The sequence below is a fragment of the Mycobacterium sp. NPDC051804 genome (genome assembly GCF_044452905.1).
Classification (GTDB): Bacteria; Actinomycetota; Actinomycetes; order Mycobacteriales; family Mycobacteriaceae; genus Mycobacterium.
Window position 1 is genome coordinate 1,022,454 of record NZ_JBITCD010000002.1, and the last position, 57,671, is coordinate 1,080,124.

At 64.3% G+C, this 57,671-nt stretch carries 47 protein-coding genes and 1 other RNA gene (2 of these 48 cut by a window edge); 11 read left to right on the plus strand and 37 right to left on the minus strand.

The genetic code is table 11. The features are described from left to right. The 5 genes from ACIA48_RS10665 to ACIA48_RS10685 form a co-directional block, all read right to left on the minus strand. Nucleotides 1-3, minus strand: partial view of an ABC transporter permease gene (locus ACIA48_RS10665; protein WP_396730479.1) — the start only. The gene continues 855 nt to the left of window position 1, outside the view; the window shows 3 of its 858 coding nt (coding positions 1-3); it begins with the start codon at nucleotides 1-3; its stop codon lies off the left edge, out of view. Beyond that, a complete protein-coding gene (locus tag ACIA48_RS10670) occupies nucleotides 3-791 on the minus strand; it encodes an ABC transporter ATP-binding protein (RefSeq protein WP_396730770.1) in 789 nt (262 codons plus the stop codon). Before ACIA48_RS10670 ends, ACIA48_RS10665 begins: the two co-directional genes overlap by 1 nt. Before the next feature lie 50 nt (nucleotides 792-841). After that, a complete protein-coding gene (locus ACIA48_RS10675; RefSeq protein WP_396730481.1) occupies nucleotides 842-6,385 on the minus strand; it encodes a type I polyketide synthase in 5,544 nt (1,847 codons plus the stop codon). Nucleotides 6,386-6,402: 17 nt separating this feature from the next. Then, the gene (locus ACIA48_RS10680; RefSeq protein WP_396730483.1) at nucleotides 6,403-8,172 is read right to left on the minus strand and encodes an NAD(P)/FAD-dependent oxidoreductase; all 1,770 of its coding nucleotides are present in this window, start codon (nucleotides 8,170-8,172) and stop codon (nucleotides 6,403-6,405) included. 231 nt (nucleotides 8,173-8,403) lie between these two features. Then, entirely contained in the window at nucleotides 8,404-9,447 is a 1,044-nt protein-coding gene (locus ACIA48_RS10685) for a methyltransferase (RefSeq protein WP_396730485.1), read from the minus strand. An 801-nt stretch (nucleotides 9,448-10,248) separates the two neighbouring features. Between ACIA48_RS10685 and ACIA48_RS10690 the strand changes: the two genes are divergently transcribed. Next, nucleotides 10,249-10,473 carry a hypothetical protein gene (locus ACIA48_RS10690; protein WP_396730487.1) on the plus strand — a complete coding sequence of 75 codons (225 nt, stop codon included), beginning with the start codon at nucleotides 10,249-10,251 and terminating at the stop codon, nucleotides 10,471-10,473. A 360-nt stretch (nucleotides 10,474-10,833) separates the two neighbouring features. Here ACIA48_RS10690 and ACIA48_RS10695 read toward each other — a convergent pair whose 3' ends face one another. From ACIA48_RS10695 to ACIA48_RS10705, 3 genes are all read right to left on the minus strand, one after another. After that, on the minus strand, nucleotides 10,834-11,610 hold the full coding sequence (locus ACIA48_RS10695; RefSeq protein WP_396730489.1) for an SDR family NAD(P)-dependent oxidoreductase: 777 nt from the start codon (nucleotides 11,608-11,610) through the stop codon (nucleotides 10,834-10,836). A gap of 900 nt (nucleotides 11,611-12,510) precedes the next feature. Beyond that, nucleotides 12,511-12,942 carry a hypothetical protein gene (locus ACIA48_RS10700; protein ID WP_396730491.1) on the minus strand — a complete coding sequence of 144 codons (432 nt, stop codon included), beginning with the start codon at nucleotides 12,940-12,942 and terminating at the stop codon, nucleotides 12,511-12,513. Between the two features lie 211 nt (nucleotides 12,943-13,153). After that, complete coding sequence (locus tag ACIA48_RS10705) at nucleotides 13,154-15,106, minus strand: serine/threonine-protein kinase (protein ID WP_396730493.1); 1,953 nt, start codon at nucleotides 15,104-15,106, stop codon at nucleotides 13,154-13,156. Between the two features lie 292 nt (nucleotides 15,107-15,398). Between ACIA48_RS10705 and ACIA48_RS10710 the strand changes: the two genes are divergently transcribed. Beyond that, nucleotides 15,399-15,551, plus strand: coding sequence for a hypothetical protein (locus tag ACIA48_RS10710; protein ID WP_396730494.1), 153 nt, complete (start codon nucleotides 15,399-15,401; stop codon nucleotides 15,549-15,551). 149 nt (nucleotides 15,552-15,700) lie between these two features. Here the strand turns inward: ACIA48_RS10710 and ACIA48_RS10715 are convergent, their stop codons facing one another. The 3 genes from ACIA48_RS10715 to ssrA all read right to left on the minus strand — a co-directional run bounded on the left by ACIA48_RS10715 (nucleotide 15,701) and on the right by ssrA (nucleotide 21,414). Continuing rightward, the gene (locus ACIA48_RS10715; RefSeq protein WP_396730496.1) at nucleotides 15,701-18,871 is read right to left on the minus strand and encodes an ATP-binding protein; all 3,171 of its coding nucleotides are present in this window, start codon (nucleotides 18,869-18,871) and stop codon (nucleotides 15,701-15,703) included. 48 nt (nucleotides 18,872-18,919) lie between these two features. After that, nucleotides 18,920-20,512: an adenylate/guanylate cyclase domain-containing protein gene (locus ACIA48_RS10720; RefSeq protein ID WP_396730498.1), complete on the minus strand. Its 1,593-nt coding sequence runs from the start codon at nucleotides 20,510-20,512 to the stop codon at nucleotides 18,920-18,922. 533 nt (nucleotides 20,513-21,045) lie between these two features. Next, nucleotides 21,046-21,414: a transfer-messenger RNA gene (ssrA, locus tag ACIA48_RS10725) on the minus strand. Between the two features lie 174 nt (nucleotides 21,415-21,588). Between ssrA and ACIA48_RS10730 the strand changes: the two genes are divergently transcribed. Beyond that, entirely contained in the window at nucleotides 21,589-22,080 is a 492-nt protein-coding gene (locus tag ACIA48_RS10730) for a universal stress protein (RefSeq protein WP_396730500.1), read from the plus strand. A gap of 11 nt (nucleotides 22,081-22,091) precedes the next feature. Here the strand turns inward: ACIA48_RS10730 and ACIA48_RS10735 are convergent, their stop codons facing one another. The 3 genes from ACIA48_RS10735 to ACIA48_RS10745 form a co-directional block, all read right to left on the minus strand. Next, nucleotides 22,092-22,943 (minus strand): maleylpyruvate isomerase family mycothiol-dependent enzyme, encoded by an 852-nt coding sequence (locus ACIA48_RS10735; RefSeq protein ID WP_396730502.1) that lies wholly within the window; start codon nucleotides 22,941-22,943, stop codon nucleotides 22,092-22,094. Between the two features lie 107 nt (nucleotides 22,944-23,050). After that, nucleotides 23,051-24,217 carry an acyl-CoA dehydrogenase family protein gene (locus ACIA48_RS10740; protein WP_396730504.1) on the minus strand — a complete coding sequence of 389 codons (1,167 nt, stop codon included), beginning with the start codon at nucleotides 24,215-24,217 and terminating at the stop codon, nucleotides 23,051-23,053. After that, a complete protein-coding gene (locus ACIA48_RS10745) occupies nucleotides 24,210-25,403 on the minus strand; it encodes an acyl-CoA dehydrogenase family protein (protein WP_396730506.1) in 1,194 nt (397 codons plus the stop codon). Before ACIA48_RS10745 ends, ACIA48_RS10740 begins: the two co-directional genes overlap by 8 nt. Nucleotides 25,404-25,614: 211 nt before the next feature. On the opposite strand from ACIA48_RS10745, the gene ACIA48_RS10750 reads away from it, so the two are divergent. From ACIA48_RS10750 to ACIA48_RS10760, 3 genes are read left to right on the plus strand one after another with little or no spacing between them, the layout of a single operon-like run. After that, nucleotides 25,615-26,079 carry a hypothetical protein gene (locus ACIA48_RS10750; protein WP_396730508.1) on the plus strand — a complete coding sequence of 155 codons (465 nt, stop codon included), beginning with the start codon at nucleotides 25,615-25,617 and terminating at the stop codon, nucleotides 26,077-26,079. A gap of 56 nt (nucleotides 26,080-26,135) precedes the next feature. Next, nucleotides 26,136-27,191 (plus strand): hypothetical protein, encoded by a 1,056-nt coding sequence (locus ACIA48_RS10755; RefSeq protein ID WP_396730510.1) that lies wholly within the window; start codon nucleotides 26,136-26,138, stop codon nucleotides 27,189-27,191. Then, nucleotides 27,188-28,399 (plus strand): sulfotransferase family protein, encoded by a 1,212-nt coding sequence (locus ACIA48_RS10760; protein WP_396730512.1) that lies wholly within the window; start codon nucleotides 27,188-27,190, stop codon nucleotides 28,397-28,399. The genes ACIA48_RS10755 and ACIA48_RS10760 overlap by 4 nt, the downstream gene beginning before the upstream one ends. Here ACIA48_RS10760 and ACIA48_RS10765 read toward each other — a convergent pair. The 6 genes from ACIA48_RS10765 to ACIA48_RS10790 are packed head-to-tail and all read right to left on the minus strand — an operon-like array spanning nucleotide 28,388 to nucleotide 33,893. Further along, nucleotides 28,388-29,224, minus strand: a complete 837-nt coding sequence (locus ACIA48_RS10765; RefSeq protein WP_396730514.1) for an SDR family NAD(P)-dependent oxidoreductase — start codon at nucleotides 29,222-29,224, stop codon at nucleotides 28,388-28,390. The two genes, ACIA48_RS10760 and ACIA48_RS10765, sit on opposite strands and share 12 nt — an antisense overlap. Nucleotides 29,225-29,240: 16 nt before the next feature. Next, on the minus strand, nucleotides 29,241-29,879 hold the full coding sequence (locus ACIA48_RS10770; RefSeq protein ID WP_396730516.1) for a TetR/AcrR family transcriptional regulator: 639 nt from the start codon (nucleotides 29,877-29,879) through the stop codon (nucleotides 29,241-29,243). Nucleotides 29,880-29,886: 7 nt separating this feature from the next. Continuing rightward, the gene (locus ACIA48_RS10775) at nucleotides 29,887-30,501 is read right to left on the minus strand and encodes a nuclear transport factor 2 family protein (protein ID WP_396730518.1); all 615 of its coding nucleotides are present in this window, start codon (nucleotides 30,499-30,501) and stop codon (nucleotides 29,887-29,889) included. A 17-nt stretch (nucleotides 30,502-30,518) separates the two neighbouring features. Then, nucleotides 30,519-31,877, minus strand: a complete 1,359-nt coding sequence (locus tag ACIA48_RS10780; RefSeq protein ID WP_396730520.1) for a hypothetical protein — start codon at nucleotides 31,875-31,877, stop codon at nucleotides 30,519-30,521. Next, nucleotides 31,867-33,009, minus strand: coding sequence for a sulfotransferase family protein (locus ACIA48_RS10785; protein ID WP_396730772.1), 1,143 nt, complete (start codon nucleotides 33,007-33,009; stop codon nucleotides 31,867-31,869). Before ACIA48_RS10785 ends, ACIA48_RS10780 begins: the two co-directional genes overlap by 11 nt. Further along, nucleotides 33,009-33,893 carry a TIGR03619 family F420-dependent LLM class oxidoreductase gene (locus ACIA48_RS10790; RefSeq protein ID WP_396730522.1) on the minus strand — a complete coding sequence of 295 codons (885 nt, stop codon included), beginning with the start codon at nucleotides 33,891-33,893 and terminating at the stop codon, nucleotides 33,009-33,011. The genes ACIA48_RS10785 and ACIA48_RS10790 overlap by 1 nt, the downstream gene beginning before the upstream one ends. 79 nt (nucleotides 33,894-33,972) lie before the next feature. On the opposite strand from ACIA48_RS10790, the gene ACIA48_RS10795 reads away from it, so the two are divergent. After that, nucleotides 33,973-34,722, plus strand: a complete 750-nt coding sequence (locus ACIA48_RS10795; protein WP_396730524.1) for an SDR family NAD(P)-dependent oxidoreductase — start codon at nucleotides 33,973-33,975, stop codon at nucleotides 34,720-34,722. A gap of 4 nt (nucleotides 34,723-34,726) precedes the next feature. Here the strand turns inward: ACIA48_RS10795 and ACIA48_RS10800 are convergent, their stop codons facing one another. The 4 genes from ACIA48_RS10800 to ACIA48_RS10815 all read right to left on the minus strand — a co-directional run bounded on the left by ACIA48_RS10800 (nucleotide 34,727) and on the right by ACIA48_RS10815 (nucleotide 39,344). Beyond that, the gene (locus tag ACIA48_RS10800) at nucleotides 34,727-35,536 is read right to left on the minus strand and encodes a thioesterase family protein (protein ID WP_396730526.1); all 810 of its coding nucleotides are present in this window, start codon (nucleotides 35,534-35,536) and stop codon (nucleotides 34,727-34,729) included. Between the two features lie 123 nt (nucleotides 35,537-35,659). Beyond that, nucleotides 35,660-36,811, minus strand: a complete 1,152-nt coding sequence (locus tag ACIA48_RS10805) for an SGNH/GDSL hydrolase family protein (RefSeq protein WP_396730774.1) — start codon at nucleotides 36,809-36,811, stop codon at nucleotides 35,660-35,662. Then, nucleotides 36,808-37,464: a DUF3159 domain-containing protein gene (locus ACIA48_RS10810; protein WP_396730528.1), complete on the minus strand. Its 657-nt coding sequence runs from the start codon at nucleotides 37,462-37,464 to the stop codon at nucleotides 36,808-36,810. Before ACIA48_RS10810 ends, ACIA48_RS10805 begins: the two co-directional genes overlap by 4 nt. Beyond that, entirely contained in the window at nucleotides 37,461-39,344 is a 1,884-nt protein-coding gene (locus ACIA48_RS10815) for a S9 family peptidase (protein WP_396730530.1), read from the minus strand. Before ACIA48_RS10815 ends, ACIA48_RS10810 begins: the two co-directional genes overlap by 4 nt. Nucleotides 39,345-39,391: 47 nt before the next feature. Between ACIA48_RS10815 and ACIA48_RS10820 the strand changes: the two genes are divergently transcribed. Continuing rightward, nucleotides 39,392-40,150 (plus strand): MerR family transcriptional regulator, encoded by a 759-nt coding sequence (locus tag ACIA48_RS10820; RefSeq protein ID WP_396730532.1) that lies wholly within the window; start codon nucleotides 39,392-39,394, stop codon nucleotides 40,148-40,150. Here the strand turns inward: ACIA48_RS10820 and ACIA48_RS10825 are convergent. Next, nucleotides 40,130-42,397 carry a DPP IV N-terminal domain-containing protein gene (locus ACIA48_RS10825; RefSeq protein WP_396730534.1) on the minus strand — a complete coding sequence of 756 codons (2,268 nt, stop codon included), beginning with the start codon at nucleotides 42,395-42,397 and terminating at the stop codon, nucleotides 40,130-40,132. The two genes, ACIA48_RS10820 and ACIA48_RS10825, sit on opposite strands and share 21 nt — an antisense overlap. A 71-nt stretch (nucleotides 42,398-42,468) precedes the next feature. Between ACIA48_RS10825 and ACIA48_RS10830 the strand changes: the two genes are divergently transcribed. After that, entirely contained in the window at nucleotides 42,469-43,731 is a 1,263-nt protein-coding gene (locus tag ACIA48_RS10830) for an MFS transporter (protein ID WP_396730536.1), read from the plus strand. Here ACIA48_RS10830 and ACIA48_RS10835 read toward each other — a convergent pair. The 4 genes from ACIA48_RS10835 to ACIA48_RS10850 are packed head-to-tail and all read right to left on the minus strand — an operon-like array spanning nucleotide 43,687 to nucleotide 48,484. Continuing rightward, the gene (locus ACIA48_RS10835) at nucleotides 43,687-44,703 is read right to left on the minus strand and encodes an NAD(P)/FAD-dependent oxidoreductase (RefSeq protein WP_396730538.1); all 1,017 of its coding nucleotides are present in this window, start codon (nucleotides 44,701-44,703) and stop codon (nucleotides 43,687-43,689) included. The two genes, ACIA48_RS10830 and ACIA48_RS10835, sit on opposite strands and share 45 nt — an antisense overlap. Next, nucleotides 44,700-45,209, minus strand: a complete 510-nt coding sequence (locus tag ACIA48_RS10840; RefSeq protein ID WP_396730776.1) for an isoprenylcysteine carboxyl methyltransferase family protein — start codon at nucleotides 45,207-45,209, stop codon at nucleotides 44,700-44,702. Before ACIA48_RS10840 ends, ACIA48_RS10835 begins: the two co-directional genes overlap by 4 nt. A 2-nt stretch (nucleotides 45,210-45,211) precedes the next feature. Further along, nucleotides 45,212-46,270: a type III polyketide synthase gene (locus ACIA48_RS10845; RefSeq protein ID WP_396730540.1), complete on the minus strand. Its 1,059-nt coding sequence runs from the start codon at nucleotides 46,268-46,270 to the stop codon at nucleotides 45,212-45,214. 3 nt (nucleotides 46,271-46,273) lie between these two features. Continuing rightward, nucleotides 46,274-48,484, minus strand: coding sequence for an MMPL family transporter (locus tag ACIA48_RS10850; RefSeq protein ID WP_396730778.1), 2,211 nt, complete (start codon nucleotides 48,482-48,484; stop codon nucleotides 46,274-46,276). A gap of 190 nt (nucleotides 48,485-48,674) precedes the next feature. Between ACIA48_RS10850 and ACIA48_RS10855 the strand changes: the two genes are divergently transcribed. After that, nucleotides 48,675-49,238, plus strand: a complete 564-nt coding sequence (locus ACIA48_RS10855) for a TetR family transcriptional regulator (protein WP_396730542.1) — start codon at nucleotides 48,675-48,677, stop codon at nucleotides 49,236-49,238. Nucleotides 49,239-49,250: 12 nt separating this feature from the next. Here ACIA48_RS10855 and ACIA48_RS10860 read toward each other — a convergent pair whose 3' ends face one another. Genes ACIA48_RS10860 through prfB form a run of 8 tightly spaced genes read right to left on the minus strand, consistent with a single transcriptional unit; the run spans nucleotide 49,251 to nucleotide 57,084 of the window. Continuing rightward, nucleotides 49,251-51,521, minus strand: coding sequence for a putative bifunctional diguanylate cyclase/phosphodiesterase (locus ACIA48_RS10860; protein ID WP_396730543.1), 2,271 nt, complete (start codon nucleotides 51,519-51,521; stop codon nucleotides 49,251-49,253). Nucleotides 51,522-51,579: 58 nt separating this feature from the next. Further along, a complete protein-coding gene (locus tag ACIA48_RS10865) occupies nucleotides 51,580-52,401 on the minus strand; it encodes an EamA family transporter (RefSeq protein ID WP_396730780.1) in 822 nt (273 codons plus the stop codon). 20 nt (nucleotides 52,402-52,421) lie between these two features. After that, entirely contained in the window at nucleotides 52,422-52,925 is a 504-nt protein-coding gene (gene smpB, locus ACIA48_RS10870; RefSeq protein WP_099039023.1) for an SsrA-binding protein SmpB, read from the minus strand. Between the two features lie 2 nt (nucleotides 52,926-52,927). Next, nucleotides 52,928-53,824 (minus strand): permease-like cell division protein FtsX, encoded by an 897-nt coding sequence (ftsX, locus tag ACIA48_RS10875; RefSeq protein WP_396730545.1) that lies wholly within the window; start codon nucleotides 53,822-53,824, stop codon nucleotides 52,928-52,930. Continuing rightward, entirely contained in the window at nucleotides 53,824-54,513 is a 690-nt protein-coding gene (ftsE, locus tag ACIA48_RS10880; RefSeq protein ID WP_396730782.1) for a cell division ATP-binding protein FtsE, read from the minus strand. The genes ftsX and ftsE overlap by 1 nt, the downstream gene beginning before the upstream one ends. Before the next feature lie 36 nt (nucleotides 54,514-54,549). Beyond that, complete coding sequence (locus ACIA48_RS10885; RefSeq protein ID WP_396730547.1) at nucleotides 54,550-55,011, minus strand: hypothetical protein; 462 nt, start codon at nucleotides 55,009-55,011, stop codon at nucleotides 54,550-54,552. Further along, nucleotides 55,008-55,988, minus strand: coding sequence for a mechanosensitive ion channel family protein (locus ACIA48_RS10890; protein WP_396730549.1), 981 nt, complete (start codon nucleotides 55,986-55,988; stop codon nucleotides 55,008-55,010). The genes ACIA48_RS10885 and ACIA48_RS10890 overlap by 4 nt, the downstream gene beginning before the upstream one ends. After that, a complete protein-coding gene (gene prfB / locus ACIA48_RS10895; RefSeq protein WP_396730551.1) occupies nucleotides 55,978-57,084 on the minus strand; it encodes a peptide chain release factor 2 in 1,107 nt (368 codons plus the stop codon). The genes ACIA48_RS10890 and prfB overlap by 11 nt, the downstream gene beginning before the upstream one ends. 162 nt (nucleotides 57,085-57,246) lie before the next feature. Between prfB and ACIA48_RS10900 the strand changes: the two genes are divergently transcribed. Beyond that, nucleotides 57,247-57,671, plus strand: partial view of an FAD-dependent oxidoreductase gene (locus ACIA48_RS10900; RefSeq protein WP_396730553.1) — the 5' portion only. It continues 952 nt past the right edge of the window; only the first 425 of its 1,377 coding nucleotides appear in the window; its start codon is at nucleotides 57,247-57,249; its stop codon lies off the right edge, out of view.

A 57,671-nucleotide genomic window follows, 5' to 3' on the forward strand; every position in this document is an offset into this window, starting at 1 on the left:
CATCACGCCACGCCGATCAGATTCAGGTATGCGTCTTCAAGTGTGGGTCTGGTGACCGTCAGTTGCGCCAGCTCGGCGCCGTCTCGGCTTCGTAGCCTGATCAATTCGGTCGGGAAGTTGGTGTGCTCGATGTGAAGCTCGTCTCCGTCCATCCACTGAACCGTGGCCGTCGTGTTGACGTGTTCGACGAGTTTCGTCGGCGAATCGACCGCGACGACCTTGCCGCCTGCGATCACCGCGACACGGTCCGCCAGTGCGGCCGCCTCCTCCAGATAGTGAGTGGTGAGCAGGATTGTCGTGCCGTCGCTCGCGAGTAGTTTGATCAAATCCCAGAATTGGCGTCTGGCTTCAGGATCGAAGCCGGTCGTCGGTTCGTCGAGAAACAGCACCTCGGGCATGCCGATGATGCCGAGGGCGACGTCGAGCCGACGGCGCTGTCCGCCAGACAAGGCCCTGACCCTGGAGCCGGATACTGGGGCCAGCCCGACGAGTTCGAGCACGTCCTGCGGAGTCCTCGCGGTGCCGTAGCAACGGGTGAACATCTGGACCGTCTCGTACACGGTGAGCATCCCCGCGTCGCTCGCCTCTTGCAGCACTATGCCGATCCTCGCGCGCCAGCTCCTCCCCGCCGTTCCTGGGTCTTCCCCGAGGACCTGCACCTGCCCGGAGTCGCGCCTTCGATTGCCTTCGAGGATCTCGATCGTCGTCGACTTGCCAGCCCCGTTTGGTCCGAGGATCGCGACGATCTCGCCGTATCCGACGTCGAGGTCCAGATCCTGCACGGCCTGCATTCGGCCGTAGGTCTTTGATAGCCCCCGAACATGCACCGCTCCTGTGGAAGTCACGACTCACTGCCTCCCGAATCCGGTTCGACAGCTGATGCCTCCAGTTCAGTCAGCAACTGCCTCAGGTCGGCGTCCGACAGCTCGCTCATGAGCTGTTCCACGTCGTCGACAGCTGGTGGCTGCGTAGGTGTCGAATCTTCGGTGGCTGCGGTCGTCTCGCCATGAATCGAGTGGAGCTCGCGCAGTATTCGCTCAGACAGCGAGTTCACACTGACGCCCTGCAGTATCTCCAGCACCGGAATGTCGATCGAGAACGTCGAGTTGATCCTGACCCTGAAGTCCATCGCCATCATGGAGTCCAGGCCGATATCGTCCAGCATGTCATCGGCTGCGATGTCGCTTGTGGCGCAGTCGAATACCGTCGCAACGACCCGGTGGACATGCTCTGCTATCACTCCCTGTCTGTCGGCTGCGGCAGTGTCCGCGAGGATGTCGAGTACCGAGGCCTCCAAATCCAGCTGCTGATCAGATGTTTCGGCCCCTTCGAGTTCGACGAACATCGGCGGCAGCTTTCCGCTCAGTCCGGCGTGCCGGGCTCGGTTCCAGTCGGCGGTGATCGCGACGACGTTGGCCGCACGCTGATTGATCAGGCGATCGAGGATTCGCATGCCCACAGCGGGCGTGATCAACTCGATTCCGCGCTGCGCGTAGACCTTCTCGAGTTTCAGTTCCTCGACCATGCCCACCGACCATGGTCCCCACCCGATGGTGAGTGCCGGCGACCCCTGTGCGCGCCGGTAGTGCGCGAACGCGTCGAGAAAAGCGTTCGCCGCCGCGTAGTTTCCCTGACCTGGTGAAGCGATGGTCGATCCCGCCGACCCGAACATCACGAAGAACTCCAGGTCGTGGCCTTTGAAGGCGTCGTGCAACACGCGGGTGCCGGTGATCTTGGGAGTTAGTACTTTGGCGAAGTCTTCCTCGCTCATGTTGACGAGAAGCTGGTCGGCCACCGCGCCCGCGGCGTGCACGATTCCGCGTACCGGGCGGCCGCCCACACGATCGTGCTCGTTGATCCACGCTTTCACCTGATCGGCATCGGCGACGTCGACGCTGGCGGTGGTGACGTGGGCGCCGAGGCGTTCGATCGCTCGGATCGCCGCGACCGTCGCGGCATGTGGATCATCGTCAGACAGCGCAGACCAACTCTCCCTCGGCGGCAGGGCGCTTCGACCGAGCAGGATGATGTGCCGCGCACCGCGCTCGGCAAGGTAGGTGGCCACGATCCGGCCGAGGGCCCCCGCTCCCCCGGTGACGACGTAGGTCGCGTCGGGGGTGAGCTTCGTCGGGAAGGGCTTCGTCAGGTTCTTGCACGGGCGTAGGCGCGGAACGAATGTGGTGTCGCCGCGGATGGCGAGTTGGTCTTCGGACTGGTCCTCAGTGAGGTGGTCGCAAATGCGCACCGCAGTCTCTCTCTGATCGTCGGTGTCATCGATGTCGATGAGACCGCCCCAGTGGTCGGTGAACTCCTGATGACCGATGACGCGTCCGAGGCCCCAGACGGCGGACTGTCGCGTTTCAATCAGTTTCGTTCCCGGCGCCGGTTGGGCGTTCGACGTGATCAGATAGAGACGAGGCTTTACGGCACCGTGCTGCGAAAGCGCCTTGACGAGGCGCAGGACAGTGAACGCACCTAAATCGTTGTCCGAGCCGTCTGCGGGTGAGCCGATGTCCGTGGGCCAGCAATTGATGATGCCGGCGAGATCCCATTCATTGTCGAGCTGTGTAGCGACCAGCTCGGCGAGTTGGGCAGGGTGTGCAGGGTTGATCGCGTAGCTTCCGTCGGTGCCGGTGAGCGCTTCGACGGCGCGGTGTTCGACGGTGGCGACGCTGTGGCCGCGACGTCGCAGTTCGTCGGCGACTGCTGAGCCGACTCCGGAGTCATCGATGAGGATGAGCCAGCGTCGGTTATCGCCTCCCTTGGAGGACTCTTCATCGGTCTCGTCGGATTTCTCCGACCACTGAAGCTCGTATAGCCCTTTGTCGATGTGATCGGGCGACATCCGTGAGGATGTGCTCAATGACTGCACGACGAAGCCGTCGAAAACGGCGAGCGGATTTCCGCGGGAGTCGGTGATCGTGATGTCGCTTTCGACCGCCTCTTGGGTGGCCGACACCACGTTTACGCGAACCGTCATCCGCCTTTCGGGTGCGCCATAGACCGCGCAACGACGGATGCGAGTCGGTAGATACGGTTCCTCGTTCTCTTTCTGCCCGAGAAATGGTGCACCGAAGAGTGTTTGGAAGGCGCCATCGATGATCGCCGGATGAAAGTGGTAGCAGTCGAGCTCCGCCGCGACACCACCCGGAACCTCCATCTCGGCGGCCGCCCAGTCCTCCCCGGCAGTCACGCGCTGAACAGACCGGAACGATTCGCCGTAGTCGAATCCGATAGCCGCCGTTCGGTCGTAGAACTCGTCGCCGCCGACTGACGTCACCAGTTCGTCGACTGCTGGTGGTTCATAGCCGCCGGGGGGCGTCGGGAGGGTGGCGAGTTCCGCAGTCGCGGTGATCGTCCACCTGAGATCTCCGTCCGCGCTGGCCGTGAACGCGGCGAATTCCAGTGTGCCGCTGGCTTCGTTCAGCGTGGTCCTCAGAATGGGGTCGCACGAATCGTCAAGCAGGACCGCGCGGTGCAGGACCAAGTTGTCCACGCTGTGATTCGATCCATACGTTTCCCTGGCAGCTGCCAGAGCCATCTCGATGTAGACCGCACCAGGCAGCACCACACTTCCCTGCACTCGGTGGTCGGCGAGGAACGCGTTGAGCACAGTACTTATTTCGGCTTCCCACGTCGGATGGACGGCGCTCACCGGTTGACCGAGCAGCGGATGCACTGGGTGGTAGAAGAGCGACTCCGTCGCTTCCTGCGTCTCGTCCCAGTACCGTTTCGTCTGCCACGGGTACGACGGCAGCTTGACGAGTCGCCCCGCTGCATGCGGTTGCACCGCGTTCCAGGCAATCTCGCGGCCGTGGCCGTACAACGCACCAACGCAAGTCAACAGAGTGCGGCCGTCGTCCTGATCGCGCCGCTGCGACGCCATGAGCGAGACTCGCTGCCGCCCAGCTGTTTCGAGAATCGACGCTGCCAGAACAGGGTGGGGTCCCAACTCCACGAAGTGTGTGTAGCCATCCTCCAGCATCCGGCGCATGGCCGGTTCGAACAGTACGGTCGCGCGGGTGTTCTGCCACCAGTAGGCGGCGCCCGCCGAGTAACCGTCCAACTGCTCGCCGGTGACCGTCGAGTACAACGGAAGCGTGGCGGCCTTCGATGACAGACTTTCGAACGCACCTAAGAGATCGTCCTTCACCGCATCCATGTAGTGGGTGTGATAGGGCACGCTGCCTGAGAGATAGCGGGTGAAAATCCCCGCGTCGTTCAATTGCCGGGCGACGCGGTCGAGGGCCTCGCCGTCCCCGGCGATGGTCACTGCCGAGGGACTGTTGATCGCGGCGATCGAAAGACGTTGTCCGAATTCGTCGATGGCCTCGGTATCGAGCGCGTGCATGAGGGCGTCGGCGTCGAGACCGACGGCGAGCATACGACCCTGCCCGCTTGTGCGTTGCTGAAGACGGCTTCGGTGGTAGATCACGTGGATCGCCTGCTCGAAGGTGAGTAGTCCGGCCAGGTGATGAGCAGCGACTTCACCCGCGCTGTGACCGATCACCGCGTCCGGCGTGATCCCGAAGTGCGCAAGCTGTTCGGCCAACGCCACCTGTATGGCGAAGTTGGCGGGCTGGGCGATCTCCGTTTCCCCCATACGGGAGTGGGTTTCATCGCGCCGCAACTCGTCGATCAGCGACCACGTCGCGTAGCGGGACAGTTCTCGGTCGCTGCGCGTGATGCTGGCCGTGAACTCTTCGAAGACATCCAGCAGGCCTCGGCACATCTTCCACCACTGAGGCCCCATGCCGGTGCACACGAATGCCAGTTTCGGCACGGTGGAACCGATGCGGCCCGTCAGGATCTGACCGCCATCGGCAAGCGCCTGAAATTGTTCTCGCGCATCGTCGATGCTGTCTGCGATGACAGCATGACGATGGTTGAGGTGCGCGCGTCGCTGTCCCAGCGAGTACGCCAGATCCGGCAATGTGACGTCCGTACTCGTGGTCAGATGCTCGGCCAGTCGGCCAGCGGTGGCGACCAAGGCTTCCTCGCTACGTGCCGAAATCGGCAGAACGGTTAGTGCGCGCCCTGTCGGCTCGTCCGAAGAAGCGGCAGAGACCGCAGCGGGTGGCTCCGCAAGCACCGCATGCGCGTTCGTGCCACCGAATCCGAAAGAGTTCACCCCGGCTATACGTCGAACTCGGTCGGGAAACGATTGCCCGGTGCGAGGAATATCGATCCTCAGGTCGTCGAGGCTGACGTGACGGGTCGGGTTCTTCAGGTGCAGGTTCGCCGGAATGTATCCGTGTTTGAGAACCAGTGCCGCCTTGATCAGTCCGGCCACCCCGGCGCCGGCCTCGAGGTGGCCCAGGTTCGTCTTTACCGATCCGATCAGCAGGGGATCGTCCGACGACCGATCTGACGTCAGCGCGTTGGCAAGCGCCCGCATCTCGATAGGGTCACCCACCGGAGTTCCGGTGCCGTGTGCCTCCACGTACCCCACCTCTGCGGGGTGGACGCCGGCGCGGCCGAGCGCTGTCCTGATCGCCGCTTCCTGAGCTTCCTCTCGGGGCACTGTGATGCCGTCGGTATGGCCGTCTTGCGATACCGCCGTGCCGAGGATCTGTGCGTAGATGTCGTCACCGTCGAGCAGTGCTTGCTTCAACGGTTTCAGGACGACGACGGCTGCGCCCTCACCTCGCGCGTATCCGTCTGCCGAGTCGTCGAAGGCTTTCGAACGTCCCTCGGGACTGAGGAACCCGCTCTTCGACTCCGCGATGGCGGTGTTGGGGCCGATCATGACGTTCACCCCGCCAGCAACTGCGAGATCGGACTCACCACTCCAAATGCTCTGTGCTGCAAGGTGTACGGCCACCAGCGAGCTGGAGCACGCCGTGTCGATCGACATGCTGGGGCCGCGAAAATCGAAGGCGTGTGAAATCCGGTTGGCCAGCATCGTCATCATCATCCCGGTGGCGGAATGAGACTTGAATCGATAGCGACTGGTACGGCCCTGGTTCTGCAAGAGCTGATAGTCGAGGGTGAAGCCACCGACGAACACTCCGACATCGGTTCCCGCGAGGCTGTCAGCCGAAATTCCGCCGTCCTCCAGCGCCTCCCACGTGACATGCAGCAGGAGACGCTGTTGCGGATCGAGCGAATGCGCTTCGCGCGGAGAAATTCCGAAGAACTGTGGATCGAATTGATCGATCTCACTGAGGAATCCGCCTCTACGGGTGACGACCTTGCCTACCTTGGCCGGGTTGGGATCGTGGTATCGAGCCGCATTCCAGCGCGTTGCCGGGACCGTGGTGGTGGCGTCGATCTCGTCGCATAGCAACCGCCAAAAGGTCTCGGCGGAATCGCCACCGCCAGGAAATCGGCAACCGATTCCGACGATCGCCAGCGGCTCAGGGGTTCTGTTTTCAGCAGTCATGTTTCCGGGCTTCTTGGTCAATTCGATTGAAGCGCTGGTGAAGTAACGACGATCCAGTCATCGCTGACAGGGCTGGTCGCTTGATCGTGGCGATAGATGGACCGAAGCTCGCGCAGCAGCGGGTCCTGCTGCCATACCTGCACTTGGCGCACGACCTCGTCATCTCCGAACATCGAAGACTTTTCCGCAAGTACGGTCTCGACAAGTTGACCGGCCACCTGACGTAGTAATCGGGCGTTGGCCTCGAACTGCGCGGTGAAGTTCTGACTAGTACCCATCATCGCGTGGTGCAGGGTCGCCATGAAGTTCAACGGGGCATACAAGTCGATGAAAGTGACTGTCGACGAACCCTTTTCGACGGTGGCCCACTCACGGAAGAATCGCTGAACGCGGTTGCTCAACGCGATGAGTCCCTCCAAGTGGGGAACGAAGTCCGGCTCGTCTGCGACGCGTACGAATCGATCGTTTGCGTACAGGAATCCGACGAATCCCCAATAGAACGCGACATCCCAGATGATCTTCGCTGACATGACCGCCGGCGCGCCCATCAAGGTGTACTGGTCCTGATAGACGGCTAGCCACATATCTGTCAGCGACCGATAGAGCGAGTCGCTGATCTGTGAGCGGACCTGGACATCCTCACCGTCGAGCGCGCGCGTGACCATGTCGGTGATCAGACCGTTGCCGATCGCGACCAGATCGAGCCCGGAGGAATACAGCGGGTCCAGGAACACCCCGGCGTCGCCGGTCAGACACCAGCGTTCACGGCCGTCGAACACCTTTGTGGCGCTATGGCTGTATTTCTTCATGACCCGAAAGTCTTTGATCAGGTTGTCATGCTCGGCGATGACCGCAGCGCACTGCGGCTCATGCGTGCGCAGCCACGCTTTGGCCTTGGCGAGCGTGTTGAATTCGTCGAACGGGTGAAACATCGGGTCGGCTACGATGCCCACGCTGGTCGCACCGGATGCAAGGCGAATGAGCCAGACCCAGTAGCCCTCGCCCATCAGGTGATTGGTGGACATCGCGCGGTCTCCTTCGACGAGCCGCGCTTGCCACGCGGTGTCATCGCTCCAACTACCGATGTCGATCTCAGTAGCGACGCGGAACCACACCGCATTGCAGTGGTGCTCGGTGGTGCGCTTCAGATCCAACTGTCGGGGCAGGGCGCGATTCCTTCCGGAGGCGTCGACCACCCATCGCGACGTGGTCTCGGTGATCGCATCCCCGCTCTGAATGGAAATCGTGTGCGGATGATTGTCGGTGCCGAACTCCACTGATCGCGCCCGCCCGTGTGCAATGTCGACACCCGCTGACAGGCAGCGGCGTACCAACTCGTTCTCCAACCTGCCGCGGTCGATCTGATACGTCACCTGTGGGACGAAGGAGGAACTCCCCAGTTCGATCCGCTGCGCGATGTCGGTGTTGTCGTCGTCCGAGAAGAACATCCGTAGCCCCATTTTGCGGAGCTGAGCAGTCTGCAGATGTTCGCCAAGGCCGAGTCGGTCGCGTAGGTAGTGGGCCGACACTTCCACCGTCGACTCGCCGACCGTGTGGGTGATCTCAGGTGCCGGGTAGCTATTCGGCTCGATGATCAGAATGCGCGTGACCGGGCGCGCTCGACGGATTTCCAAGGCCAAGGTCAGCGCGGCGACGCCGCCTCCGATGATGCTCACATCGTGGTTGGCTGCTGGGACCTCGGCCTGCGACAGGCGGGATTTGATGCGCTGCGCGAGAAGCGCGCGTGTCTCTTGGTTCAGTTGCGACACCTGCGCTCGCACGTCCACTTGGTGCCTCTCCTCGATTCGTGTCGGTGGCGTACTCAAGAGCTGCAGAGTTACGCAGGCTGAGTGAGCTACCGGCGGGAGGATTGACCCACCAATCGATGCATAAACGCTGCAATCCGAGCGAATCACACTCAGCGTCAATTAGGCATCGAGAAGTGATTACCGATTCGTGACGTCTCGGGGCTGCGACAGAGGCACCTGGACTGCTGACCTGGCCGTTCGTGTGCGGCGCTAGACCCTCACGGCCTCGATGAGGAATTCGGACATACCGCCGGGCAAGGGCTGGCGCGCGACGGAGGTGAAACCGGCTTCTTCGAGCCAGTCCGTCCATTCCCTCCATGGTCGGGCCATTCCCTCGCCGGAGGCGAGCGTCAGAAAGTACGCACAGAGGTGCGCCACAAACGGTGGACCCATCTCGTCGTCGTCTTGTAGCGCGTCGACGACATAGAGGCTGGCGCCCGAAGGAAGTGCCCTTGCGGCTTTCGCGAGCAATCCACGAACCTTCTCCTCGGACCAGATCGAGAGGAACCGCGAGAACAAGATCGCGTCAAATCCTGCCGGTAACTCTTCCGAGAAGCAGTCTCCGCCAAGCGCTGTGACCCTCTCAGCCAATCCCTGCTCTGTAAGGCGAGCATTGGTTGTCTCGGCAACTGTTGGAAGGTCGAGTACGGTCACGTGCAGGTCAGGCCACCGGCCCGCGAGAGTGGTGGCGTTCACGGCCTCACCACCGCCCACGTCCAGCAATTTGCGGTGACGCGACAAGTCGAGCGATCCTGCGAGAAAGGCCGCGGTCCCGAAAGAAACGAGGCTCATCATCTCGTGAAAAATTTGCTCCAACGGCGGATTTTCGGCCAGACGCATATAGAGGTTCGGTGCGGATCCTGGGATCTCCTCCAGCCCGACATTGGTGTTGGATCTGAGCGCCTCCGCAAAACGCGCCATGGGCCGGAACTGGATATGGTTCGCCATTCGCACCGCGGGCACCATGTTCGCTGGCTGTGTCTTCGAGAAGAACCGCTCCGCGCCTGACGTGTTGAAGTAGCGATCGCCCTCCTTTCGTAGCAGGCCGATAGCGCCGCAGCCGAGCAAGAGAATTCGCGCGGGCTGGATTTCGAGCTTCAAGTGTTCGGCAACCTCTTCGCGCGTGAGGCCGGGCCACCGCGAGAGCAACGTGAACAGGTCGAGCTCGACTGCGGACGCCAGAAACTGGAAGTAGTACATCCCAAGGAAAAGGTCGAGGATCTCAGCCTCGTCCTGATCGGTGAGCTGTTTCATGCTGGCCCCCGTTCGTTGCGACGTCGAACACAAGTAGTGCAACGCACCTGCTGAAGAACCTGATCAGCCTCCCCGCTGCCAAGCCTTCCGCCAATTGCAATTTCCGCTGAGCGTCAAGGTCGCCAGATTGGGGATCAGGCGAAAATCGCGGTACTGACCCGTGTCGTTCGTATGCGTCACGGGAGACCCTCCGTCGGAAGGGGTTTGGACCGCGGTGCAGATGTTGGTGGCGCTACCTGAAGCACTGACCCAAGAAAGGGCCGGGAGAATGTCTTGAGCGTTCAACGTTTGCGCCGACCCATAGGTGAACCAGGTTTCTACTGGTCGCCGGAGTCCGTCAAGATGTTGCCACTGAGATCCTTGGTCATTCTTCACGCAGAGAAGGACTTCGCCCTGCGGGCTGAACGTTTGCGCATCCTCCATCGCCCCGCTGCCTTCAATGCCCCAGCATGGTGAACCAGCCTGCGGCGCAGCGGGATTGGCGCCCGCGCGCCCGCCGATAAGCACCCCCGCAATGGATGCGGCGGTGAACGCCGTCACGGCCGCTGTCGCAGCGAGCCTCATACCCACTGACGATAGGCTCGCGTCGGCGGTCGCGGAGTCGTTTTGCCATCTGTCCTAATCCGCGTTCTGCGTCGTCTCCGATGTGATCGGGCCGACTGCTCCGAATCCATTCAAAAGGAGCCCTTTACGTCCATTCGCCGATGAATTCTGCGGCGGGCGCAGTCATTATTTGTAGAAGCTGAGACATGGAGGACAGCAATGGGCAGGCTGAGGGTGTCGGCGAATATGATTGCGGACATGGTGATCGATCCCCTGGAGGGATGGTTTACACCAAACCTGGGGATGGCCGACGCCCTCGCTCAATTGAGAGCGGCCGGTGCCCTCATCCTCGGTCCTAAGGCCTATGAAAAGCTCGCAGACTTCTGGCCGAAATCGAGCGACGAGTGGGCCGACCTGATCAACCCGATGCCCAAACACGTCGCCTCGCGCACCCTCGTAGAGCCGTGGACGTGGAACTCATAGCTGCTCGGCGCTGATTTCGCCGGTGAGGTCGCGGACCTGAAATCGCGCTATTCCGGCGACTAATCCTCTATGGAATCGGCAGCTTGCAAACCGACTCGCGCGTCTAGACCTCGTCGACGAGGTGAGGCTGTGGGTGCATTCCGTCATCCGGGGATCAGGCGTGCGACCGTTCCACGCAGGCGAGCTTCCGTTCATCTGCAACTCATCTCGGCGACGACGTACGCGTCCGGCATGGTCCGGCTGGCATACCGTCCGACGGCGTGAAGGCAAACGCGAACCGCGAAGTTGGGATTGGTAACAACGCCGACGGTGTCCACTTACATGCATCAGCGGTCCCGAACCGCACCATCGATGCGGACGCTACTGCGCTAGGTATCCCCCGTCGACGGGCAGCACAGCGCCAGTAATGAAGGAGGCATCGTCGGAAGCGAGGAAGGCGGTGGCGCTCGCGACTTCGGCGGGTTCGCCGATGCGGCCCATCGGGTGCATGCGTTCGATCTCCGCCAGATATTCCGCGCCGCCCGGCTCGTCCGGGAGTTGCTTGACGCGCTCAGTTCGGATCGTTCCGGGAGCAACGGCGTTGACTCTGATCCCCCGCTGCGCCCACTCGACCGCCAGATGCTTGGTCAAGCCGGTTGCGATGAACTTGGCGGGCCCGTAGGCCGCCTGCCGCTTCTGCCCGGCCAGTCCAGATATCGAGGAGAGGCAAACAATGGCGCCGCCGCCGGTCGGCAGCATCGCCTCGATCGCGAACTTGCACGTGAGAAACATGCCGCGGCCGTCGATGGCCATCACCTCGTCCCAGCCGGCGGTAGTCACCTCCATCGCATCGCCAAGCGGGATGATGCCTGCGTTGGCCACCAGGACATCGAGCCGTCCGAAGCGGTCGATCGCCGTACCGATCATCCGCTGCGCGTCCGCCTCGACCGAAACGTCGCCGACGACCGTCTCGACCTCCGCGTCAGCGCGGCGAAGTTCATCGGCCAGAGCCTGGAGCGGCTCACTTTGGATGTCAGTAACGATCAGCCGCGCGCCCTTAAGCGCGAAGTGCTCGGCGGTCGCCCGACCGATGCCGAACGCCGCCCCGGTGATCACGGCGGATTTTCCGCGCAGGCGTCCTTGTTCTTGGTTGGTCAACTGGTTCCATCCTTTGGTCGGCGCGGTAGTCGGCGCAACCTGCAAGCGTGTTCAAGAGTCTCGTATCGTGTCCGTTTCGCGTGTCGTATTGATGAAACGAAAAGCGGGCCAGTTCGACGAACTGCGGCACGCGATCGGACTGATCAAAGACACTGATGTCGCTGATTCAATCTCCGGCTGCAACAGTCGACGGGCGGTCGACCGAATCGGAACCTACGCTCGGCAGCCAAACTTTCAAAGGCACACTGAATCTGGGCACTAACTTACGCATCGACTTCATCGACATTCGGCCTGAGACCGAAATGTTCTGTGGCGTCGACTGGGTGCAACACCTGGGTGACGCTCTTTGTCGGCAGAGGCACATTGAGCGGCAGGATTGAGCTGCGGCCCAATGGGATCGCACGCTGATTGGCAAGATCTTCAACCGCAACCGCTTGTCGACACCCAGTCGCGCGGCGATTCCCGTCCCGCGCCTCAAGAACCGCTGAGTCTCCTGGGCGCCAATCGCTACGGTCGGCACCTTAAGAATACCGGTTCAATGGCACCGGTGACGTAACCCGTCCGGCCGTGCGCCCTTCCGAAGTAGGCCGATACGAGTTGTAATCGCCGCCCGAGAACACAAGTACGACGGTTCTGGCACTCAAGGCTTCGGCAACGTTCTCACGGGTGGCGTGAACGATCCCGACGCGCACAGGTTCGATTTCGGAGGGCCTATCAGCACGGTGTTTTGCGCCAGCGTGTATGGCGGGCGTTTATAGCCAAATGTCTTGTAGAAGCTGGCGCCGAAGGTCACCGGATCGGGGGTGAACGTTCCCCCGGAGTGGTTGCTCGACGCTTATGATTTTTCACCGAGCAGCGCAAACGGAATGAGGCTGCACCTACTAGCGACTTCTAGCGGCCTCAAAGGGTCGGCAGGGTCACCGTCGGCAGTGTCGGCAGGGTCACCGTCGGCACGGTCGGCAGTGTCGGCAGGGTCAGTGTCGGCACGGTCGGCAGGGTGACCCCCGGGACGGTGGGCACGGTCGGCAGGGTCAGTGTCGGCACGGTCGGCAGGGTGACCCCCGGGACGGTGGGCACGGTCGGCAGGGTCACTCCCGGCACGGTCGGCAGGGCGACTGGCCAGTACCATCCCTGCTGGCTCCAGTATGGAATGTTGAGGACGTCGACGCCGTCCAAGTCGGGCACCAACAAGTCGTCAAAGTATTTGAAGTCTGTGCCCGGTAGGCCAGGCGATGGGACGGCACTCGCCACACCCCGCGCACCGAACCCGACTGGAGCGAACGCAAGAACTCCGGCGATAACTGCTGCGGCAATGATTTTCTTATTCACCATGAACCCCCTTGTGCGAACGGCCAATAAGTCACGTTGCAAGGCTTCCTCCATGGTGCTCTTATGAGCGATCTGAGGATAGAGGCTTTCTGCCTCAATCGTTCCGCGGCGGCGTCGGCATGCGGCGATCACATCCGGTGTGACCGCAGAGTCAAGCATCAGGGCATGCTTTGCCCATCAGTGCGGCCGCACACAGCGGACTGAAGTGCGAGCTCTACGGCGCCCGGTGACGAATCACCCGCTCGAGCGCGCGAATGTCGGATTCGATCTGCCGCGATAGCCAGTACGCAAGCACAAACCCGGCAATTCCCCCGATACACAACACCCTGATCGGGACGATGACTGCGGCGATCTCGGGGGCGGTCAAGAAGCTGACGGCCACAACGCCGAGCAACGGCACCGACGCCGCGACCGCCAAATAACGCGACAGTCGACGGCTGAGCGCTTGTAGCTGATCGGCCTCTCCGACGTCCGTGTGTCCGTATGCGACCAATTCTGGATAGACGCTGCGCACGATGTAGAAGGTCAATAGAAAGAACGGATACGCGATCGCGATTGCGCCACAGACGGTGAGCGACGCGAAGAAGTGAATAGCAGACTTCCCAGGAAGTCCACCCGCGGCGAACTGCATCGCGACCGGAAATGTCAGCCCTGCCAGCAACCACAAGCCGAACACGACGAATACCGTTCGGTCGCCTGCGACAAGACAGTCGTGGCGAGCTCGGGCCAATGTCTCTGCGGGCGGCGCCGGCCCATGTCGCAGGTGCCGCGGGACCAGAATGATGTAGCGCCACCAATAAAGCAGCACCACTGTGGCGAGTGGGAAAAACACAAGGTTGATCAGAGCGGTGATCAGCATGAACCGGTCCTGCGCCTGCTCGGAAAGCCGACTGACGATAAGTAGCTGATTGTGCTGGATGTTGTACGCACTGGCCAGCAGGTTGGGGATCAGGGGGGCCAGGACAGCAATTGGCACAAAGAACGGCCGCAGCCGTAGCCGCCAACTATTCGCCGGCGGATCTACCAAGTCGCGAGCTTGAGGGTCAAGGCACAGCTGAAGTTGCTCGGCGAGCTCAGCCCCGGAGGCCCAGCGTTGATCACGGTCAGCGCTCAGCGCCTTCAGCAGGACTCGACGCAGCGCGGCAGGACAATCCTCGGGAAGGGCGGTGAGTGCTGCCGACGAAACCCCTCCTGCGCGGGTAGTCAGCATCAGGTCCAGCGCCGTGGTATCACCGACCAATTCGGCTGAGCCCGCCCGAGCAGCTTTCGCCGCGGAATCGTCAAATGGCTTGATGCCGGTCAGGATCTCCCACAGCACGACCGCGAGTGAGTAGATATCGCTGCGGGTATCGAGGTCTGCCGCCTCGAGCGTGTGTCCGGGCTGGCAAGCCATGAGCTGCTCAGGAGACATGTACGACAGTGAGCCGCCGAAATATTCGAAGGGGCTTGCGCCCGACACGTTGCGAGAGAAGCTGATGTTGAAGTCTGCGAGTTTGGGCGTGCCATCGGGGGCGAGCAGGACGTTCGCGAGCTTGACGTCGCGGTGCAGGACGCCCCGTGAATTCGCATAGTGCAACGCTTCAGCCAGTCGTTTCCCCAGCCACGCAACAGTCTCGGGCCAGGAAAGGGTCGCTAGCTCAGCGCGAGTGATCGAATCGGTGGGCCGGCTCTCGCCGCGTGATTCCAGTGCGACGTCTACCGCGTCGAGCAACGCCTGACCGGAGTCGGGCGGCCGTTCGGCAGCGAAAACCGCTCGACCAAGGTCGAGCAAGGTCCCGCCCGGCAGATACTGCATGTACAGCAGCCGCCAGTCTCGATCGCGGAGGATCCGCTGGTCGAAGACTCGGACGATGTAATCGTGATCAAGTTGAGCGAGCGTTTGTGGTTCGTGGCCGCGATTGGCGGATATCTTGACCGCCACCAGTCGCTGCAACGATAGTTGCCGGGCTAGAAAGACTCGCGCGAATGCGCCGCTGCCGAGTTCGATGAGCAGATCAAAGTCGTCGAGCCGCTGACCGACCTCGATCTGAGCGAGTGGCGCGGATGGGTCGATATCAACAAACGCTGATTCGAACGTTCCAGTGCGAACCCCTGTTGCTTCGCCGGAGTCGGCCTTCGTTCGAGTCTGAGTGAACTCTGCCGGGTGGTTGGCAGTCGGATCTGTCATGGCAACCTCGTATCAGGTCGCCTAAATCGTAACCGCTGTGGTGCCCGATGCCTGAGAGTTCTTGTGTTGACCACGATGCGCCTTCAATGCGTCGCCTTGGTTCGCGCGCTCGCCCACTAATAACATCGAAAAACGCATCAATCGTAATTAGACAACACCGGTTAATTGACGTAGATGTAGGCGGGAATACTGCAACATTTCTTTCCGTTCCTCACGCGCCGCGCTGTGGGATGTCGCGCCACGCGTGAACGTTGGAGATCGCTGGACTGGGGAGGAACACATCGGTCAATTGATGACCGCTCCTACTGTTGCAGTCATCTGTGTTCCGATTCCGGTGTGGGGCAACACATTAGGCAACGCCGAGGCGCCGACGATCACGCGCTCGATGATTCCGCGTCCTCTTGTTGAGCGTGAGCTCGGCGGACTATTGCTCAGCGTCGAATAGTTGAACGCGGGTATGGCAACGGCCGGGATGACGGTCACGTACCAAGGGCAGCTCGCATGGCGTCGGCGTCGGCGTCGGCCTCCCACCGACGAGTCGACCCCTCACGTCGGTAAATAGAACCGTCGCCACCCCCGAGGGGGCAACCGCCGTCATGGCATCGCTTTAGCCCAAGCCATATGCCCCTCGAAGCCCAGCGATGTCGCCAAGGCGCGGTAGCGATCCCGAAAGTCGCGGTAGGCGACGCCGTCACCACGAGCTTCGGCGAGCAGTGTGCGCATTCGGACTAACCAGATTTCATTCAGGACGAATCCTGGGTCGGCGGGCACGGCGGCTATCCGCTCGATCGCGGCCTCGGCTTCGACTACGTCACCTTCGGCCCCACGGTCCAGCAAAGCCTCCACCAAAACACTGGTCGCAGGAAAGCCCCACGCCAGCACACTTCCCCCGCCAAACAGATGGTCGATAGCATCGCGCACGAGCATTATGGCGTCATCGCGATCTCCGCATCCAGCCCTCTCACGCGCCGCATACACGTTGACGATCGGTAAGACGTCCAAGCCCCACCCCCCGCGCACGAACACGTCACTGACCTCGGTCAGAACCTTCTGTCCGCGATCACGCTCAGCAGCCGCTGGGCGGTGTACCAGCGCGAGGCCGAGTGTCATCCGGGCAACGGTCACCGCGAAGTCATCTCCGGATCGGTCGGCAACCCCAACGGCAGCCTCAATCTCACGCAGCGCGGAATCGTCTGGGGGAATCAAGCCATTGGGTATCACGCCGGTGTAGACGTATCCGACAACCTCGGCGTAGGACATGGCGTCGGCGTTGCGGGCCATGGCCAGGGCCTGCTGCAAGTCGTCGCGCCATCCGGGACGACCCAGGCAGTAACGGCCCATAGCCCGTGTGGTCAGGGCAAGCGCTAGCGGAGACCCGATTATGAGGTTGCCTTTGGATGGGTCACCTTCGGCCAGTTCGATGACCCTTTGTGACCACAGCAGCACGTCAGACCACTCGCCGTTCATCGCCTTGGCGTAGATGGCCGTGCGGGATAAGCCCACCGTTAGGGTGGGATCACCGACCGACTCGATGATGGCCATGACTTCCGACGCCAGCCTTGCCGCCTCGCGCCTGCGGTCCTGAAACTCGTGATCCATCACCAGGCCCGCCATGGCGATGGCCAATGACGCCTTGTCCCCTGCGGCTGTGCACAAATGGCGCAATTCCTCAAAGCGATCGCCTGCCACACGTGTATGGACTCGCCAGGCGATGGCGCACAACATGGTGCGCGGGGCAATGCGCATGGCTGCCCGGTTGGCGTCGTCGGTGGGCAGAGCGTCGGCAATCGTTTGGGCACGCTCCCAACTCAGTCGCGCCGCAGTGATGTCACGGTTAGTCGCCCAGGTTGCAGCGCGCATGAGCCAGCCATAGGCGCCCTTCAATTCACCGGCGGCCTCCAAATGCTCGGCGATCAGGGCGGCGTTCTCATCGGCTGAGACCACATAGCGCCGTTCGATCACATCGGCCAGGCGGCGGTGCAACTCGGCGCGATCCGATTTGAGCTGTGATTCGTAGGCGACCATCCGGATCAGCGGGTGGTGAAACACATACTCGGGTTGGCCGGTGAATCTGACCTGATCAACGAACTCGGCCGCCACCAGATCAGCTACAACGGGTTCAACACCCAGTTCAGCCAGCAGGTTGATGTTGAACCGCGAGCCGGTCACCGCCGCCGCGCTCAACGTGCGTTTCGCTTTCGGGTCGAGCCGGTCAATGCGCGCGGCGATCGTTGCTTGCAGACTGGCAGGGACATTCACCTCGGCAGGCTGTGCCGTCGAGATGTATGCGCCGCGCTCCCCACCCAGCGCGCCCCGTCCGGCCAATTCACGCACGATCTCCTCAGCGAAAAACGGATTACCGGCTGCTCGTTCAGCGATCGTCTCGCATAGGGCGTTGACAGATGGGTCCGGACCGAGCAGCTCGCCGATCAGCGCTGCGGTTTCTGAATCGCTCAGCGGCGCAAGGACTATCGTTTGCGCGCCAGTCAATTGGGTTAAGGCGCCGCGGTATTCGGGGCGATAGGTGAGCACCATAAGCGAGGGAGTCTGCGCGACCACCGTCAGGAAATCGGCCAGCATCGACTCGCTGACCTCATCGATCCAGTGGGCGTCCTCAACGACATAGACCGCAGGCGTTTCACGGGCCAACGAGGAGGCGTTCACCAGCGCGGTCAACCGTCGTCGACGTGCATCAGGATCAACCGCCGGCAACGAAGTGCCGAGGTCGGCAATGCCCAGGAGGTCAAAAAACAGCGCCAAATCTTCGGGGTCCGCTTCGGGAACCCGGTCTCGCACTCGATCGCGCGCCCCCTGCGCGTCAAGACCTTCGACACCAAGAGCCGAGCGCAGCAGCTGCTCGACGACATGAAAGGGGACCTGACTGGTGTGTGACTCGCAGAAGGCGGTGAACACTTCCACACCGCGCGAAACGGCCATGGTTGAAATCTCGCGCGTCAGACGGCTTTTGCCGATGCCGGGAAGGCCGACGACCCCGACGACAGCGCCATGGCCGTCGATGGCACGGTTCAATAGGCCCTCGACGGCGGACATTTCCCACGCCCGACCGACCAGATTCGACTCGGCGCGGCCGACCACCCGATGCCGGACCATGCCCAGCAGACGGTGTGCTGCCGCGCCCTCTTTGGCACCTTTGATCTGTACTAACTCGAGCTCGCCGAGAGTAGCGGCGCCTTCAACTATTCGCGCGGTGGACGCGCTGAGTAACACCCCGCCTGGTGGAGCCGCCGACTCCATCCGTTGAGCCATACCCACCTGCTCGCCGATGGTGGTGTAACCGAACGGTCCCGACCCGATCTCGCCGGCGATCACCTGACCAGAGTTCAATCCCACCCGCAGCCGTAGGTCCACACCATCGGTGTCTTGAACATCCACGGCGAGGCGCGTGGCTTCGTCTTGCACGCCTAGGGCCGCAAGGCAAGCACGCACGGCGTGATCCTCCAACGCCATGGGCGCACCGAACACGGCCATGATGCCGTCACCGGTGAACTTGTCCACTGTGCCTCCATAGCGCTGCACCACCGCCGCACAGTGATCGGCAAGATCGGCCATGATCTCGCGCAAGCGCTCCGCCCCGACCGCCGCCGCGATATGCATGGAATGCACCACGTCGGCGAATAAGACGGTAACTTGCTTGTATTCCGCCGATGGGGCAGGTGTGGTCGGCGTGCCGCACTTGTTGCAGAAACGCGAGTCTGGGGGCAGCGCCGTGCCGCACGACGGGCACGAGAGTCCCATCGCAGTCATCAACTCACCTCCGCCCCCGCTGCGGTCCCGGTCCACGTCACTATCGTGTCACTGCTGGTCAACGATGTCCGACATATCGGGAGTGGTCAGAGACGAAGTCTTGAGGCTCCTATTTGTCGAATCTGACGCGACATGGTCATGAGTTTCGATTCCGAAGACCCGTGTGGCAGCTGACTTGCCCTTCAGCGCATGCGATTTCCGGTCGACGAGTTCTGGTGGTCGAGAAGTCAGGGCGTCGACGGACTGCTCGGTAAGCAGGATCGTGTCGCTGGTGGTCTTGGTAAGCTGCTCAACGCGGGCCGCGACGTTGACAGTATCGCCGATTAGGGTGAACTCCAACTTGCTTCCGCCGCCGATGGTTCCCGCGATCACTGTGCCGGTGTTGATACCGATACCGATCCGAAGTTCCTGGCCAAATCGCTCGGCGACCATACGGTGGATCAACACAGCGGCGTTCAGCGCGGCGTCAGCGTGATCCGCGAGATCGTTGGGGGCGCCGAATACGGCCAGTGCGCCATCGCCGAGGAACTTGTTGACGTGTCCACCGGCATCGACCACAGCAGGCACCACGATTTCGAACAGCGCATTGAGGCGGGCTACAACGTCTTCGGCAGGGTTGGCTTCGGCGAAGGGTGTGAAGTCGCGGATGTCGACGAACATCACCGTCACCTCGCGCCGCTCGCCGGTGAAGACATCGTCACCCTGTTCGAGGAGACGTGAGGCGAGGACAGGGTCAACGTAGGTGCCGAATGCAGCCTGAAGCCGTTGTCGCTCAGCCAGTCCCGTCTGCATCCGGTTAAACGATGCGGCGAGCACGCCGAGATCATCGTCCTGAACTACGGGCACCCGCTGGCTGTAATCTCCGACCCCGACCCGTTCAGTTGCCTCGGCAAGGTCGCGAATCGGACGCAAGCCAGCCGATGTCATCGCACCCAGGGCGAGGGGCACCCCGATACCAGCCGTGATTACACCTGCGATCACAACGGCCAGCGCGGGAACCCCACCATCCGGGTCCAGCACTGCCCCAAGCATCGCACCCACAAAGGTGAACGTGAACGCAGAGGCCACCATCGAGATGCCCACCCAGGCGGCAAAGGTCGGACGAGCTCGTGGAAGCGAGTCTCCGATGCCGGTGTCACCCGTAAGGGTGCCCCTAAGCGGTCGGACCGCTCCTTCCAAGAAAAAATGCATTCCGAATGCATTGAAGGGAATCCCTAGGGTCACACCGACGACCGCGTATTGGAGTAGACGCGAGGCGCTCGCTCCGGTGATTACACCGACGATGGGCAGCAACATTAAACCGCAAACCGACATGGACCACATGCCTCGAATACCCGCTGCACGAGTCCATCTGTAAGTTTGTTCCAGTGCCTTCACATCGTCCATAGGACGCCGTTTCCTCCGCGCCTGCCCAAGACTGAACGTCCGGCTGCCGGGAAGAATTATTACTAACGCCAATATCGCTGCGGCGACACCAGAGAGCACGAGGGCGTCAACGAAACGATTTGACTTTTCATATGCGACAACAAGAAACGACAGGCTTAGGTAACTCACCAGCAGATTTGCAAACGCAACCAACCAGATCACCCACGAGTACCTCGCACCGTACCGATCCCACGCCCACTGCCAGATGCGATCCATGCCGGGAGACTAAGCTTCCCTGCCCTTCAATCCGCCGGAATTCACCAGCACCTCTATGGGTTCAGCAGGCTACGGAACGTTTCGAGACCGAATTCGATAGTCAAGTTTGTCGTCGTTTCGAGACAGTCCCACCCCAGACTCATGCTGGTGATCTTCACCGAGGAGCTGTCGATTCTTCGGCTTACGTGTTCTCCGAGACGCGGTACGCGCTGAACGGGGACTTGCGTGTCGCCAATCATGCGTCGCCTCATCGTGAGCGCGACATCGTAATTCATTCCGATCTCAAACTGCGAGGTCATACCCGAGGACCGAACTTCTCGACCAGCATTTTTGAACCTCGTAGCAGACGGCAGGTCCTCGAAGCTGGTGCTGGTCTGCTTGCCATGGAGGCAGTAGCACCTGGACGTACTCTGTGCCGTTCTTGCGCTTGGCTCGCCCAAGCGATGCCATGGCGGCATGTTTAGGCTGCAACGTTGATGAGTTGTTGATGAAACGACAGACGGGCCAGGACTTTCGTCCTGGCCCGTCTCGTCCGGTGGAGCTGCCGGGAATCGAACCCGGGTCCTACGGCATTCCCTCGAGGCTTCTCCGTGCGCAGTTCGCTATGCCTCTACTCGGATCTCCTGATCACGCGAACAAGTCAGGATGACGATCCCAGTCGCTGTTTGATGTCCCGATGAGTCCCGCGACCGAACTCATCGGTTGATCCCTCTAGATGACGTCAGGGTCCGGGTCGAGGGCTCTCCCGGTCTGACGGACTCACAGTCGCTTAGGCAGCGAGTGCGAAGTCGCGCTGATTGGAATCGGCGCTTAATTGGTTGCAACGACGCTTACGGTGGTCTCTTGCCTGCACCGGCACGCTTCCCTTGATTCGATGCGCGAAGTCGAAACCGTTCAGCCCCTCGCACCCCCGCTGACCATCAGCAGGACACTTCATTCTACCGGTCGACTCAACGCAGGCCAGCGAATAAATAGTCCCAGCTAGATCACGGGCGGCCTCCGTGTCGCAATTCCCGGTAAATGACGACGCGACCGTCGTAGTGTCGAGTCGTCGCGACCGACGCAAGGAGTCTGCTATGGGCGGGTATCGGACCATGATGGTCGGGACAGACGGCTCAGCCACGTCCCTGCGTGCGGTCGAGCGGGCAGGCGCCTTCGCGGCGCAAGAAGGCGCGACGCTGATCATCGCGAGCGCCCACACTCCCACCGCCGCCGAAAAAGGAAGCTGGTCGAGGGCACCAGCGCACGACCACGCGAGTGATCCACGCGCCGCCGACGCCCTCGGAGGCGACGAGTACAAGTTGCACGGCGAAGCCCCCACATACGAGATTCTTCGGGATGCCGCTGACCGCGCGAGGGCCGCTGGCGCGAAAGATGTCGTGGAGCGGGCCGTGACCGGTGCACCCGTCCACGCACTCGTGAAACTGGCGGACGAGGTCAACGCAGATCTGCTCGTGGTCGGCAGTGTGGGGCTGAACACCACTGCGGGACGTCTCATCGGTTCGGTTCCCTCAGAGGTCGCCCGCAAAGCAAAAGTCGACATCCTGATCGTCCACACCGCGGACTAGGACGACTCCGCTCAAATCACGTAATTGAGGTGCTCGACGACGCGCCTACCCACGGCCTCGTCGCCGCCATATCTGATGGCGTCCGCATGCTCGGCGAGTGGCACCCGTCCGCCAGCCAACCGCGTGAACAGCAGACCGTCGAGTTGGATCGTCGACGTCGGATCGTCGTCGCCGAAATCGTCGACCACCTTCGCCCGGCCTTCGACTGCGACGTTGATCGTGCGGCCCAGCGGTCCCGTCAGCTCGAGGGACACCCGCGAACCGTCGGGGGCTCCGCCCAGCTTGCCGACGACGAAGCCCATGCTGGCCGCTACTTCCTCCAGTGCGAGGTCGGCTGCGGGGCCGACGAGCTCACTGGCGCTGGCATGCGCTCCGATGGCATCGCGGATGTCGTGCTCGTGCATCCAGCAGTCGAAGATGCGCACCCGCATGAAACGGCCGTAGCTGTCGGGCCCGGCCGGGGTGAACCCGACATCGTTCCACTGCGCATTGGACAGCTCGGACAACGCCTTTCGCCGGTCGGACGTCATTGAACGGAACGTCTCGAGCAACTCGGCTGCACTCAGGTCTCGCAGCTTGCGCACCCAGCGTTCGTTCATCACGCCGATGTCGTTGCGGACGTGCTCGAGGGTCGACACATCGATGTCGGCCTCTGGGGTGTCCACGCCCTGCAACATCGACTCGGTGCCCACCACGTGGGCGATCACGTCGTGCACGTTCCAGCCAGGCAGCGACGTCGCCGTCTCCCACTGACTCTCGCCGAGCTCGTCGACCAGCGCGTCGAGATCCCTCCATACCTCGAAGAGTCCGGCGAGGACGGCTGGTTTGTCGAGCACGGTCACGGGGCGCGAGGGGCTACTCACCGGCCCGACGCTAGCCCTCGCGGCCCACGAGCGTGCGCGAAATGGTGCTCGCGACCGGCATGTCGGTCGCAGACACGCACGCTCGCGTCCAAGGGGGTGGAGTCAGATCAGACCGCGGTGCCGTCGGCCACCCACGGCACCTTGTCGGCGGTGGCGCTGTCGAGCACCATCGTCGCGACCCGGTCCCGATGCTCCTCTGCGCTGCCCAAGAGCACCGCATTGGTGGTGGCGCGCTTGTAATAGAGGTGCGCTTGATGTTCCCAGGTGAACCCGATGCCGCCGTGCACCTGGATGGTGTCGGTGGCGACGTGGCTGAGGGCAGCCGAGCAGACCGCTTGCGCAATGCTCGTCGACAACGCCGCGTCGTCGGATCCGTCACTAAGCGCCCAGATCGCGTGATACGCAGTCGATCTGGCGTGCTCGACGTCCACGAGCAGATTCGCGAGCCGATGCTTCACACCTTGGAACGACCCGATCGGCCGACCGAACTGCAGCCGGGTCTTCGCGTATTCGACTGACAGGTCGAGCAGATGCTGGGCGGCGCCCACCTGCTCGACCGCCAGCAGTGCCGCGCCGACCTGCAGCGCATGGTCGAGGACCCGCTGCGTCTCACCGGCTCCGGCGATCAGCGTCGCCGGTGTCTTGATAAAGGTGATGTTCGCTTCAGAGCGGGTCTGGTCAAGCGTGGCGAGGGCCGTGCGCTCCACCCCGTCCGCCGTCGTGTCGACGGCGTATAGCGCAACCCCATCGGACCCGCGTGCGGCCACCAGCAGCACATCGGCGATGCCGCCGTCGACGACCTGGGTAACCGTGCCCGACACCGTGTCACCCTCAACGGTCACCGAGACGGCGTCCGGATCGAAGACACCTGCGCGGTCCATGACGGCGACCGCTGCGGTGCGGCGACCTTCGACGAGGTCGCCGAGCAGCTCGTCGCGTGCGGCTCCGGACTCCGCGGCGACCAGTGCAGGGATGGCAAGGTACACCGTGCCGAACAACGGCCCGGTCCCCAACTGTGCGCCGAGCTCTTCGATGGCCACCGCCTGATCGACGAGCGTGCCACCGACGCCGCCGTCAGCCTCGGGCACCGAGAGGCCGAGCACACCGAGTTCGGCGCCGAGCCGGGCCCACACCTTCGGGTCGAACGGCGGGTCGGAGTCCATCAGCTCCCGGATCTTGTCCTCGGCTAAGTGGTCGGCGCTGAACTTGCGGACCGCGGCGCGCAGCTGGTTCTGCTCGTCGCTGAACTTGTACTCGCCCGTGATGTCAGCCACGAGGAATCTCCTTCCACGGCATGCCGGCATCGGCACGCAGATCGCCGGGCAGTCCGAGAATGCGCTCGCCGAGAATGTTGCGCATCACCTCCGACGTCCCGCCTTCGATTGTGTTCGCGCGGCTGCGCAAGTACTTCTGCTGAATGGGACCCTGCCAATCCCGCTCACCGGTAGGCGCGCCCTGCGAGTAACCGCGGTACAGAAGTCCTTCTGGCCCAAGGAAATCCATGCACCACTCGTAGATGTGCTGGTTCAGCTCGGCGCCGACCAGCTTGCCGATCGAGCCCTCCGGACCCGGGCCGCCGACCGTCGCCGCCGCGCGCGAACGCTCCGAGGTGAGTCGTTGAGCCTCCGAACGCAACCACAGCTGCGTGAGCCGGTCCCGCAACACCGGCGTGTGGCGTTGAGGGCGTGACGCCCACAGCGCGGTGGCGTCGGAGATGGTGCCCGCGCCCCGTCTGCTGCCGCTGCCGCCGAGTGCGGTGCGCTCGTTCATGAGCGTCGTCATCGCGACGTTCCAGCCGTTGCCCACCTCGCCGAGGCGGTGCTTGTCGGGGATGCGTGCGTCGGTGAAGTAGACCTCGTTGAATTCGGCCTGCCCCGTGATCTGACGCAGCGGACGGGTTTCGACGCCCGCGCCGTGCATGTCGATGACGAAGTAGGTCAACCCCTTGTGCTTGGCCACGTCCGGGTCGGTGCGGGCCAGCAGCAGGCCCCAGCGGGCGCGGTGAGCCAGGCTTGTCCACACCTTCTGGCCGTTGATGACCCAGTCGTCGCCGTCGCGCACCGCCGAGGTGGCCAAGCCGGCGAGATCAGATCCCGCGCCGGGCTCGGAGAACAGCTGGCACCAGAGGTCCTCGGTGGTAGCCAGCGGCCGCAGCCATTGACTCTTCACGTCCTCGGTCTGCGCGTGCTCGCGAATTGTCGGCGCGGCCATGCCATAGCCCATCGGATTGAGCCCGAGCGGTACCGGTCCGCCCGCACCCTGCAAGATCCGATCGGCGACGGCCTGCAGACCGCGGGAGACCCCGAGCCCGCCGAGGCCCTCGGGGAAGTGGACCCAGGACAAACCGGCGTCATAGCAGGCGCCCAGATACTCCTGGACCGGTGCTTTTTTCGGATCGTGGTCGGTGACCACTCCCCGTGCCAGGTCGGCGACCTTTTCGGCATCAGCGTCATTGCTCATAACCAGTCACGATAGGAACTCGACACCCGTCGAGTTTCACCGGCCCCCGATAGCGCCCGCACGGGGGTTCGGGGCCGCCGATTGCCAAACGGGACGTTTCGCATTTGTTATTAAGGTTTGTCTCAGTTGTCACACGGGTAACAGGAGTAACAAGGAGATGTGGTTCGCCACACCTCTAAAAAATAAAGAAAGAGTGGAATGGAAGATTCGAATGCACACAGTCCTCTACTGCAGCCCGAACGGCCTCGTTTATGAAACCCGCGCCTACTCCAAGGCCGATATCGACAAGCTCGTCGCCACTCATAGCCTGAACTGCCTGACCACCGCAGACCGGCAATTCGACTTCTGGTTCTCCGCGTCACCGCAGAAGTGCCAGCGTCAGACCAACACGATCGCCACTGAATTGCTCATGGCGTCATCGACTTTCAGCGCACGAACAGTGCCGTTGCTGCGCGGATGCGTCGTCATCGCCACTCACGACGCCGACGGCGACCTCGACGGGCTCAGCTGGCGGCAACTCGACCTGCTCGCCGCGAAGAACCACGCCATCACCAATCGGCAGGCACGCATTCTCGCGCGCCGAGTCGCCAAGGAAGATCGCAAGCAGCGTCCTGACGCCGACCGCGTCGCTCGCCCCGTTCCTGCCGCAGCGCCTCAACTGGCTCCCGCCAGCTAGGCGATCCATCCGGCGAGAGCGTTGACACACCGAAGGGTGTCGGCAAAACTCCCGTCGTGACCGAAGCGGGTTGGGCGAATCTGGTCGCCGGGCTTGAGGCCGCCGGAAAGCACCTCGACGAGTCCACGCGCGATCTCGATCCAGCCGAGCGCACAGACGGCCAGCGTGCATTGCTCCGAGCCGTCAACAATCTGCTCGGCCGGTTCGAAATCACCAGCGACACACCGGAACTCGCGCCATTCAACGGATGGCGCCAGAAGTTCTTCATGGACAACCCCGACTACCGCTACTGGATCACCGATATCGGTGACGGGACCGGCTATCGCATCACCGGCAACGTCGGATCGTCGGTGTATCAATCGATCACGGCGTATGCTGGTCGCGGAATCGCCGACGCGTCGGCGGTGGCGCGAATCGACACCGACGATCTCGCGGTGGACGGCGAGGGCAACTTCGTTGTCACGCTGACCCGGCAGCCGGGGACGACGCCTGTCGAGGTCGAGATCCCTGAGGGGACATCGTCGGTGTGGGTGCGTTACGTCCACACCGAGCAGGCGCCCGTCGACCCGGGCACGTGCCGGATCGAAAGACTCGAACCCCCTGCGCCGGCCGCCGCACCCGACGACGCAAAGTTCGCGCGCGACCTGTCGCGGCTCGGCGCGTTCATCTCGCAGGTGCCGCGCGCGTTCGAGATGTCCGCAGCCGAGGACCTCGCGCACACCAACTCGGTGCGCCACTGGTCCGCGATGACCGGCGGTGCGGCGTTCACCGAGCCCGGAATCCACTACCTGCGTGGCTCGTGGTCGTTGGCACCGGACGAATGCCTGTTGCTCGACGGCCCGCTGGTGCCGTGCAGGCACTGGAACATCGTGCTGTACAGCAGGTTTCTGAACTCCTTGGATTACCGCAACCGCACTGTGTCGCGAACCGCCGCGAACGCCATCGTCGCCGACGGACGCTTCCGATTCGCGCTCGCCGGACGCGATCCGGGCATCGAGGGGCACGACTGGCTGGACACCGAGGGGCGGGCGTTCGGGATCTTCGTGATGCGATTCCTGCAGCCTGAATCCGAACCCGAACTTCCCGACGTGCGCGTCGTGTCTCTCGCATGACGTGGCAACCGTCGGCGCGTACCGAGTCCGCGCTCGCCATCTACGCGGCCGCCGAACAGGACCGCGTGAGCCGGCCCGAGCGCTACCAACTGGATCCCGACGCGGTCCTGGAACGCGTGGCCGCCCGAGGTGAGATCCGCGACACGCATTTCGCGAAAGGGTGGCGTACCGGGCTGGAGGCGTTCCTGATCTCGGCGGCCGAGGACGCTCGACTGAACGCGGTGGGCGCACGAATGGCATTGCAGACGGCGATCGGCAGGCTGACGGCCGGGGCGAAGATCGCGGCATGGCGGGAGGACAACCCCACGCGTGCCGCAGCATCGTTGGCGCCGCCGATCTTCATCGTGGGCGGCTGGCGCACCGGCACGACGTTCCTGTTCCGGCTGCTCGCCGGGGACCCGCGGCTGCACGCACAAATCCCCGCCGAACTTGCCGCGCCGTGGTTGTTCGCCGACGCGGCGCCCAACGCCGGTCCCGAATTGACCACGGGCGGAAGCGAACTGCTCCACACGTTGAATCCCGATATGGCCTTCGTCCACCCGTCCGGCCCCACGCTGGCCGAGGAATGCGTCCTCGGAATGGGCACCGATATGCGCAACTGGGGTTTCACCTCGCTGATGCGCCTTCCCTCCTATGCGGCGTGGCTGGCGCGTGAAAACCTCGGTGATTCCTATGCGCGCTACCGCGAGGCGCTGCAATTGCTTGCCGTTGACGACGACCGCCGGTTCGTGTTGAAGGCTCCGGCGCACACCGCCGAGCTTCGGCACATTGCGCGAGAGTTCCCCGGGGCCATCGTGATTCAGATCCACCGCGACATCGTCGCGACGATCGCCTCGGGGGCCAGCCTGTTCGCTGTGTACCAGTCAACCTACAGCGACGAGGTGGACGCCGTCGACGTCGGCCGTCGACAGGCGGATCAGAGTGAACTGTGGTTCCGGCGGGCGACCGAGTTCCGCTTCTCACCCGAATGCGACGGCGTCACGCTGATCGACGTCGATTACCGGGAGCTGATCGACGACACCGCGAGTGTTCTCGACAAGATCTACACCGCCGCCGAGATGCCTGCACCTGCCGCACTCGACGAGTTCATCGCCAATTACCATGCGGCGCATCCACGCAACGCCGCCGGAACCCACCGCTACGAGCCGGAAGACTTCGGGCTCGACCCGGAGGAGCTACGCGCGCGCTTCGCGTTCCTAGGTCGCTAGTACCCTGCCGTCGAGCGTGCGGACTGGACGCGCGAGTTGCTCGAGCAGGGCGAGCGATTTGTAGACGCCGCCGTTGAGACCATCGCGGTCACCCGTGCACAACGCCAACGCGGCCTCGGCCATGGCCTCGATCGGTTCGAGGACACCCTCGGCCTCCACGAGATCCTGCGGGATCGAGGCTTTCACCCCCTCGGTCATCACGGCCTTCGCCGGCAGTAGCGCGTTGACGACGATCGAGTCGGCGTAGAACTCGGTGGCCAGCGCTTCGCTCAGCCGGTTCAGCGCCGCTTTCGACGCCCCGTACGCGGTCCCTTGAAAGTGGTAGGTGGGGTCCGGCGGTGGCGTCGCAGGTATCTCCCCCGCCAGCGAGCTGATGTTGAGAATCCAGCCGCCGCCGCGCTCACGCATGGACGGAATCACCCGCTGGCACAGGTCGAATGGCGCGAAGTAGTTCAGCGTGGTGACCAGCCGTAGGCGCTTCTCGGTGATATCGGGGAACGGTGTGAAGGCGGCCGTGGCGGCGTTGTTGACCAGAATGTCGATCGGTCCGAGATCCGTGACGACGCGATCGATCAGATCCGCGCGGGACTCGGGTGAGTTGAGGTCGACGTGGAACGGCACCGCGCGTCCACCGGACACCTCGATCTGTGACACCGTTTCGCGCAAGGTGCCCGGGGTGCTCCCCTGGGCGATGTCGTCCAGGCTCCTGGCGGCCACGGCGACCACGGCACCCTCACAGGCGAACCGGTGCGCGATCGCGGCCCCGATCCCCCGGCTGGCACCCGTGACCACCGCGACTCGACCCTCGAGTGATCGTGACGTCACTGTTTCCCTTTCTATTTCAGATCCGTCCGGCAATGCCGGCGCTGGTGAAGACGATCAGCTGTTCGACGAAGTCCGGGTCGAGGACCGACTTTCGGAGGGGTCGGCCGTAGCTCGGCTGATCGACGCGCGACAGCGTTTCGAGCATTCCCGACAAGCCGAGCGCCACACGGCGGCGGGCGCCGTCGTCGACGGTGCCCAATGCCCGCCCCGCGAGCTCGAAGAACAGGTGCGCCACCTCGGGGTCGATTCCCCAGGACGGGTCCTCGGTGCTGCTGAACGTCAGATAGATACGCATCCAGCGCACTCCAGCGAGGGGCTCACGCTCGATGAGTTCGACGATCGGCAATATCAGCGACTCCACCGCCTCGCGAATGGTGATGGAGCCCTTCCGGTCTCGCAGCGGGATCAGACGTTCCATGATGCTCTCGGAGATCGAGCCCGAGCGACGGCGCAGCACCGCCTCCAGCAAGCTGCGCTTGCTCGCGAAGTGGTACGACAGAGCGCGCGGGGCGACGTTCGCCTCGCGGGCGATGGCGCGCAGCGAAACGGCGTCGGGGTTGGTGTCGCCGGCCATCGCCTCGGTGACGTCGAGGATCAGCTCGCGCACGTCGACGTCGCTGCGGGGACCCCGCCGCTTTTCGACCTGCTCGCTCACGGAACCGTCACTGGCCGAGCGGATTCTGGGTGACGAACTCGCCACTCTCCACCGGAGGCGGCCACAGCGTCGAGGGCAAATCGGCATAGCGGTAGCGGCCCGGCATGTCCATCATGGGGATCCCGATGCGGTCCAGGAATGCCTGCGGTGCCTTCCCGGACTTCGCGACCTCGATGAAGGTGTGCGCGGTCGACCCGAGGTCGAACCAGTCGCGCTGCCATGCGATGCGGATCTTGCCGTCCGTCTCGTCGCGGGCGACGCCGAACCAGCTGCCGCCGATGCCGCGGATTTCGTACTCGTGTCCGTCGTCGCCGGCCAGGCCCGAGCGTTGCTTCCAGAAGCCCACGATCATGGCGCTCTCCTCGTCGAGGACGGTCGCCATGTAGTCGTAGTGCCAGCCGTCCAGCCCCTCCATTTCGGTGCCCACCGCCCAGCTACGGATCTCGTCGCGACCCATCGCCATGAAGTGTTCGTCGGGGGTGAACATCCAGCCGTAAGTGGCGTCCTCCAGGTAGGAGTCCGCCAGTATCCCCCAGTCGCCGGCCCGCTCCGCTTCGCGATTCACTTCGAGCCAACCGGCCCAGAAGTCCTTGAGTTCTGCCCGGGATAGGTTATCGCTCATAGCTGTTCCTCTTCGAGTTAGTACTGCCGATAGCGGCGTTGAACGTGCTCCTGCCGCACGCGGATTTGTTCGCGCCGCTGCTCCGGTGACACTCGGCGCGTCGACGCGGGCAGGCGTTCGCCGATTTCGTCGAGCGCAATCTTGTGGACCGCCACCGTCGGGAGCTGCTCCGTTGGCTGGGGATACGTCCAGCGGATGGTCATGTAGCCCTCGCGCAGCCCTGTGGTGTCCAGCCAGTTCGGAACGCCGGGATCGCGGTGCGCGACGACGTACCGGTAGTGGCCGTCGTCGTCGCGCTCGGCCTGGGTGCCGTTGAGACTGCTTATGTGGTTGGCGTAGTCGTGGGATTCGCCCCACATGTTGGCCAGGTGAAAACCCATGTACGCCGGCAACTCGAACACCTCGTTGTCGATGATCAGCGCCTCGTCCTCGGCCAGTTCGTAGATGCCGCCGGAGTAGACGTTGGTGCTCTGACCGCCGCCCGTCGCGAGCGATGCACCGGCCGGGGTGTTGAGGTCGTTGCGCGGCATGAAGCTGACGCCGTCGCCGTTACGGTCGCCGTAGGCCTCCAGCACCACGTCGTAAAACTTGTTCCAGAAGCGGGTCTGATTGTCGACGATCTCGCCGACGCGGACCATCGCTGCGGCTGCTGCCGCGGGATCGAGTGCGGGCGGGTGCTCACCGACCTTGTCCACCCGGCATATCAAGAGCTCGGGCGACTCCTCCCGCTCCCAGTCGTGGAACAGGAACCGCACGGTCACGTGTTCGGCATAGAACGTCTCGCCACTGCGGCGCGACGTGCGCTGCGTGACAATGAAATTGCCCGTATGACCGTCCGGCCGCTCGGGAGCCAGCAACACCTCAAACCGACCGTCCTCGTCGACGACCAGATCCGAGGAGTCGAGCCTGCCCGTGTTGCCGCGAATGCCCGGCTGCAGTTCGGCGAGATCGCCGCTGTCGCCCGCGTATCCGGTGTGAGATTCGATGATGACGTATTGGGGGGCGATGGGGCCCGACGGCGCGGGCGGCTGACCGCGCCAGTGTCGCCAGTCCTGAAGCCGGCCCGCGATGCGGTAGGTGTGCCGGCCGTCGATCGGCGTCGTGAGATACATGGCGTCCGCGTTGTCGATGGTGGCCTTGTCGATCACCTGGATGCCGCGACGGAAGTACGGAAAGGCCGGATCTCCGAAGAATGCCCGCTCGACGGCCGAGTACACGAATCCGAGCAGGTAGCGGTACCCCTCCGCGAGGTCGCGCGGCCCGGATTGCGGCGGCGCGTGCAGCTCAGGCGATTCGAGAGCGTCTCGCGCCCGTCCCAGCTGTTCGATCATCTGATCCCATGCGGCGCGCAACGCGTCGGAGTGCTCAGCTGACATGTCCCGACTCCCATCCGAATCGATCGAAGAGTGGCGCCAGCCGCGTGCGAATGTCGTCGGCCTGGAGCCCGAACTCGTCGAGGCTGTAGGCATGTCCGGAGCGGTACTCGCGCCCCTTCTCGTTGGCCAGTGCCTGCTCCAGCTCGGGCACCATGTCGATCCCGATTTCGTCGTAGACCTTGCGCATTGTGCCCGCGGGGTCGGTGACGAGATCGGCGTAGTCCACGATCGCGCTGGGGACCTCGGGGTGGGCGTCTAGCACGTTCAGTGGATGTTGGTAGTAGTGATAGGACGATTCGGCAAAGAAGCGGAACGACTTCTGCATGTCCTCGTCGGCGCGTTTGCGAGCCGACCATGCGAATTGCATCAGCTTCAGAAAGCTCGGAATCGTCTCGTAGGGATTACGTACCGGAACAACGAATCTGGCGTCCGGGAATGTCCGGATCAGACTGTCGACGCGACCGCAATGGACCGGGGCTTTGGAGAGGTGCGTCAGCTCACCGCCGTTGAGAACCAGCTGTCGGCGCAGGCATTCCTTGTAGAACTGCATGACCCGCCGCCGCTTACGCGCGGACCAGCGCTCGTCGACGTAGTAGAAGTCCAAATCTTCGGCATAGGGGTATTGGACGAGCCAATAGCCCGACGCACACGACATCGTCAGCAGGAACTCGTCCTCCTCGGGCGCGAACAGCCCTGATTCGTGCACACCTTGGCTCTTGCTGAACAGCCGCTCGTCGAGCGTATCGATGCGCCTGCGGAGCCGCCCGCCCAGTCGCTGATCCCACCTCAGGACCGCCCGCAGCACCTTCTTCTCGATGAGCGACGGGAAGAACATCTCCCAGAGCAGCACGTAGGAAAACCGCGGATCGTTGGCCATCATGCGATGCAGATACGTCGTACCGCTGCGCGCGTGACCCACCACGAAGACGGGCCGGCGAACGTCGTTGCGCCGCAACGCAGGAAAGACGATCGGGTCGAGCGGGAACGTCACCGCGTGTAGCAGGGCCATGGCCGGAACGACGAGGCACAACGTGCGGTACGAGCGGCGGCGTCGGGCCTTATCTGGCTCGCGGCGGACCAGTCGCACCATCGTCCGCCATGTGCGCCAGTCGAAGTAGAAGAAGTTGTTCATCACCGGTTGACCTTGTCGATGACATCCTGGGCGAATCGTTCGAGCCGCTCGACCTTGTCGGTCAGCGACTGCTGGTCCTCTCCCTTGATGTACGGGTTGCGGAAGCCGATTACCACGTCGGTGACACCCATATCCTCTAGGCGTTTGCACCCATCAACGGTGCGCGCATCCGGACTGACGGCGTGAATTTCGAACGGCTCGTTGGCTTTTCCGGCTCCGCGACGAAGCGTGTGCAACTTCTGGAGCATCGCCTCGAGCGCATCGTTGGGCCCTCCCGCGTGCATCCACCCGTTGCCCTTTATCGCAGCACGCCGCAGTGCGGCCTCCGAGTGGCCACCGACGAGGAGCGGGATCGGCTCCGTTGGGACGGGACATAATTTGAGCGAAGGGACGTCGTAGAAGCGGCCGTGGAACTCGAAGAAATCGCCGGACTCCAGACCTCGGAAGACGTCGATGGCCTCGTCCATCCGCGCCCCCTTATGGTCCGGATCGACACCGGCCATCAGGTAGTCGTCCGGGAAGGGGCTGGTTCCGATGCCGATGCCCAGGCCCAATCGATTACCCGTGAGCTTCGCGACCGAGAACGCCTGCTTGGCGGCCAGTACGGGAGCGCGAACCGGGAACTTCACCACGAAGGTGTTGAAACGGATGCGCTGGGTGATAGCGCCCAGCGAGGCGGCGAGGACGAACGGTTCGATGAACTCTTTGCCCTCGAGGAAGCTGCGGTCGCCGTCGGCGGTGTACGGGTAGACGGCGTCCGAATGCTCTGGATACCCGATCGAGTCGGGGATGGTGAAGCCGTCATACCCCGCGCCTTCCGCGGCCACGGCCAGGCGCGGCAGGTACTCCGCGCGCGTCATCACATCCGTGAACGTGAAACGCATCCGCCACCCCTTCCCTTCTCGCCGGGACTGATGCCATACTCACGCCAGACGTCTATTTAGTCAAGTGAGGAAATAGCGGATGTTCGATTTGAACGGCCGCGTCGCGCTGGTCACCGGCGCGGGGCAGAACGTCGGTGCGGGTATCGCGCGAACGTTGGCCGCGCAGGGTGCCGCCGTGGCGGTCAACGACTTTCACGCCGACCGCGCGGATCGCATCGCCGCGCAGATCGTCGATGCCGGCGGTGCTGCCATCGCGTTCCCGTTCGACGTGACCGACGCGAGCGCCGTCTCCGACGCCGTGACGGGGATCGCGTCCCGACTGGGCCCCGTCGACGTGTTGGTGAACAACGCGGGCACCGGCGGACCCGAGGTGCCGATGCCGATGGCTCAGTTCGCCGATACGGAGCCGGCCGATTGGGCGCCAATCATCGGGGTCAACCTATTCGGTCCGATGAACTGCGCGAAAGCCGTTCTGACAACGATGATCAGCCGCGGATGGGGCCGGATCATCACGATCTCCTCCGGCGCCGGCCAGATCGGCATGGACATCGGCGTCTCGACGTATGCGGCAGGCAAGGCGGGCATCGCCGGTTTCATGCGACATCTGGCGGTGGAGAACGCCAGATACGGCATCACCGTCAACACAATCTCGCTCGGAATCGTCCTCGAGGATGCGTCCGGGATCGCAGAGCTGGCCAAGACCATCCCGGTCGGCCGCCTGGGCACCCCGGATGAGGTGGGTGCACTGGCCGTGTACCTGGCCTCCGACGAAGCGGCCTGGATGACAGGTCAGACCATCGGACTGAACGGCGGATCGCTGGTCATCTGAGGGTTCATCGCGGCGGCGGAGCGAATCCTGATTGCGCCACCGAAACCGAGGTGCTGCTGCCGATCTCACCGCGCTCGTCGAACAGGATCGCCGAACCGGTCGCGATCCCGTCCCGGGTGGAATGGCCCTGCGATGCCAACCCGATCAGCTCCCCCTTCGGCAGGCGACTCAACGTGAGCGTGTAATCGGCATTGATGAACTTCAGGCCCTCTGAGCTCCAGTTGACAAGGGAGGCAGTCACATCCGCGGCCATCGCGGCACGGGTGAAGGGCGTCAGCGGCTCATCCTCGAACAACGGCTGCGTCAACCGCAGCCACGTGTACTTCCGATCACCGTCGTACGGCCAGTCGTCGTCCGGGTTCTGGATCTCCAGCCCCCAGCCGTAGGTGCGGACGAACAACGGATTGGCATTCGCCTGCGTATCCGTGGGAATCGGCGGCATTTGGACCTCGGGCGACCAGATGGTCCCCGACGGTTGGTCGCCGCGACGAAGGAACAGTCCCGTCGCCTGTCCGACGAGCTTGCCCTCCTGCCGGATGACCGCTTCGACGAGTCGCAGCCGCTTACCGCTGCGAATCTCGCGGGTCTGCACCTCAACGGGCTCGATGGCGGCGGGCCTCGGGAGGTCGACGGTCAGTCGCGCGGGCAGGAACTCCTCGTCGTCGACGACTCGTTCGACAGCCCAACCCAGGAGGCCGCCCACGACGTGCCCGCTGATCAGCGGACCCCAGCCGCCCCTGGCGATCGAACGCGGGTGGTAGCCGTCTCCACGACGGTCGAAGTATGCGGTCTCCGGCGCGATTGTCGAGGCCAACGGTGATGCTCCTACGATTCGGGTGTCTAACTAAATCGCATTCAGTATCACCTAGCGCCGTGCGCCGGCCGCTCTTGCCCTAAAGGGTTGATCGCACGCACCTGGTGCAGGTAATCAACCCCGTCAAGCGCGCTGAGCCTGCAGCATCCCGGCGAACCTCTGCCCGATCAGCTGATGCGTCGCCGCGTCGGGATGCAAATTGTCGGGCAGCGGATGCACCTCCGCGTCCGCTGGGCCGTAGAGCGTCAGACCGTCGACGTAGCTGATCTGCGGATCGTCGACCTGCCTGCGGGCGACGATCGCGGCCAACTCAGCACGGATGTACGTGAGCGTCAGCCGTCCCAGTCCACCCGGCCGCGTCGCCTCCGCCGGATCACCCGTCGCGACGAATCGCATTTCGCCGCGTGCAAGCGCATCGACGTCGAAAGCACCTGGCCCCGGCGTGGTTTCGTGAATCGGGCAGTACAGCGGACCGATGACGATCAGCGGCGTTTCGGGTTGCCCGTCGCGGATGGTGTCCAGAAAGCCGTGCACAGCGGGACCGAAAGCACGCTTCCGCATGAGATCCGCGTTCACCAGATTGATGCCCAGCTTGACGCTCACGACGTCGGCGGGCTGATCCCGGATAGCGCGGGCGACGAACGGGTCGAGCATCGCGCTCCCCGAGAACCCCAGGTTCACGAGATCCAGTCCCGCCACACTGGCGGCGAGCGCAGGCCACGTCGTACTCGGACTCGCGGCATTCGACCCCTGGCTAATCGAACTCCCGTGGTGGACCCAGCGTTTCCGATTTTCCGGCAGCGCGCCGATCGCAGCGTCCGCGCGCAGCGTCACCAGCTCGATGCGCTCGTGATGCGGCAGCCAGATCTCGACGTCTTTGTCACCTGTTGGCAAGTCGAACCTGATGGTCGCGACCGGCCCTGGCTCCGTCCGGGTTTCCCCGGTGGCCGGATCGATGCGCACCACGTCGCCGCCGCTCGTGGCCGCCTGCCGGGCCAATCGGCCGTTGACCACGAGATCGACTGTGCCGTCGGGCCGCTGCGGCACCTCGACGAGGACGACCCGCGTTCGGATGACGTCGAGCTCGAGCACCGTCGCCGCCGTCCGAAGCGCGAAACGCACTCCGGACGGCTGCGATTCCGCTCCGAGCAACTGCGGATCGTCGCACTGCGCCCTTGCCCTTGCAGGGAGACGGTGCGGTAGCCAGCCCCGCTCCGTGCGCTCGAGGTTGACGAGTCCGCGCAGCAGGTCGGCCTCGATCGGGTGCTGGATCAGCTTCTCGCCTCCACTGTTTGGCCGACCATCCGCTCGTTCGCCTCATCGGCGACGATGCGCCGCCGATTGGCACGCCGCACTGCCCAGTAGACCACCAGCAGCGCCAGCGCCAACAGCGGGTAACCCATCGCGATCCGGGCGAACGCCAGCCATCCGGTGGATCCGGCATCGTAGAGCGAGTCCTGGACGACGAACCGTGCGACGAAGACGGCGACGAAGGCCAGCGTCGCCACGTCGAACGTATGCAGCACGGTCTTGTCGCGTCGCCACTGCGGATCCGGACCCGCACTGCGCATCAGATTCCAGATCACCCCGACCAGTGGCCGCCTGATCACCAACGACACCGTGAACACCGCGGCCATGATCAGGCTGAACCAAATGCCCGGCAGGAAATAGCCTTCCGCCGATCCGGTGTAGAACGCGATCACTGCCGCGACGACGACGCCGAGCAGCCCCGACACCGCCGGCTGCAGGGGCTCCTTGCGGAGCAGCCTGAGCACGATCAGTCCCGCGCTTGTGCCGACGGCGACCACGACCGCCGCGTTCAGCCCCGCGATCGCGTTGACTATCACGTAGGCGAGGGTCGGGATGCTGGCGTAGACCAGGCCGGACACGCCACCCATCCGTTCGAGCAGCGTCGGAGTCTCGGTCATGCCTTCCGCTCGCCGAGGTGTTTCGCCAGGAACCGGTCGACGGCGTTCCACATGTCGATCACGTTGTCCGGGTTGACGAATCCGTGCCCCTCGTCCTCTTTGACCATGTACTCGACCTCGACCCCGCGGCCACGCAGGGCCTCGACGAGGTTGTCTGATTCGGCCTGCACAACGCGAACGTCGTTGGCGCCCTGGACAACCAGCAGCGGGGTGCGAATCTGGTCGACCTTCGTGATCGGTGAACGCGCCAGCATGTCGGCCAACTGCGCCGGATCGTCCGGGTTGCCGACGAACAGGTGCCAGTTGTTCGCCAGGTGCGGACGCGCGATCTCGGGCAGCGTCCGCATGAAGTTGGACAGGTCCGAGATGCCGACGTAATCGATCGCCGCGGCGAAGACGTCCGGGGTGAACGTGACGCCGACGAGCGTCGCGTAACCACCGTAGGAGCCACCGAAGATAGCCACCCGCTCCGGATCCGCGTAGCCCTGGTCGACGGCCCAGTTGACACCGTCGATCAGATCGTCGTGCATCGTGCCCGCGAACTGACCGATCGCGGCCTTCTGGAACGCCTTGCCGTATCCGGCCGAGCCGCGGAAGTTGACCTGCAGCACCGCGTATCCGCGGTTGGCCAGCAGTTGCACGCCGGGGGCGTATATCCACCCGTCGCGCGCCCACGGCCCGCCGTGCACGGTCAGCACCAACGGCAGATTCTTCGGCTCCACCCCGACGGGCAGCGTGAGATACGAATGCAGGTCCAGCCCGTCACGCGACGGAATCGTCACCGGAATCATCGGCGCCAGCTGGTCGGGATCCAGATGCGGATACGGACGGAGCAGCTCCCTACTCTCACCGGTGCCGTGGTCGTAGAGGTACGTGACGCCCGGCTCACGATCGTGGGTGTAACTGACCACCCACCTCCGTCCGCTGATGTCGGAGGACAGCGCGCCGATATCGCCATCGGAAAGCTTCTCCAGGGCTCCGAGGACGTCACCGAAATGCGGATCTAGCGCGTGAATGACCTGTCGCTCACCGAGATAGCGGACGCCGAGCAGTTCACCGGTGGCTCGGCTCTGGATGAGCGGCTCGGGCAGGCCCGCCCACACTTGCGCCCGAGTGTCGACGTCGAACGTCGGGTGGCTGTCGACGGCGTACTGCTTGCCGTCGGCCACGTCTAGCCGGACCAGCCGGGTGCGGTCGGTGCCCTCGTTAGAGCCCATCCAGATCCCGCTGCCGTCGGGCGTGACGACCATGGGATACATGCCCATGGTGTAGTCCTTGCCGTCGTAGTGCGCGATGGAGTGCAGCGATCCGGCGTCCCACTTCAGGACTTCGAGATCGCCTTCGCGATTCAGCTTCGTCGCGAACAGGTCGCCGCGGCGGCTCGCCAGCCATGCGATCACGTCGCCTGGATTCTCGGCGAGCATCGTCAGCTCACCCGAAGCGATATCGAGTTCGTAGGCGTCCATCTGCGTCGGACCGCGCTTGTTGGAGTAGACGAGGGCCTTGCCCGGCTTGTCGGGCAGCTCGAAGTACGACATGACGCCCGGAAACGGGGTGAGGTCGACGGCAGGGGCGTCAGGATTCTCGAGGTCGACGCGCAAGACGTGCCAGTTCTCGTCGCCCCCGGCGTCCTGCATGTACAGCAGCCAGCGAGGGTCGTCGGTCCACGAGAAGTGCAGAATGCTGCGGGTCGCGTCGGCGGTGACGCGCCGGGCGTCGGCGCCGAACTCGTCGGCATCCGCGGACGCGACCCAGATGTTCATCCGGTCCTGCCACGGCGCCAGGTAGGCGACGCGGGTGCCATCGGGTGAGATCGCGGCCGCTGCCCTGACAGGCGACTTGAACAGGTCCTCGACGGAGATGAGCTCAGGTTTCGACATGCCTCCATGTCACACCCGGACGCTGCGGCACAGTCAAGTCGCACGGAATGACCCATGATGGAACCGTGGCCTGGAGCACCCGTGAGATCGCCGAACTCGCCGGCACCAGCCTGCGGGCCGTGCGGCACTACCACCAGGTGGGCCTGCTGCCCGAGCCCGAACGGCGCAGCAACGGATACAAGCAGTACGGCGTGGCACACCTGGTCCGGCTGGTGCGCATCAAACGGCTGGTCGATCTCGGCTTCTCACTCCCCCAGATCGCCGCGATGGGCGAATCCGACGATCACCCCCAAGAGGCGCTGCGCGAGCTCGACGCCGAACTGGCGGAGACGATCGAAAGGCTGCAGCGGGCCCGCGACGAACTCGGCCAACTGCTGAAGCACTCGGCACCCACCGATCTGCCACCCGATTTCGTCGCACCGGATACCGCCGCGAAGATGACCGACGCCGATCGCAAGCTCGTCGTCGTGCTGAGCCGCGTGCTGGGGCCGCGCGGCAGGCAGACCTACGCCGACATGATGCGTGAGACGCCCGAAGACCCCGCGGCCACCGAGCTGGACAACCTGCCCGCCGACGCCGACGAGGCGACGCGGAAGGGCCTCGCCGAGCGGCTCGCCCCGTACATCCTGGCGGTACGTGAGGCCCATCCCGGATTGAACGACTCACGCGCAGATGCCCCACGCGGTAAGCGCTTCGCGGACAAGGCGATCGACGACGCCATGGCCGACCTCTACAACCCGGCGCAGCTGGACGTCCTGCGCCGCGCGGGCGAGATCGTCCGCCGCCTAGCCGCCGAGGGTGGGTAGCGGCAGCGGTGCGAGACGGTAGCTCGGCGGTTCGCTGCCGTGCAGATGCCGGACGAAGTAATCCCAGGTGCGGCGCAGGAAGTAGTGCTGGCTGCCGATCAGGGCATGCTCCGCGCCGGGGATCATGATCAGGTCGAAGTCCTTATCCGCCTTGACCAGTGCATCGACCAGCCGCATCGTCATATACGGATGGGCGTTGTCGTCGAGCTCACCGTGAATGAGCAACAACTTGCCCTTCAGGTTGGCGGCGAGGGTCGCGTTCGAGATCGCCTTCATTGCTTCCTCGGTGACGTCGCCGTGGTAGTGCTCGGCCCACATCGCCAGGTTGATGGCGTTGTCGTGGTTACCGGACGTCGCGACGGCCACGGTGTAGAAGTCGGGGTACATCAGCACAGCGCGGGCGGCGGCGTAAGCACCCGCGGACTGGCCGGTGATCCCGACGCGGCGGGTGTCGAGCCACGGATACCGGTGGCCCAGTTCACGGATGGCGGCGACGTGGTCGTCCAGGGCGCCTGCGTTGCCCAGGTCGCCGTAGGAGTGGTCCTGAAACGCCTTGCCGCGCGCCGCTGTTCCCCGCCCGTCGATGGCGACGACGGCGAACCCGAGAGCGGCGAAGGCCTCCGGCTCGCCCTGGTGCGGCGGATCGAACGACGGCCCCGCCCGGTAGATCTGCGGACCCGGGTAGATGTGCTCGACGATCGGGTAGCGCCGGTCGGGGTCGAAATCGTGTGGCCGCCAGAGCATCCCGTAGATCGGCGTCTTGCCGTCGGCCGCAGTGGTGCGGAATCGTTCCGGAGGGCTCCAGCCCAAGGCCTGCAGGGCATCGGTGTTCGGCGACTCAAGCGCGACGAGTTCCCGCCCGTCACCGTCGAGGACGACCGAGCGCGGCGGTACGCTCGACGAGGATGCGCGGTCGACGATATAGCCGCCTTTGAGCGGGCTGATCGCGTCGTGGTCCAGATCGTCGTCGGTGAGGCGGGTGAATCCGGAACCGTCGAGGTTGATGCGGCAGATCTGCCGCAGATAGGGATCGTCGTCGACGAGCCCGCTCGCGACGAACCACAGCTGCCTGCGGTCCTCGTCGACCCACAGCAGCCGGCTGACAAGCCACTGCCCCTTGGTGATTCGGGTGTTCTCCTGGCCGTCGCCCGAATAGAGGTAGAGGTGGCCCCAGCCGTCGCGCTGCGACCACCACACGATCTCGCCCGACTCCAGCACATGCACCATGTGCGGATCGCCAAGTTGCACGGCGGGGTCGACGCGCGTCTCGCCGGTTTCGCTGATCAGTGTGGCTGTCGCGCCGGTGACCGGATCGAGCCGGCGCAGTTGCAGGGTCCGGGCATCGCGGGAGTGGTGCAGGAAATGCACCGACTCACCAGCCTTTCCAGTCCACCACGCATACACCAGCGCGGTGTTGTGCATGATCGGCCACGGTTCGTCGTGCTGACGGACCACGGTGCGTTCGGCGACGTCCACGACGTTCCACGTCATCATCGCCACCGCGTTCTCACCAGGCATCGTGTAGCGGGTGCGGTGTTCCACCGGGCGGCGACCATCGGCGGGTGTCGACTCGACGAGCACCAACTCCGGCAGATCCCGTTGGTCGATGCGCTGCACCAGGATTCGGGTGGAGTCGGGCGACCAGTGGAAGAACGACAGGGGCGGCAGGCCGAGGATCCGCATCAGCGCCTTCGCACCCGTGGTTTCGGGCAGCCCGCCGTAGTCGAACAGCGGCTCGGCGTCGTCGGTGAGCGCGAACTCGTCGCCACCGTCTGCCGGCCGAACCCAGATGTTGCCATCGCGGCGGACCGCGATCCACGCCTCGTCCGGCGACGGCACCTCTCCGGGCAGTTGCTGCACGTCATCGGTTCGCTCGCCGAGGCCGTCGTCGTCCGACCACGTCCACTGCTTCTCGAACGCGGCGAACCGCGCGGTGCCGTCGTCGCGGATCTCGACCGCGGCGATGGGCAGATCGTCGCCGGTCGTCGCGTGGCCGGATTCCTCCGCCAGCGCCACGGCCAACCGATCGTGGTCGAACGCCGCACGCCGGGTGCCCTCGGCGGGATTCACCACGACGTAGCGGGTGCCGACCTTGTACCAGAAGCGCTTACCGTCGGAGAGCCACTGCGGTTGCAACGCGCTGCCCGGCACCTTGCGCGCCCGGTAGGGCGCGAGCATCTGCTCGGCGCGCGCGTAGTCGGAGCCGGTCAGGGTTTGCGTCGAGGGGTCGGCGGTCACGTCTTCCATGCAACACCCGGACGTAGGGGCACACTCAAGTCATTTGACCCTGCCGCAGCGTCACAGCCTTTCGTGGCGGTATGCCTCCTGTCGCCGTCGCCTACCTGAGCTCGCATTTTCTGAGCTTTCTCGGGAACGGAATCCTCGCCGTCGCGCTGCCGCTGATCGTGCTCAAGACGACCGGCAGTCCGCTGAGCGTCGGCGCGGTCTCGACGGCGACCGCGGTTCCCGCACTCCTCGTCGGGCTGGCCGCCGGGGTGCTGATCGACCGGGTCAACCGCCGGTCCTGCTCGATCCTGTCCGACGTCGTCTCGGCGGGCGCGGTCGCGGCCATCCCCGTGGTCGATCTGCTGTGGGGCCTGAACATGACGTGGCTCGTCGCACTCGCCATCGTCGGATCGTTCGGCGATGTACCGGGGATGACGGCCCGGCAGGTGATGGTCCCTGCGGTGGCCCGGCACGCGGGCGTGTCATTGGAGCGGCTCATCAGACTGCGGCAGTCGATGACGTCGATGGCGCTGGTGATCGGCCCCGCCGCCGCCGGCACCTTGCTGTCGCTGTTCGACAGCAGCACCGTGCTCTTCGTGACCGCGGCGACATCTGCGGCCGCGGCGCTGATCACGGCCACGATGCCGCACCGCCTCGGTCGTGTCGATACCGATGCCGCACATCGGGATTCGCTGTGGACGCAGCTGGCGGCGGGAGCCTCGGCACTGCGCGGCAGCAAGTTCCTCACCGGCACCGTGACACTCACGGTGGGTCTGGCAGTCGCGCTCGGCGGCTTGCAGGGCATGGTGCTGCCCCTGCATTTCAGCGTGATCGCGCGGCCCGATCTGCTCGGCTTCGTGCTTACCGCGCTGGCAATCGGAATGCTCTTCGGATCAACCACTTTCGCCGCCGTCGGCACCCGCAGATCGCGACGATTCTGGATGACAGTCGCGCTGATCGGGACGTCGGTGGGATTCCTACTGATGGCGACGCTCGTCTCGCCGGCCTGGATCTTCGCGGGAGCCGCGGTGCTGGGCTTGGCCAACTCGGCACTCGGGGCGGTGTTGGGCGTGCTGCAGGCCGAGCGCATCCCGGACGGAATCCGCGGCCGGGTGCTCAGCCTGCAGAACGCCGCTCTGCAGGTCGCCGCCCCGGCTGGCATCGGGCTCGCCGCGGTCGTCGCCGAATACGGGTCACCGATCGCCGCCGGCCTCGCGGTCTTCGCCGTGTGGCTCGCGATCGTTCTGAGCCTCGCCCTGTCGCGGGCGCTCACAGACCTCGAACCGTCGGCCGACCGCAATCTCGCGCGGTCAGTGGGCGAGCAGATTCACGAGCCGGCTGAACACGCTCGGTAACGCCTGTGCGGCAGGCACGATGGCTTTGCGCACCGGCGCGCGGGCGCTCGCCGCGAGCAGCGCCGCGGTGAGCATCCGATAGCGGCGAGTCAGCCTGCGCCACTGCGGGTCGTAGTCATCTGGACGGTCGCGCAAAACGCAGTCCACCAGCAGTTCGGCGGCTCCGAACGCCAAGCCCATGCCTTCGCCGGTGATCGCGTCGATGTAGCCGGCCGCATCGCCGACCAAGAGCACCCGGCCCGCTGTCCGGCTGCGAACATTCTGACGTAACGGTCCCGCGGCCCGGTCCTGACCGTGCGAGTGGCCGGCGACCCTGTCGCGGAGTTCGCCGAAGGGTTCGAAGCGCTGGTCGAACCCACCGCGACCGGCACTCAGGATTGCGATCCCGACGCAGTCGTCGGCCACCGGCGTCACATATGCCTCTGCAGTGCGAGACCAATGCACCTCAACCGAATCCGTCCACGGCGCCATCTGAACGTGCCGCCGGATCCCCCACCGACGCGGACCCGTCGTGGGTGCGGACAATCCCATTGCCTTGCGAATCGGTGAGTGCAGTCCATCCGCCGCCGCCAGGTACCTGGCCTCGCATCCCGCGGCGGACACCGAGTCTGCGCGCTGAGTGATCCCACCCAACTCCCCGTGCACCAGCTTCACCCCTGCCGCCTCGGCAGCCCGCATCAGCGCTGTGTGCAGGACGGTCCTGCGCACGCCGCGCCCGACGCCCGCATGGAACGCCGCATCGACCCGTCGGTCACCGTCGAGGTAGCTGATTCCACGCAACGGCCGGCCCTCGGCCGCCACACCGAGCCGGTCGAGGTGCGCGAGTGTGTGGGGCATCATGCCTTCGCCACAAGCCTTGTCCAGCAGTCCCGCTCGTCGTTCAACGACGGCGACGTCGAGCCCGGCCCGCGCGCCGTAGAGCGCCGTAGCCAGGCCTGCGGGGCCACCGCCAGCGACCAGGAGGTCGATCATGACAGGCTCGCGAGCGCGCCGTTCTCGACCTTGATGCGGGTGCGCAGCAGTTCCGCTTTCAGGACGGTGAACACCAGGGCGGTGATCCACGCCGAATGCACCAGCGGCAGCGCGATTCCCTCGAGGACGACCGCGACATAGTTGGGGTGCGGTATCACCCGGTACGGTCCGCCGGTCACCCGAGTGGCACCGGGCACGACGATGACGCGGGTGTTCCACTGATGCCCCAAAGTGGCGATGCACCACCAGCGCAAAACCTGCGCGGCCACCACGATGGCCAGCATCGGCCAGCCCAACGCAGGAATGAAGGGCCGCTGAAATGCGAACACCTCGATCAGGCACCCCGCGAGCAGGCTCACATGCAATACGACCATCACCGGATAGTGGCCGGTTCCGAACTCGACTCCCCCGCGCTCCCGGCTCCATGCCCAGTTGCGTTTGGAGACAATCAATTCGGCCAGCCGCTCGACGGCGATGACCGCGATCAACCCGACATACCAGTACATGCTCACCGCCACCGCAGCAGAACAAGCTCGGAGCAAAAACCCGGGCCCATGGCCATCAGCACTCCCGGACTGCCCGCGGGCGGACACTTGGCCATCGTGTCGCGCAGTACATGCAGCACCGACGCTGACGACAGGTTTCCGACCTCGGCCAACGAGCGCCAGGTCAGTTCCAGCGCATCCTCGGCCAGACCCAACGTGGAGACGATCGCCTCGATCACCTTCGGGCCTCCGGGATGGCTCACCCACGTCGCGATGTTGTCGAGCGTTAGGCCATGTGCCGCAAGAAATCCGACGACGTCATCGGCCAGATAGCGCTCGACCACGGCGGGCACGTCGGGCGATAACACCAGCCGAAATCCGGTGGCCCCCACATCCCAGCCCATGGTGCGCAGCGAATCCGGATAGAGGTGGCCACGCGAATCGACCACCTCGGGACCGGACGCAACGATCCGGTCGGCCCTGCGATCGCCGACCGCGACGACGGCCGCGGCGCCATCCCCAAAAAGCGCACTGCCGACCAGGGTGGCCATCGACGGCTCGGATTTCGGCATCAGCGAGCACAGTTCCACCGCGAGCAGCACCGCGACACCATTCGGATCGCCACGAAGATAGTCATGCAGGCGAGCGGTACCAGCCGCACCCGCTACGCAGCCCAGCCCGAACAGAGGCACCCGACGGACGTCCGGGCGCAACCCGATCCGCCCTGCGATCCGCGCGTCGACGGTCGGGACCGCGAGCCCCGTGACCGTCGTCGTCACGAGTACGTCGACATCGGAGGGTTGCAGCCCTGCCTCCTCGAGCGCCCCGGTGATCGCGGCACACCCGAGTTCGACCGCATACTCGATGAAAACGTCGTTGGCGGCGCCGAAATCGGTCAGCCCGGCATAAGCCTCCAGTGGCAGGACCATATGTCGGCTGTCGACCTTCGCAGTCCCATGTACTGCGCGGATGAAATCTTCATGCTCCGAGAAACCTGGCATCGCCACTAGCGCATCGGTCACTTCGGCTTGCGTATAACGGCGTTTCGGTAATTCACCACGAACCGCTGCAATGACAGTCATGTCCTACTCTCCCTTTCCTTGGACACGCAATCCGGCTCCCGCTGGTTCACTGCCGACCGACGCGAGGCCGTCTTCGATGCCGAAGCGGTGGTGAATCCTGGACATCCATTTGGGAGCCCACCAGTTCCACTCGCCCATGGCATGCATGAACGCCGGGAGCAGCACCATGCGGACCAGGGTGGCGTCGACCAAGACCGCCAAAGTCAGACCGAGGCCGAACATCCGCATGAATGACACCTGAGCAGCGATCAGCGCGGCGAACGAGATGCACATGACGACGGCCGCGGCCGTCACAACCCGGCCGGTGCGCGCGATCCCCAGCGCGACGCTCTCGTCACTGTTCGACGTCGTCAGCCAGTACTCGCGGATACGCGAGACCAAGAAGACCTCGTAGTCCATCGAAAGCCCGAAGGCGATACAGAACAACAGCACCGGAATGCTGACGACGAGAACTCCGGTCGTGGTCGTCCCCAGTCCGCCGAGGTGCCCGTCCTGGAAGATCCACACCATGGCGCCGAAGGCCGCGGAGAGCGACAGCACGTTGAGCACCAATGCTTTCAGCGGGATCATCACGCTGCCGGTGAGCAGGAACAGGACCACGAACATAATCACCGCGATGAGCCCGAGCACGACCGGCAGCCGAGACGTGATCGCGTCGACGCTGTCCCGGTTCACCTGCGCGGTGCCCGCGAGAAGTACATCCCGGCCGCCGGGCCCGCGGACTGCATGGAGGGCGTCGAGCTGCGCCTCCGAGGATTCGGAGAACAACGGCGAGGTGCTGTGCACGGTGAGGTAAGCGCTTCCGTCGCGCACGCGGACCGGCGTCACCGCCGCGACATCGGCAACTGCGGCGAGGTCCGTCGCGTATCGGCCGAACTCGGCCGTGGTCACGCCACTCGCGTCGGGTACAGCGATGCTGACGGAGGTTGTGGAGTCGTCGGGGAAATAGGCGCGTAGTTCGTCGCCAACCTGGTGCGCGGATGCCGACTTGGGGAGCACCCGGTCGTCGGGGAAACCCCATTTCACTCCGAGGAACGGAGCGCCGAGCAGCACGAGCAGGACGACGACGGCCAGTCCGGCCGGCAACGCGCGCCGCATGACGGCTTTGGTCCAGCGGTAGAGGAACTGTTGCTCGACGGTATGCACCGACGGATCCGGCCGCTTCAATAGTCGGCGGGTCAGTCGGCGAATATCGAAGGCCTGCAACCGGTCACCCAGCACCACGAGTGCCGCCGGCGTCACGAACAGTGCGGCAACTGCAGCGAAAGCGACGGTCGCCACCCCCGCGTAGGCGAATGACTTGAGGAACGACATCGGGAAGATGATCATCACAGCCATCGACAAAGCCACGATCGTCGCCGAGAACACGACGGTGCGCCCTGCAGTCGCCATAGTCGTCACCAGCGCGTCCTCCCGGTCGGCGCCCCCAGCCAACTCGTCGCGGTACCGACTGATGATCAGCAGGGTGTAGTCGATCGCCAGAGCCAAACCCATTGCAGCGCTGAGGTTCAGCGCAAAAATGGATACGTCTGCGAAAGTGGACACGCCGCGGAGCACGGCAAGGGCTCCCAGAATCGCCAGACCGCCCACCGCAAGCGGAATCGCTGCGGCCAGCGCGCCGCCGAACACCCAGACCAGGGCGACGAAGCTGAGCGGAATCGCCAACGACTCCATGAGCAGCAGGTCGCGCTGCGACTGTTCGGTGATTTCGACATTCACCATCGCTTCACCGCCCGCGCGTACCGCGACATTGTCGCGGTCGCGAACGAGCCTGTCCGACAGATCCTTTGCGTACTCCTGGGTCTCACTCTCAGCGCCGGCGATACCGACCACGATCAACCCGGAAACGCCGTTGCTGCTGACCAGCGCCGCGCGCTCGGGTTCGGGTGTGGTCCACAGCGACGTGACCGATGCGACGTGCGGCGAGCGACTCAGTTCGTCGACCAGTTCGGTTCCTACCTCGCGCGCGGAAGGCCCCACGGCACCGTCCGCGGCGCTGACTGTGATCACCATCTGAACGTCGCCGGCGCCGAACTTGTCCTTCAGCAGCGCCTTCGCATGCGCGGACTCCGATGAGGGGTCCTCGAATCCACAGGCGCACAGACTCTTTGCGACAGGGACCCCGAAGATGCCGGCCGCCACCGCGACCAATGCGGCGAGGACGAGCATCCGCCGAGGGGCGGCGACGGCGAGGCGCGCGATGCGTCGCAAGATTCCATCCTTCGAGCCCGGGGCTGCGCCGTGCCCAGCCGGGAGTACTTGCTTTCGCCCAATGATGTCAACCACGAGACCACCCGCCTCATCTACCTTCTCAACAACTGTTGATATTTGTCATCAGTCGATGACTTAGCACTTTAGAACCACCTCGGCACTAAGTCAACAGCTGATGACATAGCATTTGACGATGGCTACTCCGAGACCCCGCAACGCCGCCAAGACTCGGGCCGACATTTTGGCGGCCGCACGCCGCCGTTTCGCGACCGACGGGTACGAACCCACCACGCTGCGCGCCATCGCGGCCGACGTCGGTGTCGACGCCGCGCTGGTCAGCCGCTACTTCGGCAGCAAGGAAGACCTGTTCGCGACCGCGACCGAGTTCAAGATCGATCTGCCGGATCTGGAAGGCGCTGAGGCGGAGGACATTCCGGGCATGTTGTTGCCGCGGTACTTCGCGGTGTGGGAGGACGACCACACGTTCCTTGCGCTCCTGCGCGCCGCGGGTACCAGCCGCGTCGCCGCGGAGACGATCAACGAAACCCTGGCCACGAACGTGGCTCCGGCACTGCAGGCCATCACACCCGACAACGACAGTGTGCGCATCGCTCTGACAGACGCGTTCGTCATCGGTCTGGCAATGACGCGCTCGGTCCTCGCCAATCCGCCGATCGCGAACCTCAGTCGCGAAGAGCTCAGCAGGTGGGCCGGACCCGTCTTTCAGCAGTTGCTCGTCGGCCCGCCACCGCCTTAGCGCCGTCCGGGCTCAGACCCGTTCGGCCCGGGTGACCGGAATCATCGCGAGTTCGGAAATCGGCACCGGGTACCCGAACAGATGGCCCTGGGCCAAGCGGCCGCCCGCACGATGCACCGTGTCGGCCTGCGCGGCAGACTCGATACCTTCGACGATCACGGTCAATCCGAGCTCGTCGCACAGTCCGATGACCGAGCGATACAACGTCAGGTCACGGGCCTGATCGCTCGTCGCCAGACCGCGGTCCAGCTTCACGATCTGCACCGGCAAGGAGTGCATGTACATCAGCGAATTGAATCCCGCGCCGAAATCGTCCAGTGCAACCTTTACTCCAAACTCGTTGAGCCGCTTGATCTGCGCCGCAGCATGAGCGAGGTCCACGATCGGCAGCGTCTCGGTGATCTCCACGACCAGACGGCTCGGCGGGAGGTGGTGCCGCGTCAGCACCTCGCGCACCTGTCGCTCGAATGCGGGATTACCGAGGCGACCGGCGCCGATGTTCACGTGGATATCGAGGTCGAGACCCGCCTGCCGAACGTCACGGCACGCCATGTCGAGCACCAGCGCATCAAGGTCTGCCGCGAGCCCCGCCGCCTCCGCCGCGGCAACGAATGTCTCGGGTGACATCTCGATTCCGGTCGGCGTTGTCCACCTCGCCAGAGCTTCGACCGCCACCGGTTGGCCATCGGGCAACTGCACCAGGACCTGATAAACGAGGCGGAAGCCGGGCGGAGCATCTCCGTCGGCGTCACGAAGCGCCGTCGGGAAATCGATGGTCGCTCCGGAAGACGGTTGATACACCACCGCGGTGTCCTTGCCGAGCCGCTTGCCCGCGTACATCGAGATATCGGCCTGCCTCAGCAGATCGTCGGACGTCTGGGCCACGCCGTCTGCCCCGGGCCTGACCAAACCCATACTGGCCTTGACCCGCACCGCGGATCCATGCAGCGCGAACGGATCCCGCAGGGCGACACGCAGCCGCTCCGCAGCGTCTTCCAGGTGTTCTGACTCGCCGTCGATCAATATCGCGAACTCGTCTCCGCCGATCCGTGCCAGCATGTCGGTGTCGCGAACACACCGTTTGAGGCGCCCCCCGATGGCGCACAACAATTCGTCGCCGGCCGCGTGGCCGAAGCGGTCGTTCACGTCTTTGAAGTCATCGAGGTCGACGAAGATCAGCATGAATTCGCCGTCACGCATCGCCTCGTCGAGCCGCTCGGCGAACAGAATTCGATTGGGTAATCCGGTCAGCGCATCGTGGTGTACCTGGTACGCCAACCGTCGCTGCGCGCGATACAGGCGCTGCGTCACCAGGTTCTGAGCACGCGTTGCCACTATCTGGCGGGCAGCCACCAACATGACCATAGCTACCGCGGCGCCGACTGCGAGCGGCTTCAGTTCCTGCCCGATCAGCACGTGAAACGCGAAAAGCGCTGCGATCCCGACAAATCCGCTGTAGGGCAGGATCAGCTGTGCCCAGTCGCTGCCGCGGTTCGCACGATCCCCGCCCCGCGGCCACGACTCGAGCATCGCGAAGGCGATCATCAGCGGACCGACGATCAGCCCGACCCCAGCCCACAATTCGCCGCTCTCGATGCCCACTGATCGGAAGTAGGCGATCATCCGGTCGGCCGCAGCCATTGTCACAAGACCGCCGGCCATGAGCAGATAGGTCGCCCGAGATGGGCGGCTCGGGTCGTAGATCATCGCGACCAGGACCACCGCGGCGATGATGACCACCTCGACGAGCACAAAAAAGATCTCGACGGCCACGATTTCGGACCGGGGCACCGCGCCAATCGAGCCAGTGCGGAAGCCACTCATGGCCGCCAGGATCAGGAACGCAACGCCGGCGACGACCCCGTCGAGGATGTTGGCGACGGAGAGGATCCGCGACTGGCTGCTTGCCGTTCCGGCCACCCTGTCGCTGGCACTCACCAGCAAGATCACCGCGACTCCAGCCAGCGCGGTAGCCGTCAGATAAGCGAGGCTTGCACCCACTCGAACCACCCCGCTGGCGCTGGTCCACCACAGCACCTGACCAAGCAGCCAGCACACCGCTGCCGCCGCGAAGACCAGTCGCCACCAGCGGGCCCTCGCGCTGACGCGCCACGCCGTGATGATGGCCCAGGACGCCGCGACAAGGCCGGTGGTCAACTGCAATATCGCTTCGCCCCGATGGGCCACTTCCTCGCCCCAAAACGCCATCGCGTTGATCACCGCCAGCGCCGTGACGACGACGGCGAGGTCGATGAGGCGCAACCGTCTGCCGTTGGTGGACACGCGCCTCCTCTCCCCGTGAGTGACCTGCTTCTTAGGCCCCGAGATACAGGGACGACCGCTAGCCGGCAGCGATCATCGCGACTGCCGTCAACGCTAGCGCCATCCCTATAGTTTGCGAGCGAGTTACCCGCTCACGGAGCAACACAATTGCAAGTAGCACGGTTGCGGCCGGATAAAGAGCGATCAGTACCCCCGCAAGCGACAGCATTCCGGACTGCAGGGCCAGCAGCGTAGCGACGTTCGCGATCGTGTCGAGCACCGCAGCCGTGAGTGCAAGCCGCAACGGCACGCCCCGTTCGATGACCAGGTTCGCGGTGAGCGCGGCCGCGAACAGCACGATCGCCGTGGCGGCGAGCCTTCCGAACACCAGGGGCCACAGCTTGGCCTCGACCGGCACCTGGTCGAGCAGGACGAAGTTCATTCCGAACGCGACACCGGAACCGATCGTCAGCCACGCGACCTTCGCAGTGAACGTGTGGGGCCTGACGTCCTCATCGGAAGCTTCCCGGCTCACGAGTACCACCGCCACCAACGCCACGACGGCGCCCGCGATCGCCACCCAACTCGGCCGCTCACCGAGCGCCAGGCCAACGCCCACCGGAATGCCCGCGACGAGAATCGCGGTCAACGGTGACACCACCGAGATCGGTCCCGCGCCCAACGCGGCGTAGAACCACCAGACGCCGAAAGCCTGCGCGACACCGGAAGTCAGCCCCCACACCACCGCCGGAGTCGAGACCACTCCCCCGGCCGGTATCGCGATGACCGTCAGCAGGATCAGCGCCACCGGATAGGAAAGGACCACTACCCGCAGCGCGGCGACCCGCCGTGAGGCGATACCACCCACGAAATCGCTTATGCCGTAACCGAGCGCCGCAATCAGCGCGGTGACGAAGCTGATCAGGTCATGCCCTTGGCCCGGCGGCCGAGTTCGCGGGTGATCTCGCGGTCCGCATCGCGCTTGGCGATGTCCTGCCGCTTGTCACGAGCTTCCTTACCGCGAGCCAACGCCAGCTCGACCTTCACCTTGCCGTCGGAGAAGTACAGCGACAGCGGAACGAGGGTGAGATTGCCGTCGCGGATCCGCCCGATGAGATTGTCAATCTGGCTGCGGTGCAACAACAATTTGCGGTTGCGCCGCGGCGTGTGGTTGGTCCAGCTGCCGTGGTGATACTCCGGGATGTGCAGGTTGCGCAGCCACACCTCGCCGTCATCGATGGTGGCGAACGCGTCGGCCAACGAAGCCTGCCCGTCACGCAGGCTTTTCACCTCGGTACCCACCAGCTGCACGCCGGCCTCGAACGTCTCGAGTACCGAGTAGTTGTGCCGCGCTCGCCGGTTCGTCGCGACGACTTTGTTGTTGGACTTTGCGGAGTCGGCTGCAGGGCTTGATTTTCGGGCCATGGCTATCTTCGGACGTACAGCCGCAGCGTGACGTACGCGGTGATGCCCGACATCGCGAGGCCGAGGAACAACATCCACGGCGCACTGAAATACAGGACGTCCGCGTAGTCCACCTTGGCGATCAGATTCGCCCGATAGAACTGGTCGAGAGCACTTTCCAGGAACAAGGCCCGGACCAGGATGAGCCCGACGATCGCGATGACAACTCCGACGAACGCCGCCAGCATCGCCTCGACAAGGAACGGCAGCTGGGTGTACCAACGGCTGGCACCGACCAATCGCATGATGCCGATCTCGGTGCGGCGGGTGTACGCGGCCACTTGAACCATGTTGGCTATCAGGAGAATTGCTCCGATCGCCTGCACGAACGCCACAGCGAACGCCGCATTCCTGACGCCGTCGAGGACGGCGAACAGCCGATCGATCAACACCTTCTGGTTGAGCACCTGCTGCACCCCGGGCTGGCCGGCCATGGCCTCGTCGAACTGCTGATGCTGTTCGGGGTCGTCCAGCTTGACGATGAACGACGACGGGAACGCGTCCTGTCCGGCGAACTCCTTGAACTCCGGGAACTTCTTCACCGCATCGGCATAAGCCTCTTCGCGGTTGAGAAACCGCACCGAGCGCACGTCGTCGCGGTCCTCGATCTGCTGACGCAGAGCCTTGCACGGATCGGCGTCACAGGTGGGGTCGTTCGCGGAGACGTCGTTGGTCAGGAAAACCTGGCTCTCGACCCGGTCCAGATAGATGTCACGCGACTGGTCGGCCAACCGCACGACGAGCAGACCGCCGCCGAACAGGCCGATCGAGATCGCGGTGGTGAGGATCATCGCGATCGTCATCGTCACATTGCGACGGAAACCGGTGAGTACCTCATTGATGAGGAATCCGAAGCGCACTAGCGATCCATTCCGTAGACGCCGCGCTGCTCATCGCGAACCAGCCGGCCAAGTTCCAGCTCCACGACGCGCTGCCGCATCGAGTCGACGATGTGGTGGTCGTGGGTCGCCATCACCACCGTCGTCCCGGTGCGGTTGATGCGCTCGAGTAGATCCATGATGTCCTTGCTTGTCTCGGGGTCGAGGTTGCCGGTGGGCTCGTCAGCAAGCAACACCAGCGGCCGGTTGACGAACGCCCGGGCGATCGCCACGCGCTGCTGTTCACCGCCGGACAGCTCGGTGGGCAGCCGGTTGGCCTTACCAGACAGGCCGACCATCTCCAGCACATCGGGCACCACGCGGTTGATCACCTCGGAGCGCTTCCCGATGACCTCGAGCGCGAAGGCGACGTTCTCGAACACCGTCTTCTGCTGCAAGAGGCGGAAGTCTTGGAACACACAGCCCAGCACCTGCCGCAGGCTGGGGACGTGGCGGCCCGGCAACTTGTTGACGTGGAACTTCGACACCCGGATGTCCCCCGACGAGGGCGTCTCCTCGGCGAGCAGCAGCCGCATGAACGTCGACTTGCCTGAACCCGAGGGGCCGATGAGGAAGACGAACTCACCCTTGTCGATCTTGACCGACACATTGTCGAGCGCGGGTCGCGCTGACGATTTATACATCTTCGAGACGTGGTCAAGGGTGATCATCACGGTGGGCCAGTGTAGCGGGGGGAACGATTCCGACTAGCTCTGCGGAGCCATCGTGGCCGGTGCCGGCCCAGGCGCGGCCGGCGCCGGGGACACCTGAGTCGGAGTGACGATCGTTTGCGTCGTCGGCGGCAGCGGACCGAAACCGTCGGGATCCACCACGGTGGTCGTCGGCGTTGTCGGGGTCGTCGAGGTCGGCGACGTTGGCGAGGTAGGGCTCGTCGTTTCGGTAGGGCTGGTGGTGGTCGGCGTCGTGGTGGTCGTCGTGGTCGTGGGCTCGACCGTCTCCTTGGGGCGTCGCACGTTGGTGCGCGGTACCCACGTGTAGTTGGGGTCAGGCACGAAGCCCGGCGGTACGACCGCGGGCGCAGGCGGCTCAGGCTTCGGGGCAGGCTCGACATTGTGGTACACCCAGAACAGCGCGACGAAAGCGACGAGAAGCACAGCTGTCGACACCCGCATCCGGCCGCCGAGTTTGAACTTCAACCAAGACGTCATTTCCGGTCCTCCGGCGGGCCCTGCGTTTCGCCCTCCGCACCACCGGACGTCGCCGGATGGACGAGAGCCTCCACCTTCGGCGCATGGCCATCAGTGGGCGAGACGATGCCGGCGCGTCGCAGCGCGCGCACGACGAGCACACGTATGCGACGGCCCACCTCGAACTGCTTGCCCGGCAAGGTGCGCGCCACCATACGCAGGTTGACGGTGTCCAGTTCGATGCTTTCCACGCCCATCAACTGCGGCGCGTCAAGTAGCAGCGCACTTAGTCCCGGATCCTCCATCGCCTTTTCGGCAACACCGTGCAGCAGATCGTTCACGACGTTGAGATCCGCCGCCGTCGGCACCGGGATGTCGATGACGGCACGCGCCCAATCTTTGGACAGGTTCACCGTCTTGACGATTTGTCCGTTGGGGATGGTGAACATCTCGCCCTCGCTGGAGCGCAGTTTGGTGACGCGAAGAGTGACGTCCTCGACCGTGCCCTCAGCGGGCAACGCGATACCGGCGACGGTGAGCGACACCAGATCGCCGAAGCCGTACTGCTTCTCGGTGATGATGAAGAATCCGGACAACAGATCCTGCACAAGGCGCTGCGCACCGAAACCGAGCGCCGCACCCAGCACCGCGGCGGGCGCGACAAGCGAGCCGACCGGGATCGCAAGGATCGTTGTGACCTGCATGATCACAATGACGAAGAGCAGAGCGACCGTCACCCAGGAGATCACCGACGCAACGGCCTGACGGTGCTTCGCGCTCTCGGTACGCACCAGCTGGTCGCTTTCCTGGTACTCGGCGTCGATGCGCCGCACAACCCGGCGCGCGCCCCAGTTGATGAACCGTGCGGCCAACAGACCGCCGATCAGATACAGCGCGATCGGCACGCCGCGCTCGAGGATCCAAACGCCGATGGTGCCTTGCCAGAAACCGGTCCACCGGTCTCCCAAGGCAAATGCGATCAGGTTGCTATTCGTCATCTTTTCTATTGCGCCAACGGATTCCGGCCTCGAGGAACCCGTCGATATCTCCGTCCAGTACTGCGGCCGGATTACCGACCTCATACTCGGTGCGCAAGTCCTTTACCATTTGATACGGGTGTAGTACGTAGGAGCGCATCTGGTTTCCCCACGAGCTTCCGCTATCGCTCTTCAAGGCGTCCATCTCGGCACGCTCTTCTAAACGCTTGCGCTCCAACAACTTTGCCTGGAGAACTCGCATTGCCGAGACCTTGTTCTGCAACTGCGACTTCTCGTTCTGGCAGGTGACCACGATACCGGTCGGGATGTGGGTGAGTCGAACCGCCGAGTCGGTGGTGTTCACCGACTGACCGCCCGGTCCGCTGGATCGGTACACGTCGACGCGCACGTCGGTCTCGGGAATGTCGATGTGGTCGGTAGTTTCGGTGACGGGCAACACTTCCACTTCCGCGAACGACGTCTGGCGCCTGCCCTGGTTGTCGAACGGGCTGATGCGCACCAACCGGTGCGTGCCCTGCTCCACCGACAGCGTCCCGTAGGCGTAGGGCGCGTGCACCGCGAAGGTCGCGCTCTTGATGCCCGCCTCTTCGGCGTAGGACGTGTCGAACACCTCGACCGGGTAGTCGTGCTGCTCGGCCCAGCGGACGTACATCCGCATCAACATCTCGGCCCAGTCGGCGGCGTCCACACCGCCGGCGCCCGAGCGGATGTTCAGCAGCGCCTCACGCGCGTCGTATTCGCCGGACAGCAGCGTGCGGACTTCCATCGCCTCGAGGTCCTCGCGCAGCTTCTTGAGCTCGGCATCGGCCTCGGCCACTTCGTCGGCCCCGCCTTCTTCGGCGGCGAGCTCGTAGAGCACGGGCAGGTCGTCGAGGCGCTGCCGGAGTTCCTCGACACGGCGCAACTCGCCCTGTGTGTGGGACAGCTCGCTGGTGACCTTCTGGGCGCGCGACTGGTCGTCCCACAGGTTGGGGTCGGAGGCCTCGTGCTCGAGCTTTTCGATCCGGACACGCAGGCCCTCGACGTCAAGCACCCGCTCCACCGTGGTCAGGGTGGAGTCGAGTGCTGCAATATCGGCTTGACGGTCAGGATCCACGGGAATTCAGGGTACCTGTGCAAGAACCCGACACTGTTATCCCTGACTGGCGGCAATCCGGCAGGTTTCGCGCTTAGCATCTGAGATGGCAACCAGCCCTGCCACGACGCGACAGCCCCTTGCGCGTGGCCGGGTAGCGACAACCTTCAAACAAAGGTATTCATGCGCCCTTACCACGTGGCGATCGTCGGCTCCGGCCCCTCGGGCTACTTCGCTGCCGCTTCGCTTCTGAAATTCGCCGACGCCTCGCAAAAAGAGGGAGTGGATGCGGATGTCCGCGTCGACATGCTGGAGATGCTGCCGACGCCGTGGGGGCTGGTGCGCTCCGGCGTCGCGCCCGACCATCCCAAGATCAAGTCGATCAGCGCCCAGTTCGAGAAGACGGCATTGGACCCTCGGTTCCGGTTCTTCGGCAACATCGTCGTCGGCGACCACGTGCACGCCGCCGAGCTGGCCGAACGGTACGACGCGGTGATTTACGCCGTCGGCGCGCAGTCCGACCGGTCGCTGGGCATCCCCGGCGAGGATCTGGACGGCAGCGTGCCTGCCGTCGACTTCGTGGGCTGGTACAACGCCCATCCGCATTT

Bases quoted from the DNA above. Each gene is read 5' to 3' on its own strand.
- ACIA48_RS10670 (WP_396730770.1), bottom strand. From the start codon at position 791: ATGCAGGCCGTGCAGGATCTGGACCTCGACGTCGGATACGGCGAGATC.
- ACIA48_RS10675 (WP_396730481.1), bottom strand. From the start codon at position 6,385: ATGACTGCTGAAAACAGAACCCCTGAGCCGCTGGCGATCGTCGGAATC.
- ACIA48_RS10685 (WP_396730485.1), bottom strand. From the start codon at position 9,447: ATGAAACAGCTCACCGATCAGGACGAGGCTGAGATCCTCGACCTTTTC.
- ACIA48_RS10690 (WP_396730487.1), top strand. From the start codon at position 10,249: ATGGTGATCGATCCCCTGGAGGGATGGTTTACACCAAACCTGGGGATG.
- ACIA48_RS10700 (WP_396730491.1), bottom strand. From the start codon at position 12,942: ATGGTGAATAAGAAAATCATTGCCGCAGCAGTTATCGCCGGAGTTCTT.
- ACIA48_RS10705 (WP_396730493.1), bottom strand. From the start codon at position 15,106: ATGACAGATCCGACTGCCAACCACCCGGCAGAGTTCACTCAGACTCGA.
- ACIA48_RS10710 (WP_396730494.1), top strand. From the start codon at position 15,399: ATGACCGCTCCTACTGTTGCAGTCATCTGTGTTCCGATTCCGGTGTGG.
- ACIA48_RS10715 (WP_396730496.1), bottom strand. From the start codon at position 18,871: ATGACTGCGATGGGACTCTCGTGCCCGTCGTGCGGCACGGCGCTGCCC.
- ACIA48_RS10720 (WP_396730498.1), bottom strand. From the start codon at position 20,512: ATGGATCGCATCTGGCAGTGGGCGTGGGATCGGTACGGTGCGAGGTAC.
- ACIA48_RS10730 (WP_396730500.1), top strand. From the start codon at position 21,589: ATGGGCGGGTATCGGACCATGATGGTCGGGACAGACGGCTCAGCCACG.
- ACIA48_RS10745 (WP_396730506.1), bottom strand. From the start codon at position 25,403: ATGAGCAATGACGCTGATGCCGAAAAGGTCGCCGACCTGGCACGGGGA.
- ACIA48_RS10750 (WP_396730508.1), top strand. From the start codon at position 25,615: ATGCACACAGTCCTCTACTGCAGCCCGAACGGCCTCGTTTATGAAACC.
- ACIA48_RS10760 (WP_396730512.1), top strand. From the start codon at position 27,188: ATGACGTGGCAACCGTCGGCGCGTACCGAGTCCGCGCTCGCCATCTAC.
- ACIA48_RS10775 (WP_396730518.1), bottom strand. From the start codon at position 30,501: ATGAGCGATAACCTATCCCGGGCAGAACTCAAGGACTTCTGGGCCGGT.
- ACIA48_RS10780 (WP_396730520.1), bottom strand. From the start codon at position 31,877: ATGTCAGCTGAGCACTCCGACGCGTTGCGCGCCGCATGGGATCAGATG.
- ACIA48_RS10785 (WP_396730772.1), bottom strand. From the start codon at position 33,009: ATGAACAACTTCTTCTACTTCGACTGGCGCACATGGCGGACGATGGTG.
- ACIA48_RS10790 (WP_396730522.1), bottom strand. From the start codon at position 33,893: ATGCGTTTCACGTTCACGGATGTGATGACGCGCGCGGAGTACCTGCCG.
- ACIA48_RS10795 (WP_396730524.1), top strand. From the start codon at position 33,973: ATGTTCGATTTGAACGGCCGCGTCGCGCTGGTCACCGGCGCGGGGCAG.
- ACIA48_RS10810 (WP_396730528.1), bottom strand. From the start codon at position 37,464: ATGACCGAGACTCCGACGCTGCTCGAACGGATGGGTGGCGTGTCCGGC.
- ACIA48_RS10815 (WP_396730530.1), bottom strand. From the start codon at position 39,344: ATGTCGAAACCTGAGCTCATCTCCGTCGAGGACCTGTTCAAGTCGCCT.
- ACIA48_RS10820 (WP_396730532.1), top strand. From the start codon at position 39,392: ATGACCCATGATGGAACCGTGGCCTGGAGCACCCGTGAGATCGCCGAA.
- ACIA48_RS10825 (WP_396730534.1), bottom strand. From the start codon at position 42,397: ATGGAAGACGTGACCGCCGACCCCTCGACGCAAACCCTGACCGGCTCC.
- ACIA48_RS10830 (WP_396730536.1), top strand. From the start codon at position 42,469: ATGCCTCCTGTCGCCGTCGCCTACCTGAGCTCGCATTTTCTGAGCTTT.
- ACIA48_RS10835 (WP_396730538.1), bottom strand. From the start codon at position 44,703: ATGATCGACCTCCTGGTCGCTGGCGGTGGCCCCGCAGGCCTGGCTACG.
- ACIA48_RS10840 (WP_396730776.1), bottom strand. From the start codon at position 45,209: ATGTACTGGTATGTCGGGTTGATCGCGGTCATCGCCGTCGAGCGGCTG.
- ACIA48_RS10845 (WP_396730540.1), bottom strand. From the start codon at position 46,270: ATGACTGTCATTGCAGCGGTTCGTGGTGAATTACCGAAACGCCGTTAT.
- ACIA48_RS10855 (WP_396730542.1), top strand. From the start codon at position 48,675: ATGGCTACTCCGAGACCCCGCAACGCCGCCAAGACTCGGGCCGACATT.
- smpB (WP_099039023.1), bottom strand. From the start codon at position 52,925: ATGGCCCGAAAATCAAGCCCTGCAGCCGACTCCGCAAAGTCCAACAAC.
- ftsE (WP_396730782.1), bottom strand. From the start codon at position 54,513: ATGATCACCCTTGACCACGTCTCGAAGATGTATAAATCGTCAGCGCGA.
- ACIA48_RS10885 (WP_396730547.1), bottom strand. From the start codon at position 55,011: ATGACGTCTTGGTTGAAGTTCAAACTCGGCGGCCGGATGCGGGTGTCG.
- ACIA48_RS10890 (WP_396730549.1), bottom strand. From the start codon at position 55,988: ATGACGAATAGCAACCTGATCGCATTTGCCTTGGGAGACCGGTGGACC.